Source organism: Mesorhizobium sp. B1-1-6 (assembly GCF_006443035.1).
Lineage (GTDB): Bacteria > Pseudomonadota > Alphaproteobacteria > Rhizobiales > Rhizobiaceae > Mesorhizobium.
Window position 1 is genome coordinate 1 of sequence record NZ_VFWR01000003.1, and the last position, 56,731, is coordinate 56,731.

The 56,731-nt window shown below is 63.6% G+C and carries 52 protein-coding genes, 2 tRNA genes and 1 pseudogene (1 of these 55 cut by a window edge); 27 read left to right on the forward strand and 28 right to left on the reverse strand.

Annotated elements, in window-relative coordinates; genetic code table 11:
* Positions 1–51 precede the first annotated feature (51 nt).
* Both FJ979_RS06700 and FJ979_RS06705 read left to right on the forward strand, forming a co-directional pair.
* A complete protein-coding gene (locus FJ979_RS06700; RefSeq protein ID WP_140580325.1) occupies positions 52–1,338 on the forward strand; it encodes an FAD-binding oxidoreductase in 1,287 nt (428 codons plus the stop codon).
* Positions 1,339–1,561: 223 nt separating this feature from the next.
* On the forward strand, positions 1,562–2,410 hold the full coding sequence (locus FJ979_RS06705) for an SH3 domain-containing protein (protein ID WP_224656002.1): 849 nt from the start codon (positions 1,562–1,564) through the stop codon (positions 2,408–2,410).
* A 67-nt stretch (positions 2,411–2,477) separates the two neighbouring features.
* On the opposite strand, the gene FJ979_RS06710 is transcribed toward FJ979_RS06705, so the two are convergent.
* Complete coding sequence (locus tag FJ979_RS06710; protein ID WP_140580326.1) at positions 2,478–3,224, reverse strand: SDR family oxidoreductase; 747 nt, start codon at positions 3,222–3,224, stop codon at positions 2,478–2,480.
* Between the two features lie 313 nt (positions 3,225–3,537).
* On the opposite strand from FJ979_RS06710, the gene zwf reads away from it, so the two are divergent.
* From zwf to edd, 3 genes are all read left to right on the forward strand, one after another.
* Positions 3,538–5,010: a glucose-6-phosphate dehydrogenase gene (gene zwf, locus FJ979_RS06715; protein WP_140501096.1), complete on the forward strand. Its 1,473-nt coding sequence runs from the start codon at positions 3,538–3,540 to the stop codon at positions 5,008–5,010.
* Complete coding sequence (pgl, locus tag FJ979_RS06720) at positions 4,992–5,708, forward strand: 6-phosphogluconolactonase (protein WP_140501094.1); 717 nt, start codon at positions 4,992–4,994, stop codon at positions 5,706–5,708. Before zwf ends, pgl begins: the two co-directional genes overlap by 19 nt.
* 71 nt (positions 5,709–5,779) lie before the next feature.
* On the forward strand, positions 5,780–7,624 hold the full coding sequence (gene edd, locus FJ979_RS06725; protein WP_140525577.1) for a phosphogluconate dehydratase: 1,845 nt from the start codon (positions 5,780–5,782) through the stop codon (positions 7,622–7,624).
* 354 nt (positions 7,625–7,978) lie between these two features.
* On the opposite strand, the gene FJ979_RS06730 is transcribed toward edd, so the two are convergent.
* From FJ979_RS06730 to FJ979_RS06760, 7 genes and pseudogenes are all read right to left on the reverse strand, one after another.
* Positions 7,979–8,257, reverse strand: coding sequence for a helix-turn-helix domain-containing protein (locus FJ979_RS06730; RefSeq protein WP_140558570.1), 279 nt, complete (start codon positions 8,255–8,257; stop codon positions 7,979–7,981).
* The gene (locus FJ979_RS06735) at positions 8,226–8,501 is read right to left on the reverse strand and encodes a BrnT family toxin (RefSeq protein ID WP_140501088.1); all 276 of its coding nucleotides are present in this window, start codon (positions 8,499–8,501) and stop codon (positions 8,226–8,228) included. The genes FJ979_RS06730 and FJ979_RS06735 overlap by 32 nt, the downstream gene beginning before the upstream one ends.
* Positions 8,413–8,788: pseudogene (locus FJ979_RS32890) on the reverse strand (hypothetical protein); the annotation flags it as partial. The gene FJ979_RS06735 and the pseudogene FJ979_RS32890, both read right to left, overlap by 89 nt.
* 40 nt (positions 8,789–8,828) lie before the next feature.
* On the reverse strand, positions 8,829–10,508 hold the full coding sequence (locus FJ979_RS06745) for a VWA domain-containing protein (RefSeq protein ID WP_140513380.1): 1,680 nt from the start codon (positions 10,506–10,508) through the stop codon (positions 8,829–8,831).
* An 89-nt stretch (positions 10,509–10,597) separates the two neighbouring features.
* Positions 10,598–11,560: a GlxA family transcriptional regulator gene (locus FJ979_RS06750; RefSeq protein ID WP_140501084.1), complete on the reverse strand. Its 963-nt coding sequence runs from the start codon at positions 11,558–11,560 to the stop codon at positions 10,598–10,600.
* 55 nt (positions 11,561–11,615) lie between these two features.
* Positions 11,616–12,515: a bifunctional methylenetetrahydrofolate dehydrogenase/methenyltetrahydrofolate cyclohydrolase FolD gene (folD, locus tag FJ979_RS06755; RefSeq protein WP_140501082.1), complete on the reverse strand. Its 900-nt coding sequence runs from the start codon at positions 12,513–12,515 to the stop codon at positions 11,616–11,618.
* A 240-nt stretch (positions 12,516–12,755) separates the two neighbouring features.
* Positions 12,756–15,350, reverse strand: coding sequence for a GumC family protein (locus tag FJ979_RS06760; protein ID WP_140580328.1), 2,595 nt, complete (start codon positions 15,348–15,350; stop codon positions 12,756–12,758).
* A gap of 199 nt (positions 15,351–15,549) precedes the next feature.
* On the opposite strand from FJ979_RS06760, the gene FJ979_RS06765 reads away from it, so the two are divergent.
* Positions 15,550–16,845: a lipopolysaccharide biosynthesis protein gene (locus tag FJ979_RS06765; RefSeq protein ID WP_140580330.1), complete on the forward strand. Its 1,296-nt coding sequence runs from the start codon at positions 15,550–15,552 to the stop codon at positions 16,843–16,845.
* A gap of 46 nt (positions 16,846–16,891) precedes the next feature.
* On the opposite strand, the gene FJ979_RS06770 is transcribed toward FJ979_RS06765, so the two are convergent.
* Genes FJ979_RS06770 through FJ979_RS06780 form a run of 3 tightly spaced genes read right to left on the reverse strand, consistent with a single transcriptional unit; the run spans position 16,892 to position 19,775 of the window.
* Positions 16,892–17,821 carry a DUF6492 family protein gene (locus tag FJ979_RS06770; protein ID WP_140558574.1) on the reverse strand — a complete coding sequence of 310 codons (930 nt, stop codon included), beginning with the start codon at positions 17,819–17,821 and terminating at the stop codon, positions 16,892–16,894.
* Entirely contained in the window at positions 17,818–18,606 is a 789-nt protein-coding gene (locus tag FJ979_RS06775; protein WP_140580332.1) for a WecB/TagA/CpsF family glycosyltransferase, read from the reverse strand. The genes FJ979_RS06770 and FJ979_RS06775 overlap by 4 nt, the downstream gene beginning before the upstream one ends.
* Positions 18,603–19,775: a glycosyltransferase family 4 protein gene (locus FJ979_RS06780; RefSeq protein ID WP_140580333.1), complete on the reverse strand. Its 1,173-nt coding sequence runs from the start codon at positions 19,773–19,775 to the stop codon at positions 18,603–18,605. The genes FJ979_RS06775 and FJ979_RS06780 overlap by 4 nt, the downstream gene beginning before the upstream one ends.
* Positions 19,776–19,945: 170 nt before the next feature.
* Here FJ979_RS06780 and FJ979_RS06785 point away from each other — a divergent pair, with 170 nt between their 5' ends.
* Genes FJ979_RS06785 through proC form a run of 3 tightly spaced genes read left to right on the forward strand, consistent with a single transcriptional unit; the run spans position 19,946 to position 23,134 of the window.
* Entirely contained in the window at positions 19,946–20,944 is a 999-nt protein-coding gene (locus FJ979_RS06785; RefSeq protein WP_140525571.1) for a glycosyltransferase, read from the forward strand.
* On the forward strand, positions 20,913–22,259 hold the full coding sequence (locus tag FJ979_RS06790; protein WP_140525570.1) for an O-antigen ligase: 1,347 nt from the start codon (positions 20,913–20,915) through the stop codon (positions 22,257–22,259). The genes FJ979_RS06785 and FJ979_RS06790 overlap by 32 nt, the downstream gene beginning before the upstream one ends.
* Before the next feature lie 59 nt (positions 22,260–22,318).
* Entirely contained in the window at positions 22,319–23,134 is an 816-nt protein-coding gene (proC, locus tag FJ979_RS06795; protein WP_140501067.1) for a pyrroline-5-carboxylate reductase, read from the forward strand.
* Between the two features lie 10 nt (positions 23,135–23,144).
* Here proC and FJ979_RS06800 read toward each other — a convergent pair whose 3' ends face one another.
* The 3 genes from FJ979_RS06800 to FJ979_RS06810 form a co-directional block, all read right to left on the reverse strand.
* Positions 23,145–23,537 (reverse strand): type II toxin-antitoxin system VapC family toxin, encoded by a 393-nt coding sequence (locus tag FJ979_RS06800; RefSeq protein ID WP_140501065.1) that lies wholly within the window; start codon positions 23,535–23,537, stop codon positions 23,145–23,147.
* Positions 23,537–23,779, reverse strand: coding sequence for a type II toxin-antitoxin system VapB family antitoxin (locus FJ979_RS06805; RefSeq protein ID WP_140525569.1), 243 nt, complete (start codon positions 23,777–23,779; stop codon positions 23,537–23,539). The genes FJ979_RS06800 and FJ979_RS06805 overlap by 1 nt, the downstream gene beginning before the upstream one ends.
* Positions 23,780–23,846: 67 nt before the next feature.
* On the reverse strand, positions 23,847–25,160 hold the full coding sequence (locus FJ979_RS06810) for an NAD(P)H-dependent oxidoreductase (RefSeq protein WP_140525568.1): 1,314 nt from the start codon (positions 25,158–25,160) through the stop codon (positions 23,847–23,849).
* Positions 25,161–25,745: 585 nt separating this feature from the next.
* On the opposite strand from FJ979_RS06810, the gene FJ979_RS06815 reads away from it, so the two are divergent.
* The 3 genes from FJ979_RS06815 to FJ979_RS06825 all read left to right on the forward strand — a co-directional run bounded on the left by FJ979_RS06815 (position 25,746) and on the right by FJ979_RS06825 (position 27,993).
* The gene (locus FJ979_RS06815; RefSeq protein WP_140525566.1) at positions 25,746–27,152 is read left to right on the forward strand and encodes a PTS transporter subunit IIC; all 1,407 of its coding nucleotides are present in this window, start codon (positions 25,746–25,748) and stop codon (positions 27,150–27,152) included.
* A 74-nt stretch (positions 27,153–27,226) separates the two neighbouring features.
* Positions 27,227–27,688, forward strand: coding sequence for a PTS sugar transporter subunit IIA (locus tag FJ979_RS06820; protein ID WP_140525565.1), 462 nt, complete (start codon positions 27,227–27,229; stop codon positions 27,686–27,688).
* 17 nt (positions 27,689–27,705) lie between these two features.
* The gene (locus tag FJ979_RS06825) at positions 27,706–27,993 is read left to right on the forward strand and encodes a PTS sugar transporter subunit IIB (RefSeq protein WP_140513359.1); all 288 of its coding nucleotides are present in this window, start codon (positions 27,706–27,708) and stop codon (positions 27,991–27,993) included.
* Between the two features lie 20 nt (positions 27,994–28,013).
* Here the strand turns inward: FJ979_RS06825 and FJ979_RS06830 are convergent, their stop codons facing one another.
* Together FJ979_RS06830 and FJ979_RS06835 are read right to left on the reverse strand one after the other, a co-directional pair.
* Positions 28,014–29,402 (reverse strand): multicopper oxidase family protein, encoded by a 1,389-nt coding sequence (locus FJ979_RS06830; RefSeq protein WP_140580335.1) that lies wholly within the window; start codon positions 29,400–29,402, stop codon positions 28,014–28,016.
* A gap of 461 nt (positions 29,403–29,863) precedes the next feature.
* Positions 29,864–29,938 (reverse strand) — tRNA-Thr (locus FJ979_RS06835).
* A gap of 162 nt (positions 29,939–30,100) precedes the next feature.
* Here FJ979_RS06835 and FJ979_RS06840 point away from each other — a divergent pair.
* The 9 genes from FJ979_RS06840 (at position 30,101) to yacG (ending at position 35,833) form a co-directional block, all read left to right on the forward strand.
* On the forward strand, positions 30,101–30,325 hold the full coding sequence (locus FJ979_RS06840; RefSeq protein WP_140580337.1) for a hypothetical protein: 225 nt from the start codon (positions 30,101–30,103) through the stop codon (positions 30,323–30,325).
* Positions 30,326–30,452: 127 nt separating this feature from the next.
* Positions 30,453–31,745 carry a UDP-N-acetylglucosamine 1-carboxyvinyltransferase gene (murA, locus tag FJ979_RS06845; protein ID WP_140580338.1) on the forward strand — a complete coding sequence of 431 codons (1,293 nt, stop codon included), beginning with the start codon at positions 30,453–30,455 and terminating at the stop codon, positions 31,743–31,745.
* 149 nt (positions 31,746–31,894) lie between these two features.
* Positions 31,895–32,329 (forward strand): DUF2948 family protein, encoded by a 435-nt coding sequence (locus tag FJ979_RS06850; RefSeq protein ID WP_140501047.1) that lies wholly within the window; start codon positions 31,895–31,897, stop codon positions 32,327–32,329.
* A gap of 3 nt (positions 32,330–32,332) precedes the next feature.
* A complete protein-coding gene (gene hisD, locus FJ979_RS06855; RefSeq protein WP_140501045.1) occupies positions 32,333–33,625 on the forward strand; it encodes a histidinol dehydrogenase in 1,293 nt (430 codons plus the stop codon).
* 5 nt (positions 33,626–33,630) lie between these two features.
* Positions 33,631–34,116, forward strand: coding sequence for a UPF0262 family protein (locus FJ979_RS06860; protein ID WP_140501043.1), 486 nt, complete (start codon positions 33,631–33,633; stop codon positions 34,114–34,116).
* 48 nt (positions 34,117–34,164) lie between these two features.
* Positions 34,165–34,575, forward strand: a complete 411-nt coding sequence (locus FJ979_RS06865) for a low molecular weight phosphatase family protein (protein WP_140501041.1) — start codon at positions 34,165–34,167, stop codon at positions 34,573–34,575.
* Positions 34,576–34,771: 196 nt separating this feature from the next.
* A complete protein-coding gene (gene infA, locus FJ979_RS06870; protein WP_006200926.1) occupies positions 34,772–34,990 on the forward strand; it encodes a translation initiation factor IF-1 in 219 nt (72 codons plus the stop codon).
* 22 nt (positions 34,991–35,012) lie between these two features.
* A complete protein-coding gene (locus FJ979_RS06875; protein WP_140513345.1) occupies positions 35,013–35,639 on the forward strand; it encodes a Maf-like protein in 627 nt (208 codons plus the stop codon).
* Entirely contained in the window at positions 35,636–35,833 is a 198-nt protein-coding gene (gene yacG / locus FJ979_RS06880) for a DNA gyrase inhibitor YacG (protein ID WP_140501037.1), read from the forward strand. Before FJ979_RS06875 ends, yacG begins: the two co-directional genes overlap by 4 nt.
* 18 nt (positions 35,834–35,851) lie before the next feature.
* On the opposite strand, the gene FJ979_RS06885 is transcribed toward yacG, so the two are convergent.
* The 6 genes from FJ979_RS06885 to FJ979_RS06910 all read right to left on the reverse strand — a co-directional run bounded on the left by FJ979_RS06885 (position 35,852) and on the right by FJ979_RS06910 (position 44,835).
* On the reverse strand, positions 35,852–37,222 hold the full coding sequence (locus FJ979_RS06885; RefSeq protein WP_140580340.1) for an alpha-glucosidase/alpha-galactosidase: 1,371 nt from the start codon (positions 37,220–37,222) through the stop codon (positions 35,852–35,854).
* A gap of 19 nt (positions 37,223–37,241) precedes the next feature.
* Positions 37,242–38,909, reverse strand: coding sequence for an ABC transporter ATP-binding protein (locus tag FJ979_RS06890; RefSeq protein WP_140562207.1), 1,668 nt, complete (start codon positions 38,907–38,909; stop codon positions 37,242–37,244).
* 10 nt (positions 38,910–38,919) lie between these two features.
* Positions 38,920–40,056, reverse strand: coding sequence for an ABC transporter permease (locus tag FJ979_RS06895; RefSeq protein WP_140580342.1), 1,137 nt, complete (start codon positions 40,054–40,056; stop codon positions 38,920–38,922).
* Positions 40,057–41,064, reverse strand: coding sequence for an ABC transporter permease (locus FJ979_RS06900; RefSeq protein ID WP_140501029.1), 1,008 nt, complete (start codon positions 41,062–41,064; stop codon positions 40,057–40,059).
* Positions 41,065–41,176: 112 nt separating this feature from the next.
* Entirely contained in the window at positions 41,177–43,258 is a 2,082-nt protein-coding gene (locus FJ979_RS06905; protein ID WP_140580344.1) for an ABC transporter substrate-binding protein, read from the reverse strand.
* 110 nt (positions 43,259–43,368) lie between these two features.
* Positions 43,369–44,835 (reverse strand): alpha-glucosidase/alpha-galactosidase, encoded by a 1,467-nt coding sequence (locus FJ979_RS06910; RefSeq protein ID WP_140580346.1) that lies wholly within the window; start codon positions 44,833–44,835, stop codon positions 43,369–43,371.
* Positions 44,836–45,079: 244 nt separating this feature from the next.
* Here FJ979_RS06910 and FJ979_RS06915 point away from each other — a divergent pair, with 244 nt between their 5' ends.
* Positions 45,080–45,955, forward strand: a complete 876-nt coding sequence (locus FJ979_RS06915; RefSeq protein WP_140580638.1) for an AraC family transcriptional regulator — start codon at positions 45,080–45,082, stop codon at positions 45,953–45,955.
* A 37-nt stretch (positions 45,956–45,992) separates the two neighbouring features.
* On the opposite strand, the gene FJ979_RS06920 is transcribed toward FJ979_RS06915, so the two are convergent.
* From FJ979_RS06920 to FJ979_RS06940, 5 genes are all read right to left on the reverse strand, one after another.
* Positions 45,993–48,020 carry an aldo/keto reductase gene (locus tag FJ979_RS06920; protein WP_140580348.1) on the reverse strand — a complete coding sequence of 676 codons (2,028 nt, stop codon included), beginning with the start codon at positions 48,018–48,020 and terminating at the stop codon, positions 45,993–45,995.
* Between the two features lie 36 nt (positions 48,021–48,056).
* A complete protein-coding gene (gene ugpC / locus FJ979_RS06925; protein WP_140580350.1) occupies positions 48,057–49,136 on the reverse strand; it encodes a sn-glycerol-3-phosphate ABC transporter ATP-binding protein UgpC in 1,080 nt (359 codons plus the stop codon).
* 8 nt (positions 49,137–49,144) lie between these two features.
* Positions 49,145–49,981, reverse strand: a complete 837-nt coding sequence (locus tag FJ979_RS06930) for a carbohydrate ABC transporter permease (RefSeq protein ID WP_140580352.1) — start codon at positions 49,979–49,981, stop codon at positions 49,145–49,147.
* On the reverse strand, positions 49,978–50,838 hold the full coding sequence (locus FJ979_RS06935; RefSeq protein WP_140501017.1) for a sugar ABC transporter permease: 861 nt from the start codon (positions 50,836–50,838) through the stop codon (positions 49,978–49,980). The genes FJ979_RS06930 and FJ979_RS06935 overlap by 4 nt, the downstream gene beginning before the upstream one ends.
* Before the next feature lie 160 nt (positions 50,839–50,998).
* Positions 50,999–52,270 (reverse strand): extracellular solute-binding protein, encoded by a 1,272-nt coding sequence (locus tag FJ979_RS06940; RefSeq protein WP_140501015.1) that lies wholly within the window; start codon positions 52,268–52,270, stop codon positions 50,999–51,001.
* A gap of 104 nt (positions 52,271–52,374) precedes the next feature.
* On the opposite strand from FJ979_RS06940, the gene FJ979_RS06945 reads away from it, so the two are divergent.
* The 3 genes from FJ979_RS06945 to FJ979_RS06955 all read left to right on the forward strand — a co-directional run bounded on the left by FJ979_RS06945 (position 52,375) and on the right by FJ979_RS06955 (position 55,114).
* The gene (locus FJ979_RS06945; RefSeq protein ID WP_140567748.1) at positions 52,375–53,247 is read left to right on the forward strand and encodes a helix-turn-helix domain-containing protein; all 873 of its coding nucleotides are present in this window, start codon (positions 52,375–52,377) and stop codon (positions 53,245–53,247) included.
* Positions 53,248–53,418: 171 nt separating this feature from the next.
* Positions 53,419–53,494 (forward strand) — tRNA-Phe (locus FJ979_RS06950).
* Between the two features lie 720 nt (positions 53,495–54,214).
* Positions 54,215–55,114, forward strand: coding sequence for a DeoR/GlpR family DNA-binding transcription regulator (locus tag FJ979_RS06955; RefSeq protein ID WP_318013160.1), 900 nt, complete (start codon positions 54,215–54,217; stop codon positions 55,112–55,114).
* On the opposite strand, the gene FJ979_RS32895 is transcribed toward FJ979_RS06955, so the two are convergent.
* Complete coding sequence (locus tag FJ979_RS32895) at positions 55,080–55,472, reverse strand: hypothetical protein (protein WP_246679280.1); 393 nt, start codon at positions 55,470–55,472, stop codon at positions 55,080–55,082. The genes FJ979_RS06955 and FJ979_RS32895 overlap by 35 nt on opposite strands.
* Before the next feature lie 204 nt (positions 55,473–55,676).
* Between FJ979_RS32895 and FJ979_RS32900 the strand changes: the two genes are divergently transcribed.
* Together FJ979_RS32900 and pdxA are read left to right on the forward strand one after the other, a co-directional pair.
* On the forward strand, positions 55,677–56,201 hold the full coding sequence (locus FJ979_RS32900; protein WP_224518989.1) for a nucleotide-binding domain containing protein: 525 nt from the start codon (positions 55,677–55,679) through the stop codon (positions 56,199–56,201).
* Positions 56,202–56,424: 223 nt separating this feature from the next.
* On the forward strand, positions 56,425–56,731 hold the beginning of the coding sequence (gene pdxA, locus FJ979_RS06965) for a 4-hydroxythreonine-4-phosphate dehydrogenase PdxA (protein ID WP_210241464.1). The gene runs 725 nt beyond the window's last position; 307 of the gene's 1,032 nt are visible here — the first part of the coding sequence; it begins with the start codon at positions 56,425–56,427; its stop codon lies beyond the right edge, outside the window.

Sequence of the window (56,731 nt, forward strand, 5' to 3'; positions counted from 1 at the left end):
CCCCTACTCCCCTACTCCCCTACTCCCCTACTGCCCTACTGCGTGAGCATCATGCCCTACCAATCCCCGATCTCCCCCGGCCGTTCCTGGTACGAGGACACGGCCGGCCTGCGACCCGAATATCCGGTGCTGGACGGTGACCGGAGCTGCGACGTCGTTATCGTCGGGGGCGGTTTCACCGGCTTGTCGGCGGCGGTGCATCTGGCCAAGGCGGGCACCAATGTGGTTTTGATCGAGGCGTATCGCTTCGGAGACGGCGCTTCCGGGCGCAATGGCGGCCAGCTCGGCACCGGGCAGCGCGCCTGGGCCGAGGAATTGGAGGCCGAGTACGGGTTTTCCCGCGCCAAGGCACTGTTCGACCTCGCCGAGGAGGCGAAGGCGCATCTGCTCGAATTCGCCGCCGCCAACCAGATCGATATCGACTACATGCCGGGCCAGCTCTCGGTTGCGCACAAGCCGCGCTATGTCGACGACTACAAGGCGCATGCCGAGATCATGGCCAGCCGCTTCTCCTATCCGCACATTTCGTTCATGGACGCGACGGAAACTGCGCAGCGGCTGGGCTCGACAGCCTATTTCGGCGGGACGCGCGACACCGGCACCGGCCATATCCATCCGATGAAACTGGTGATCGGCACGGCGCGGGCGGCGGCACAGGCCGGCGCACGATTGTTCGAAGCGACGCCGTCGACCGGCATTGTTTCGAGCGGCGGCACGGTGAAGGTTTCGACAGCCAGGGGGACGATCACAGCGCAGAAATGCCTGATCGCGGTCAATGCCTATGGCGGCACGCTCGAACCGGTGAGTGCCGCGCACATCATGCCGATCGGCTCGTTCATCGGCGCGACCGTGCCGCTTGGAGCGGATTCGAACGTGCTGCCGGGCGGCGAGGCCGTCGATGATTCCCGCTTCGTCGTGCGCTACTTCCGCAAGTCGAGGGATGGCCGGCTGCTGTTCGGCGGACGCGAGGTCTACGGCGTCAACGACCCCAAGGACATCCATATCCATATCCGCCGCCAGATCGCGGAACTCTATCCCGCACTGAGGGACGTCGAAATCACGCATGGCTGGGGCGGCTATGTCGGCATCACGGTGCCGAGAAAGCCGTTCGTGCGGGAAGTGATGCCGAATGTGATCTCGGCCGGCGGCTATTCCGGCCACGGCGTCATGCTGTCGAACTTCTTCGGCAAGCTCTATGCCGAAACGGTAGCCGGCAACCGCGACCGGCTAAAGCTGATCGAGGATTTGAAGATTCCGCCGTTCCCCGGTGGCCGGCGCTTGCGCGCGCCGCTGCTTTTCCTGGCGCTCAACTGGTTCGCGTTGCGCGACAGGATTTAACAATTGTTGAGTAATATCATGGGGGCCGCGACATCCAAGCGTTGCAGAATCTTCAGCAATGGCGCACTGATGCCACAATCGCGGGCAAAAAGTGCAATCTCTAGCGAATATAGACGGGGATTTTCTGCGGGCCCGCCCGCTGTTTGATTTGGGACCGGTGCGACCGACGCACGCATTGCGGTGTTTGATCGAAGAACATCGGCCCCTTATGGAGGTGGCAAGAGTGAGAGAGCCCTTCAGTTTCGGTGCTCCGGAACGTCGGCGCTTTGCCATGCAGTTCGGCTACGACATGCGCCCGTCATTCTGGCAGGAAGTCCGTTCGAACTCGCATCTGGTGATTGCCGCGGTCGGCACGGCCGCGCTGCTCGGCGTGGCCGCGGTGGCACTGTGGTTGGCGTTGCCGGCGAACGAGCGGCAAGCGGTTGCCAATCCAGGGCAAGCCATTCCGGCCGTTCCGGTGAAGACGACGAAGATCGCGCCAGCGGGGATCACGGCGGCCGCGGCGGCGGTGCCGCAAGCGGCGCGAAAGTCCGACCAGGTCTCGCCGACCGTGGCTGTCTCGGAAGCCGCCATTCCGGCGCTCGCGGCGAACGACCCGCGCTGGACCGCCTCCCAATCGAAGACCGCACCGGCTGCTTCCGGCCAGTCGGCGAGCAAGGCCGGGCAGAGGCCTGACAAGCCGGCGGCGGCGGCATTCGCGCAACCCGCTGCCGACACCGACGCCGCCACCGAGCTCGCCAAGGTCGCCGCACCGGCCCCGGCGGCGGGCAGCAGTCCCGATGGCGCGCAGACCGCCGCCATTCCGGCCGCGCAACCACAAGTAGCGTCGCAGCAATCTGCCGCGCAGGATGACGACAGCAAGGCCGAACCGCGCAAAGCGGCCGCGGCTGGCACCGGGCGCATCCTCAGGGCCGTGACTATGCGTAGCGGCCCGAAGAAGAATGCGGCCGCCATCGTCACGGTGCCCGCCAAGACCTCGGTGCAAGTGATGAGCTGCAAGCGTTGGTGCCAGATCGTCTACAACGGCAAGACAGGCTGGGTCTACAAAACCTACATCAAGACCGGCGCCTGACGCACCAGCGCCACGATCAAGGCAGGCACGGCCGAGCCGATCTTTGGCGCAGCGATGACGGTGTGCGTCAGATGCAGCGCCCGCCGTCGACCTCCAGTGCAACCCCAGTAATGAAGGCGGCCTCGTCGGATGCCAGCCACAGTGCCGCATTGGCGATGTCGAGCGGGGTCGAAAGCCGGCCGAGCGGGATCGAGGCGCGGAATTTCTCGCGGATTTCGGGTGTATCGGCGCCCATGAATTTTTCCAGCATGCCGGTCTCACCGGCCACCGGACACAGGCAGTTGACGCGGATGTTCTTCGGCGCGAGTTCCACCGCCATCGACTTGGTGGCGGTGATCGCCCAGCCCTTGGAGGCGTTGTACCAGGTGAGGCCGGGCCGAGGGCGCAGGCCAGCGGTGGAGGCCGTGGTCAGGATGACGCCGCCGCCTTGCCGCTCCATGATCGGCACGACGGCAAGGGCAGCATGATAGATGGCCTTCATGTTGACCGATGTGATCAGGTCGAACGTCGACTCGTCGACTTCGAGCATGTCGCCATTGCGATGGGTGAACCCGGCATTGTTGACCATGATGTCGATACGTCCGAAGGCGCTTTTGGCGGCATTGACCATCTCGTCGAATTCGGAGCGCTGCGAAACGTCGGTCTGGGTCCAGATCGCCGCCTCGCCGATCTCGCCGGCTACGCGTTCGGCGCCCTTGGCATTGAGGTCGGCCACGACGATCCTGGCGCCCTCCTCGGCGAAGCGACGGGCAATGCCCTCGCCGAAACCCGAAGCGGCCCCGGTGACGATGGCGACCTTGTCCTTCAGACGCATGTTTTTCCGCTCCCTGGGTTCATCGCGTGGCTTTTACCGTGGGCTGCCGGCATCATGGCCTGTGCCACGACAGGCAAAGCGCTGATTCTCCCTTAGCTTTCGTCACATTCACGTCCTATGCTGCAACTGCGAAGGCTTGGCGGAGTTGTCGTTTGCCGACAAGCCTTCGCTTGGTGCCAGTGTCAAGCGCACATCTGGACCGACACAAATATGTAGCGATCGGTCGTCGATGTGACACCATGGCACTGGAAAATTTAAATCGATTAGAATATATCAGCCGCGTACTCGCGACCGGCGTCAAAGCGGATAGACCATGACCAGCCAGATCATCCCCGTCGACCCTTTCGACTTCATCATTTTCGGTGGCACCGGCGACCTGTCGGAACGCAAACTTCTGCCGTCGCTCTACTATCGCCAGCGCGACCATCAATTTTCCGAGCCAACCCGCATCATCGGCACGTCGCGTTCGAAGATGAGTGATGACGAATTTCGGGCTTTCGCCAAGCAGGCTATTTCCGACCACGTCAAGGCGGCCGATATCGATCCCAAGGAGCTCAAAACCTTCCTGGCGCGGCTTTCCTATGTCCCGGCCGATGCCACGAGCGGCGCGGGGTTCGACAGACTGAAAAAGGCGATCGGTGACAGCGACTGCATCCGCGCCTTCTATCTGGCGGTGGCGCCGGCGCTGTTCGGCGACATCTCGCACAAGCTGAAAGAACACGACCTGATCACGCCGAATTCGCGCATCGTGCTGGAGAAGCCGATCGGCCGCGACCTCGCCTCTGCGCAAACGCTCAACGATCTGGTCGGCGACGATTTCCACGAAAGCCAGATCTTCCGCATCGACCATTATCTCGGCAAGGAAACGGTGCAGAACCTGATGGCGCTGCGTTTTGCCAATGCGCTCTACGAGCCGCTGTGGAATTCCGCCCATATCGACCACGTGCAGATCACCGTCGCCGAGACGGTCGGCCTGGAAGACCGTGTCACCTATTACGACAAGGCCGGCGCGCTGCGCGACATGGTGCAGAACCATATGCTGCAACTGCTCTGCCTGGTGGCCATGGAAGCGCCATCGTCGATGGACGCCGACGCCGTGCGTGACGAGAAGCTGAAGGTGCTGCGCGCGCTCAAGCGCATCAACGGCAACGAGGCGCCGAAGCACACGGTGCGTGGACAATACCGCGCCGGCGCTTCCGCAGGCGGGCCGGTGAAAGGCTATGTCGAGGAGCTCGGCAAGGACAGCAACACCGAAACCTTCGTCGCGATCAAGGCCGAGATCGGCAACTGGCGCTGGGCAGGCGTTCCGTTCTACCTCAGGACCGGCAAGCGGCTGGCAACCCGGGTCTCGGAGATCGTCATCGAGTTCAAGCCGATCCCGCATTCGATCTTCGGCGGCGACAGCGCCGGGCCGATCTTCGCCAACCAGCTGGTCATCCGGCTGCAGCCCGACGAAGGCGTCAAGCAATTCATCATGATCAAGGACCCGGGTCCGGGCGGCATGCGGCTGCGGCAGATTTCGCTCGACATGAGCTTCGCGCAGTCCTTCGACGGCCGCGCGCCCGACGCTTATGAACGGCTGATCATGGATGTCGTGCGCGGCAACCAGACGCTGTTCATGCGCCGCGACGAGGTCGAGGCCGCGTGGAGGTGGATCGACCCGATCCAGAACGCCTGGGAAAGCGCCAGGCAGGAGGCGCAGGGCTATACGGCGGGCACCTGGGGACCTTCGGCCTCGATAGCGCTGATCGAACGTGACGGGCGGACATGGCACGAGAGCAATTGAACAGCGCCAGCTACAACTGGAATGGCTTTTCCGACCGCGCGGAACTGGCGGCTGCGCTGGCCGGCCGCGTCGCCGACCGGCTGGCAAAGGCAATCGCGGCGCGCGGCACGGCGTTACTGGCCGTTTCCGGCGGCACGACGCCGGCAAAATTCTTTGCTGCCCTGTCGGGAATACCGATCGCCTGGGACAAGGTAACGGTGACGCTGATCGACGAGCGCTTCGTGCCGGCCTCCTCGCCGCGTTCCAATGCCGGACTGGTGGCCGCCAATCTGTTGCAGAACGCGGCTGCGGCGGCACGGTTCGTGCCGCTCTATCACGAAGCCGTCAGCATCGAGGATGCCGCGGCATCGGACAATGCGGCGCTCCAGTCCCTGCCCTGGCCGCTCGACGTCGCCGTGCTCGGCATGGGACCTGACGGCCATACCGCCTCATTCTTTCCCGACGCCGACGATCTGGCGAAATTGCTCGACCCGTCCTCGCACAGGATCGTGCTGCCGGTTCATGCGGCAAGCGCCGGCGAGCCGCGGCTGACCCTGTCGCTGGCGCGCATTGTCGATGCCGGCTTCCTGGCGCTGCACATAGAGGGCGAGGACAAACGCACCGCCTTCGACGGCGCGGTGGCACCCGGTCCGCGAAAGCCGATCCGCGCCGTGCTCGACGCCGCCCCCAGGCCTGTAGAGGTTTTCTGGGCACCCTAACTCTAGACTTATCTGGTCCCGGCAAACGGCGGGAGGAGTTTCCGGGACCTCGCTTGAAAGGACCGAACGCCATGACCGCAAGACGCGATATCGAAGCCATCACGGAGCGCATCCGCCAACGCTCCAAGCCGGGCCGCGAGCGCTATCTCGGCCGCATCGCCAGCGCATCGAACCAGACCGCCAACCGGGCGGTGCTGTCCTGCGGCAATCTTGCCCATGGCTTTGCCGTGTGCAGCCCCTCGGAGAAAGTGGCGCTGGGTGCCGACAAGGTGCCGAACCTCGGTATCATCACCTCCTACAACGACATGCTGTCGGCGCATCAGCCCTTCGAGACATTCCCGGCGCTGATCAAGGAAGCGGCGCGGGAGGCCGGCGGCATCGCCCAGGTTGCCGGCGGCGTGCCGGCGATGTGCGACGGTGTCACCCAGGGGCAGCCGGGCATGGAGCTTTCGCTGTTCTCGCGCGATGTCATCGCCATGGCGGCCGCGATCGGCCTGTCGCACAATATGTTCGACGCCGCCGTTTATCTGGGCGTCTGCGACAAGATCGTGCCCGGGCTGGTGATCGCGGCACTGACCTTCGGCCATCTGCCGGCGGTGTTCATTCCGGCCGGGCCGATGACGACAGGCCTGCCCAACGATGAAAAGGCCAGGGTTCGCCAGCTCTATGCCGAGGGCAAGGCAGGCCGCGCCGAACTGCTGGAGGCCGAGTCCAAATCCTACCATGGACCGGGGACATGCACCTTCTATGGCACGGCCAACTCCAACCAGATGTTGATGGAGATCATGGGCCTGCACACGCCAGGCGCTTCCTTCGTCAATCCGGGCACGCCGCTGCGAGATGCCTTGACCCGCGAGGCGACCAAGCGGGCGCTGGCGATCACCGCGCTTGGCAACGCCTATACGCCGGTCGGGCGGATGATCGACGAGCGTTCCATCGTCAACGGCGTGGTTGGCCTGCACGCGACCGGCGGCTCGACCAACCATACCATTCATCTGATCGCCATGGCCGCAGCCGCTGGGATCGCGCTGACCTGGCAGGATATTTCCGACCTCTCGGAAGCGGTGCCGCTCCTGGCGCGCGTCTATCCCAACGGGCTTGCGGATGTGAACCATTTCCATGCCGCCGGCGGGCTCGGCTTCCTCATTCGCGAGCTGCTCGACGAAGGCGTGCTGCATGAAGATGTGCAGACGGTATGGGGCGAAGGCCTGCGGCCCTACGCAGTCGAGGCAAAGCTCGGTGCCGACGGCAGCGTCGTGCGCGAAGCCGCCCCGCGCGCGAGTGGCGACGCGAAGGTCCTGGCGCCGTTCAAGAAAGCCTTTCAGCCGACGGGCGGCCTCAAAGTGCTGGCCGGCAATCTCGGCCATGCCGTCATCAAGACGTCCGCGGTGAAGCCGGAACGGCGCCTCATCGAAGCGCCGGCCAAAGTGTTCGACAGCCAGCAAGGGCTGAACGAAGCCTTCAAGGCCGGCACGCTTACCGGCGACTTCATCGCCGTCATCCGCTTCCAGGGACCGAAGGCCAACGGCATGCCGGAACTGCACAAGCTGACCACCGTGCTCGGCATCCTGCAGGATCGCGGCCAGCGCGTCGCACTGGTCACGGACGGGCGCATGTCCGGCGCCTCCGGCAAGGTGCCGGCGGCGATCCATGTCACGCCGGAAGCGGTCGAGGACGGCCCGATCGCCAGGATCCACGACGGCGACATCATCCGGCTGGATGCCGATGCCGGCACGCTTGAAGTGCTGGTACCGGCAGCGGAATTCGCGCTGCGTCGGACGGCGGAAGCCGATCTCATCGGCAATGAGTTCGGCTTTGGCCGTGAGCTCTTCGCCGGATTCCGGCAGCTGGTGGGTCGAGCCGACCATGGGGCCAGCGCGTTTGGAACCGACGCAGCGGAATTCGCGCTGCAATGAAAAGGGACGGCTCCTGGCCGCCGTAGCTGAAATGTGGATTACTTGGCCGTAGCTGAAATGTGGATTACTTGCTTGTCGCGGGGATCGTCGTCAAAGTCGGTTATTTTGTTGCGAAGATTAGGATTTCTGACAATCGGACGTGGCCGAAAGGGCAAAGCGCAAGGCTTTCCGTAGATAACTCGTCCCACTGTGCTTCTGGAATGCAACTGCTCTCCGCTGGCGGCGTACGCTCGCTGTTCATGATTCCTCCGAATCACCACAAAATCGCGATTTTTTGCCAGCTCGCCATATGGGCAAATTCGCGAAGCTGCCGAAACCTACGACATGCAAGCCGAAGCTCCTCGGCAACGCCAGCTATGCGACGACCTTCGCCACCATGTCCGGATGCTGACCGATCACGCGCACATAGGCGATAGCGAAATCCGGCGCGGTTGCCCGCGCCTGCTCCCAATCGCGTAGCGTGCCGACCGGAACCCGGAAGCGGCTGGCGAACTCGGACTGCGACAGGCCAAGCCCGGTCCTCGTCTTGCGGATCAGGCGGGCGCGCTGGCCCCGGTCCATCGCCCCAGCCGTCACGTCGAAGTCATCGGCGTCAGCCGGGTCAGCAGGTAGCGAGATATGCTCGTTCTTCACCCTTGTTGCTCCTTCTCACTGAGATGAAGCGGGGCTGTTCACCCCGCCAGACGAAGACGCCGGTGAACAGCTTCTCCCCGACGATGCCGACCACCTTGAACCGTTCCTCGCCGTCGATCTCTCGGATGGAGGGGATAATGAGATGGTTGTCGTCCTCAAAAATCCGATCGCCAAAGGCCAGCGGTAATTTGTGCTTTTCGCGATTCGCCGCATCCTTGGCAGAGTCGAACCTGTCCTGCGTCATGGGCTACAATCATACGGGATTTCCGTATAGATCGCAAATCCCTTTTCACTCGTGAAATGTCGAGGGTTTTAGGAGCGCGACAAACCCACAGAGGAAAGGCGCTTAAACCGCTCGGTATGGTAACTGGAGCCGCTGGGTAAACCTTCGCTCGGCCGGCTAAAGCGCCGGCGATTTCGGGCAGCACATTCATCGCATCTCGGCCATGGTCGAGCTTTCAGCACGGCCGGAATGTCGTAGGTGTCGTTGATTGACTTGACGGTTCGCCAATCGAGACCGGCCTGGTAGGCCGGCTCGTGGGCCGCCCCTTCTGTTGCTGACAACCAAACCCTACTGAACCGTGATCTCGGCCCGTTCGCCAGCCTTGACTGTCACCGGCATCTCCTTGTCATGACCCTCATCCGACATATGCCGGACGACGACATAATCGCCGGCGGGGATCGTCTGCTGCCAGTTGTCGCCGTAGTTGAAGCCGAGCGATTTGCGCTTGCCATCGATGTCCTTTTTCGACGAAAACACCTCAATCGAATAAGCGCCGGGCGCCGATATTGCGAGCACGCCCGCATCGAGCACGACCTTCACGTCCTGGCTGTCGCCGGGCTTGATGCTGAAAGGCTGCTCGACGACGGCGAGATCGAGCGTTGTCACCGCCACATAGTCGTCGGGCGGCAGCCAGAACTTGCTGTCGGCCCCATAGGAGTGCTCGACGCTGTCGCGGCTGCCGTCGATCTTCTTCTTCGCCTTGACGATCTCAAAGCCGATGGCCGAATTGTCGGCCTTCTCGCCGCCAGACGTATAGTAGGCATTGAGCATGGCCTGGCCGACGCCGACCACGACGTCCTTTTCTACGGTCTGCCCGGCGGCGAGCTGGATTGTTTCCGTCACCGTGCCGGCACCGATCTGCACCGTCACCTTCTGTTCGCCCGCCGGCACGATGGCCTGGGTGTCGCCGTAATGGGTGGTGCTGCCACCGGGATAGGCGAAATCGACGCGGGCTTCGCTGCTGATCTCGGCACCCTGGCTGGCATGCGGGTGAATGATCAATGTGCCGGCGTTCAGGATAAAGAGCGGTTTTTGGACCTGGCCGGCCTCGATCTTGACCTTCTGCTCGACCTTGGCTTCGTCGTCGCGCGCGACGACGATATAGTCGCCGGGATCGAGTTTGCCGCTATAGCTGCCATATTCGGTGGTGACGGACTCGCCGCGCGAGCCGTCGGGGTTGGCTTTGTAAATCTCCCAGGCATTGCCGTCGGTGATCGGCTCGCCGCCTTCGGCCATCACCACGGTCGGCTGGAAATTGAAAGCAGGCCTTGCAGGCTCCGGCGCAGGCGCTGGCGCTGGCGCCGGTTCGGTTGCCGGCGCCGGCGCGGGGGGCGGCGACGGCGCCGGTGCGGCGACGGTTTCGACCAAAGCTTGCCGCAGCGCCTTCTCGTCGGACGCCTGGATGTACTTGCCGCCGGTGTTGTCGGCGAGGCAAGCGATCTGCTTGCCTTCGTCGGCCGTAAGGCCAAAGCCGACAACGTCGGCTGTGAAATCGACGCCGGACGATTCGAGTTCCTTGCCAAGCGCGCAAGGATCGCCGCCACAGGTCTCGAGCCCGTCGGTGATGAGAATGACGGTCGCCTTGTCCTCGGTGTATTTCAGCGCTTCGGCCGCCTGCTTGACGGCTGATGTCAGCGGCGTCTTGCCGAGGAATTTCATGCTGTCGGCCGCGGCCGAAATCGCGCTCGCCGAGCCGGCCTGCGGCGGTACGATCAGCTGGATGTCCTCGCAACTGCCTTTCTTGCGATGGCCATAGGCCATGAAACCGAGTTCATCGTCGGCGGGAACCGATTGCAGCACGCTTCTCAGCGACTCACGGGCGATTTCCAGCTTGGGCCTGCCGTCGATCTGCGCCCACATCGACCCTGAAGCGTCGAGGATGATGATGAGCTTGTTTGCGGCAAAGCCGAATGTCGTCATCGACAAAAGGAGAAACGCCGCAGCGACGCTCCGTGCAAGTCCCGCCATCAAAATCTCCTGAGTAGCCGCCCCGTCCGCCGGCTGAAGCTATTTGAGCCCACCCTGGGACACAAGCCCGGACGCGGCTTGTCCGCGGCTTAGTAGGTGGTGCGGCGCTCTTCGGAAGGCGGGCGGCCAAACTGCAGCCGGTAGCTCTGGGCAAAATAGGAATGCGAGGTGAAGCCGGTGGCGATCGCCACATCGAGGATCGGCATGTTGGTCTGGCGCAACAATTCGCGCGCCCGCTCCAACCGCAGCCGCATGTAGTAGCGGCCGGGCGTGACGTTGAGGTGGCGCAGGAACAAACGCTCCACCTGACGCACCGAAAGGCCGGCCGATTTGGCGAGCTGCACCGCCGAGAGCGGCTCGTCGAGATGGTCGGCCATCAGCTCGACGATGCGCCTGAGCTTCTCCGACTTGCCGGTGAGATCGCGCTCCGGCCCGACGCGCTGGCGGTCGCCGGCCGAGCGGATGCGCTCGTGCTGGAACTGGTTGGCGACGCCATTGGCGAGGTTCGAGCCGAAGTCGCCGCGCACGATCTCCAGCATCAGGTCGATCGAGGTGGTGCCGCCGGCGCAGGTGTAGCGCTTGCGGTCGATCTCGAAGACGTTGCCAGTGCAGTTGATGTCGGGAAAGCGCTCGACGAAGCCGGCGCGGTTCTCCCAATGGATGGTGCAGCGATAGCCGTCGAGCTGGCCGGCCTCGGCCAGCAAATAGGATCCGACCGACAGCGCGCCGAGCGCATTGCCGCGCCGGCCCCAGCTGCGCAGCGCCGCCAGAACCTTGCTCTTGCCGGGAAACTCCGTGGTCAGCCCGACCGAGACGAAGAGGATGTCGACCGGCGGAAGGTCGGCAACCGCATAGTCGATCTTGAGCGGCAAGCCGTTGGACGCCATCACCGGATCGCCATCGGCCGATACCGTCGTCCAGCCGTAGAAATCGCGGCCGAGCAGCCGGTTCGCCGAACGGAACGTGTCGATCGCGGCGGCCAGCGAGAACATGGAGAACTTGTCGACCAGCAGGAATGCGAATTGCCGGCCGCCTTGAACGGGATCATTCATGACCGGCCGTTCCAAGGGAATAGTTGGGTTCGGCAAAGCTGCTGCTTTCTGGTGGTCAGAAGGAGGGCCGTTTCAACCCGGCCGCAAGGTAGGCGGAGGCTAACGTATTGGCCATCAGCATGGCAATGGTCATCGGCCCGACGCCGCCGGGCACGGGCGTGATGGCGCCGGCGGCCTTCGCCGCTTCGGCATAGGCGACGTCGCCGACGAGGCGGGATTTGCCCTCCCCCTTCTCCGGGGCCGGGATGCGATTGATGCCGACGTCGATGACGGTTGCGCCGGGCTTCACCCAATCGCCCCTGATCATCTCCGGCCGGCCAACGGCGGCGACGAGAATGTCGGCGGTGCGGGCCAGCCCCGGCAGATCCTTCGTGCGGCTGTGCGCGATGGTGACGGTGCAATTGGCGGCGAGCAGGAGATTGGCCATCGGCTTGCCGACGATGTTGGAACGGCCGACGACGACGGCATTGAGGCCCGACAGATCCTTGCCGCGCACGCGCTCGATCAGGAGCATCGAGCCGGCGGGCGTGCAGGGAACGAAAGCGGTGTCGAGTTCGCCGGTGCCGAGCTTGCCGACATTGATGAAATGGAAGCCGTCGACATCCTTCTGCGGCGCGATCGCCTGGATGACCTTGCCGGCGTCGATGTGGGCGGGAAGCGGAAGCTGCACCAGGATGCCGTTGATGGCGGGATCGGCGTTGAGGTCGGCGATGATCTTGAGCAGCGCCTCCTGGGAGGTGTCCGCCGGCAGCGTGTGCTGGACCGAATGAAAGCCGCATTCCTTGGCGGTGCGGGATTTGGAGGCGACGTAGACCTGGCTCGCCGGATCCTCGCCGACGATAACCACGGCGAGGCCGGGCTGGATCTTGCCCTTGGCGACAAGCTCCGCGGTCAAGGTCTTCACCGTCCGCACCACGTCTTCGGCAACGCTTTTGCCGTCAATCACTTCGGCCATATGAATCACCCCTCGATACGTTCCGCCAAACCGGCCGCGTCTGAAAATGCGGCGCTTTGGATCCTTTTCTCAATCGTGTGCCGAAGCCTGCATGACCCGGCCAGCCGGGCTGCGTCTCCGGCAAGACACCGCGCGGCATTTTGACGAAAATTCGAACACGCAATCCCGTCAAAGCGCCGTCCGATGCCGTTTACGCGAAACCGGCCCGCTTTTGTTCGACACAGGAGACTATCTTGTGGCTCAGAAATAGCGGCGGCCGGCGCGGCTCTCGGTAAGCTCGCGAACAGCCTCGCGAAATTCGCGCAGGCTGGCGCGAATTTCCTCGATCGACGCCTGCTCGGCGCCCTTCTCGGCGGCGGCGGGCTGCTCCAGCGGCGCGGCGGGATAGGCCGACGGCTGAGCCGGAGCGGGTGCGGCCGGGTAGGGCATGGGCGCGCCATAGGGCGCCGCGGCCTGGGGATGGCCTGCCGCCGACCGCGTCTGCCAAGGCTGCATGTGCGGATAGACCAAGGGCTGCGCATAGGGATGGGACGAGGCCGGATACATCGCCTGCTGCGGCACCAGGGGCGACCGCAATGGCGGTCCCATGGGCCGCGTATAGCCGGCGTCCGCGTCTGGCTGAAAAGATGGCCGCGGATAGTCTGGAGCTGGCGGGCGATGTCCAAAGGCGGAATCCGGAGCCGGATAGTCGGGAAATGCCGGAGTGCTCGCCGGCCGGCCCTCTTCGGCGACAGCGGCCGATGCAGATGCACCGGGAAACGCATCGTCCTGCGCCTCGGTGCCGGGCTTGCGGGACACGGCTTTGCGCAGCCTCGACATCAGCAAGCCGATCCGGCTTGGATCCTCGGTGGCAGCGGCTCCGGGCTGCGCGGCAAGCGGCGGCACTGATGCTGGTGGCGGCGGCGGTGATTGCGGCGGCGATGCTTGCGGTATCGGCGGCGCCGGCGGAGGCGGCGCCCGGAATGCCTGGTCATCGAGCGGCGCCCGGCGTTCGTCCATCTTGCGGTCACGGCGGGATCGTGACCCGGCGGTCTCACGCAGGCTTTCATAGGCGCCGCGCATGGCGCCGAGACCGACGCCGGAGGCAAAGCCCAGCAGCAGGCCGGCAAGCGCCACCACGGCGCGCGACGGCCCGTTCGGCTCCAGCGGAATGGAGGCGGGCGAGATGACGCTCATATTGGCGGTGTTGATATTCTTCTGCTCGCCGGTCTCCTTGGCGCGCAGGAGATATTGCTCATAGACCGAGCGCTTGGCCGAGGCCTCGCGTTCCAGTTCGCGCATCGAGACAAGGTCGCTGTTGACGTCGCCGCTGCGCACCTTCATCTGCGCCAGGCGGGAAGCAAGGTCCTGTTCGAGCTGGACCGAGCGTTTCAGGTCAACCTGCAGCGACGACGCGATGCGGCTGAGTTCGGCGACGATGCGTTCGCGCGCGCCGGTGAGCTGGGCCTCGAGCGCCTGGCGCTCGGGATGGCGCGGTCCGAGCCGGACCGCTGCCCGATCAGCCTCCTGTTTGAGCGTTGCGTATTGCGAGCGCAGATCGCTCATGGAGTTGGAGTTGATCTCTTCAGGCAAGGTGCCGCTGAGCACCGAATTCACGTTGACCTGACGTGCCGAGGCCGCGCGGGCGTTCAGCTCCAGCGTGCGGGCGCGGGCGACGGAAAGCTGCTCGTTGAGCTTGAGCATCTGGTCGTCGCTGATCAGATGGCCCTGCGCGTCGACAAGATCATGGGTGGCCCTGAAATCCTCGACCTTGCGCTCGGCGGCTTCGACGCCCTTGCGCATCTCGTCGAGTTTCGCCGTCAGTTCGTTGTTGGCCCGGCCGGCAGTGTCGGACTGGATTTCACCCGAAGTCTGCAGGAAAACCTTCGTCATCGTTTCCGCGATGAGCGCCGATTTCTGGGCGTCCTGCGTGGTGACGCCGATGGTGATCACGGAGGTCTTGCCGCCGCGCTCGACCGAAACGCTCTCGGCCAGGTTGACGATGGCAAGGGAAAGGCGGCGGGATTGGTCGACACCGCCCGGTCCGTCCTGGCGCAACAGGATCGAGCGGATCAGCGACATGACGCCCAGGCCGCCATTGCCTTGGCCGTTGAACTCGGGGTCGTCGACCAGGTCGAGCTCCTGGACAACCTTGTTCAACACGGTGCCGGAGGTCAGCAACTTGATCTGGTTCTCGACGTTGACGAGCGCCGCGTCGGGCATGACCACCGCCTGGGTGAGATCGCGATCCGTAAGCTTCAGGTCGCGCGGGTCGACGATCAGTTCGGTGGTGGACTCGTATTTCTTCGGCGTCGACAGGGCAATCGCAACGCCGAGCGCCGCGCCCAGTACCGTCGTGGTGATGATCAGCGCTTTGGACCTGGCGACGCCGCGAACCACCTGCATCGGATCGATCAGGGGCTTCCATTGCTGGCTGTCGGCATCCTCGCCAGGAGATGTTCCCGCTTCGCTCGCGCTCAGCGGTTCGGATGTGCTGCGCGGGGAATCAACGCTCGAGGCGATCTCAGGAACCGTCTCTTCATACGGCATCGCCGAGTCCGAACCGCCGATACCGGCCCCATCGTGCGAACGCGAAATGCCGGCGGACGCCGGAGCCGGCTCGCCGCCCGGCTGCAAGCGTTGCGTTGCGGTGGATGCGGAAGGCGCCGGATTCATCTTCGCCTCGCGCTGCGAACGCGCCAGGCGATGACGTGTGGCGGCATCCTCGCGCCATGACGGATTTGCCCGATCCCCTAGCGAGACCAGCGATGCCTCGTCCTCACCGCGCACGGCTTGGCCAAGCGCCAGCAAGGATCGCTCGCGCCTCCAGTCCTCACGATTTTCCCTGTCGCCCATTCTCGCGGAGCTTACTTTCAGCCGCCAGACAGCGGCAGTCGGCCATTTGTTAAGCCACGCTAAACAAGCATAGGAAACAAAAGGTTAATTTTAGGCGGCCGAAAGCATTGCTTGATGCCGGCTGCTTGGAATTTCAGCAGATGCAGGAAGATTTCAGAAGGGCACGTTAAACTTTGCCGCCTATGCCTTTCCCTGACCCATGACTGAGGCCAGCGACATACCGCAGAGGCGGCCCCTCGCCCGGATCGGCGCCTTCGTGGCCGAAAGACGGGGGCTGGTTCGCGACTATTTTTCGGCGATCAGCGGCGCCGGCGGGCGGCTGGTGTTTTCACTCGCCTACTTCATCGCCTTGGCCAACACGCTTTCCATCGCCGAGTTCGGCATGTTCGCCACCGCCTCGGCCGCCGGAGTGATGCTGTCGCGGCTTCTGGCCTTCGGCTTCATCTCGGCACTCTACCGCACCGCCACCATCCGCCCCAACCTGATCGGCACCTTCACCGCAGGTTTCCTGCTGCTGGGCATCGTCTCGTTGCCGCTGCTCGCCGCGGCCTCCTACATCGTCTACCTGATCTTCTTTGCCAGCACCGTGCCGCTGCCGGTGTTCGCGGCAACCGTGTTTGCCGAGGCGCTTCTGTGGCGGCCGGTGGAGGTGGCGCTGATCGTCAACAACGGGCTCGGCAAATTCGGCCGTGCCGCCGTGCTGGCGATCCTGGCGACGGCGTTGCGGGCAGCCGGCGCGGTGCTGTTCATGTTCTGCGCGCAACACAGCGTCTGGGTGTGGTCCTGGTTCTATATCGGCGCGAACGCGGCCTCGCTGCTGATCGCGTTCGGTCTCTTCTATCCGCGCCAGCGGCTGCGGCTGCGCGGCGAGCTCTATCTCAGGCGGCTCGCCGATTCGATCTACGTCGCCGGCGCCGAGGTGTTGTTCTACCTGCAGATGGAGTTCGACAAGCTTCTGGTGCTGGCGATCGGCGGGCCGCACCTGGCCGGCATCTATGCCATCATCATGCGGCTGGTCGACCTGACGGCGATCCCGATCCGCACCTTCTCCATGATGCTGGTGCAGCGCATGATGCGTGCCCCGGAGCTCTTGTCACGGCTGGCGGTCAAGAGCGGCATCGAAGGCGGCGTGTTCGCGGTCTCGACGCTGGCGCTGCTGGTGCTTGCCGTGGTGCTGCATTTCTTCCCCGGGGCGCTCGGCAAGAACGTCTCGGAGGCCGCTCCCCTTGTGGCGCTTGCGATCGGCGTTCCGGGACTGCGCAATCTGGTCGAATACCAGGCGGAGCTTCTGTTCGCGCGCGGCCAGACGCTGGTGCGGGCGCTCAATCTCGGCCTGCTCGCCGCTCTCAAGGCGCTGCTGCTGACCTATGTGCTGACCACCATTGCCGACACATCGAAGCTGGTGCTGTCGCTCAACGTCGTCTTCCTGCTGCTCTATCTCGCGTCGATGCTGCTGACCTATTCGGCGCTGCGCAAGCCGGCGAAGGCGATCTGATCCTTCATCCGGGCAGTCTTTCCGAGAACCGGTTCGCTTTTCAGGATCAGGATCGGTCGAGCCCGATCAGCCGGCGGATGCGGCCGGTATCGGTGCCGATGAAGGACTGCATGCCGATCGCCACCTGTTCGGGCGCCATGGCGGCAACGAAGCGACGGAATTCATCATCCGACAGCGCCTCACCGGTCCAGTGGACGCGGCAGAATTCTTCCGAGCCATGGAAGTGGCCGGCGCCGTCCAGCAGATCGTCGACATAGCGGCCATAGATCATGCATTCGGAGAATTTGCGCGCCGAGCCGACGACCTCGACCCAGTTTCGGCCATGCACCTCCTCGATCCGACTGCACATGGCCAGCACGGTGTCGCGGCGCCAGGCGATCAGCGTCGAAATGTAATCGTGAACCGAATTCCTCGACGGATCGATGCCGAGCGCGGAGCCGGCATTGCGCGACCATATGCGATGCTCGTCATGACCGTCCTGCGCAAGCACGCCGTCACGGCGGAACAGCCGCGCCTTGCCGTCGCGCCAGAACGCGCCGCAATCGAAAGGCTTCAGAAAGGCGACGTCGGAATCGCAGAAGACCAGAACGTCCTGGCATGCGTGCGCCGCAACGGCGATGCGGCGCAGCTGCTGCACGTGCCAGCCGCGCAGCGGCTGCGTCTTCAGGCTGAGCCAGACGCGCCGCCGGAACAGGCTAAGCGGATCGTCGAAGACATGCAGCCAGCGCGGCAGCAACTCACGTTCGTCGACGACGGAACGGTTGGCGCTCTCCAACCGTCGAAACAATTTGACGTCGCGGCCTTCGACCAGAATGTAGTGATGCGCGACGCCCGTGACGTGGCGGTCGAGGGTTTCGCAGAGCAGGCGGCAACGCTCGAAATCCGGCGCATAGCTTGCCGTCACCATGGCTGCCGTCGGCGTTGCCCGAAGCAGTCCGGGTTCGGCGATCGCGCCCGGAACGAACCTCTCGTTCAACGGACGTCTCCGGCTTGGGGCCGGAACAATTTCTGTTTGAGGACCCGCCACAGGAACAAGGGGTTGCCGACCACATAGCGGCGCCAGAGCCGTCCCGGCTCGACCGCCAGCCGAAACAGCCACTCCAGCCTGAGGCGCCGTATCCACAAGGGCGCGCGCGGCACGGCGCCGCTGAGAAAATCCAGCAGCGCGCCGACCGCGACCGGCAGCGTGCAGTGGCGCTCGTCGATGTGCCGTTCGATCCACAATTCCTGGCGCGGCACGCCCATGGCGACCAGCAGCATATCAGGCCGCAGCGCGGCGATGCATTCGATGATTTCCGGCTCCTGCGCAGCGGAGAAGTAGCCGTCATGGATGACCACGAATCTGTGCTGGACGGCAATCGCCGCGAGCTTCTTCGACGCCGCCTCGGCATTGACGCGCGTCGCGCCGAGCAGCCCCACGGTCAGCGGCCGGGTCACCGACCGCAGAAAGGCCGGCACGAAGTCGGTGCCGTTGAGATTGTCCGGGAACGGCGCGCCATAGAGAAGCTGCGCTGCGAGATCGACGCCGATGCCGTCCGGCAGGATGAGAAAATCGTCGAGCGCCTGGGCGAACACCGGATCGGTGTAGGCGAGATTGGCGTTATGGGCGTTGAGGAAGCTGACCTTGGTGAAGCGTCGTTCCACGATCAGCCGCGTCAGCAGGGCGATCGCGTCGTCCCAGCGAATGGCGAGCACGGAGATGCCGAAGATCGTCTTCAATGTGTCGGGCCCGAATGCGGCGCGGGCGGCGTGCATGTTCATGCAAACGCCTCCTGCATGACCGGACCGAGCTTCTCCAGGCCAAGCCGGATGGCGGCGTCGAGCGCCTTGAGCTGCCGGCGGTGGAACGCGCTGCCGTCAACGTCGCTTATGTCGGCCGCCGCGGTCTCCAGCGCCTTGGCAAAGGCGACCGGATCGTCGGTGACCGCGCAATTGACCGGGCGATGGTCGATGCCGCGCAGCGCGTGGCTGGTGGCGACGGCGGGCAGGCCTAGCTCGAACGTTTCGATCGTCTTCAGCTGCACGCCGCTGCCGGCGGTGCTGATGAGCGGGATGACGGCGCCGCCGCGTATGAAAGCCTGGGCGTCCGGCACGCGTCCGACGAAAGCGACGCCGGGATGCGTCGAGGCGATGTCAGACGGCATGCTGCCGGCGATCCTGATGCGGAAGTCCGGGCGCAGATGCGGTACCACCTTGTCCAGGAACCAGCCGAGCCCGATGCGGTTCGGCTGCCAAGTCCAGGTGCCGATCAGCGCGGCGTCGCACTCAATCTTGCGCCGGCCGTTGTGCGGCGGTGGCGTGGCGCCCGTCACCAGCGGCAGCACCGCCGAGCGGTCGTCGGAGGCCACGCCAAGTGCCGAACGGTCTTCCTCGGCCAGCGTGAAGACGAAACGCGCGCGGCGGCACAGACGCTCTTCCACGCTCTCGAGCAGCCTTGCCTCGCGGCGGAACAACAGGCGCTGGAAGATGCCCGGGGCGGCAGCGGCATTTTCCCGCGCCGAAAGATGCTCGACATTGTGGGCGACGAAGATCGAAGGCCGCTCGTCGAAGAGCTTTTCGAAGGCGCCGGCGAACTGCACGGAATTAAGCACATAGCCGTCGAAGGGGCCGGCGCGCTCGATGGCGGCGAGGACTTCGGCATCGGAGACCGCACGCAACTTGGCCGACGCGAAGGTGAGGCCCGAAAGCATCGCCTTGCCGACCCAGGCAAGCTTTTGCAGCGCTGAAGCATTTTCGGTGCGCACGTCCACGGCACCCAGCACGATGGTGCTTTCAGGATCGGCGGCGGCTTTCCCCGGCCAGATGAAGCCGATGACGGTGACGCGCGCGCCGGCGCGCCGCAAGGCAGCGATGATTGCAGCATTGGCGATCTCGTAGCCCGATGCGAGAGCGCCATCGGGCACGATCGATGTGGCGAACAGCAGATGCATCTCACCTATCCTGTGGTGCAGCCGGTAGCAAAGCGCGGTGAACCCTTGATTAAACGCGCGCGCATCGACGACCCAAAACCTCGGCTTGAAGAGCCACTCCGTGAAAGGTGATTAACGAAACGTTATCGTCATGGTGCTAACAGAACTCGACCCACCATGCGGTGACACGGATGATCCCTTTGCCATCGGACGGTTCGGTATCGATCGCGGGACGATCCCCCCGGCTTGACACGCAGGCCGTCGAAGCCGTCGTCACCTTGCCGACCTTCAAGCGGCCGGACCAGGTCCTGCAAACGCTGGCGTCGCTGCGCGCGCAGCTGACCGGCAGGCCCTTTGCCATCATCGTCATGGAGAACGAGGCCGAGGCGCGTGCCGGCGCCCAGGCGTCGCTGCCGCTGTTCGAGCGCGGCGACATACCGGGCATGGTGATCATCGCGCATCAGCGCGGCAATTGCAGCGCCTACAATGCCGGCTGGCAGGCGGCGATCCTGCACTTTCCGAATTTCAGGCACCTGCTGGTCATCGACGATGACGAGATAGCCGATCCGCACTGGCTGGAACGGATGTGCGCGGCGGCCGAAAGCCTTGGCGCCGATATTGTCGGCGGCCCGCAAGTGCCCGACTTTGCCGATCCCGCCCATGCGCGCTGGGCCGAGCATCCGGTTTTCGCGCCGCCCTACCGCAAGACGGGCCTCGTGCCGGCGCTCTATTCGTCCGGCAATCTCCTGGTCGGGCGCAACGTGCTTACCGCCATGGGGCCGCCGTTCCTCGACCTGAGATTCAATTTCATGGGCGGCGGCGATTCCGACTTCCTGAGCCGGGCGGCGCAGCGCGGCTTTGTGCTTGGCTGGTGCGCCGAGGCCAGGGTGACCGAGACAGTCCCGGCCCGTCGGGTCGAGGCCGACTGGATCCGCGCCCGCAGCCTGCGCAACGGCGTGATCTCGACGCTGGTCGAAAAGAAGAAACGCGCCGGCACCCCGCTGGCCGGCGTCAAGGTGTTGCTGAAGAGCCTGGCCCTGCTTGCCGCCTCGCCATTTCGCGGCGCCGCCAGGCTGGCACGGACAGGATCGCCCGCGGCCGCAATCTACCCTGTCCATGTGGCGCTGGGCCGCGTGCTGGCCGAATTCGGATATGCCAATGAGCAATACCGCCAGCCTGAAAAGAACTGAGCGCGCGCCGCTCGGCGCCGCGTTCACGCGCGACGGCGTGGCAACCGCGATCGCGGCGCTGCTGTTCACCGTCATCCTGGTGTCCTTCCGCCCGTTCCAGCCCGCGGGCGCGGAACTCACCGGCGAAGGCGGCGACATCGTCAACCAGCTCGGCTTCGGCTCGCTCGGCGCCGTTTCCGTCTTTTCGCTGATGGCTTTCGCCGACCCGCGCATCGTGCGCTCGCTGCTCAGCCCTTCCTGGATGCTGATGCTGGGCTTCTTCTTCCTGTCGGTGGTGCTGGCGACAGACCCGCCCTCGGCGATGCGCGCCGCCTCCTTCACCATGATCGGCATCCTGACCATGGCGACGATCCTTGTGCTGCCGCGCGATGCGGACTCCTTCTCGAAGGTCATCATCTTCACCGCGGTGGCGGTCATGGGCCTTTCCTACCTCGGCCTCATCGCCTTTCCGCACGAGGCAATGCACACGGCCGATTCGCAAGAACCGGAACATGCCGGCCTGTGGCGCGGCGTGTTCACCCACAAGAACATCGCCGGTCCGGTCATGGCCTGCTTCAGTTTCGCCGGCCTCTATCTCTTCCGGCGCGGGCAGCGGTTCTGGGGCGCCGGAATTTTCGTCGCGGCGATGGTGTTCATGCTGCACACCGGATCCAAGACCACGGCCGGCCTGGTGCCGTTCTCGATCCTGATCGTCATGTTTCCGAGCCTCATGGGCATGCGGCTCGGCACGCCGATCCTGTTCGCGCTGGCGATCATCGCTACCGCGGTCGGCACGCTGGGCATCGTTTTCCTGCCGCCGGTGAAACAGCTGGCGGCGATCTATTTCCCCGGCCTGACCTATACCGGGCGCACCACGCTCTGGGAGTTCGCCGGCGAGATGCTGGCGAAGAAACCGTGGACCGGCTACGGCTATGAGAGTTTCTGGGGAACGCCGCTGCTGCTCAACCAGGATCAGCCCTTCGACCGACCGTGGGATATCAGGACCATCGTGCACGGCCATGACGGTTATCTCGACATCGCGGTCCTGATGGGCATTCCGGCCCTTTGCGTGGCGGTCTACACTTTCCTGATCGCCCCTTTGCGCGACTACATGCGCATTCCCTTGCGCAAGGAAAACATCTATCTCGGCGACTTCTTCATGATGGTTGTGCTGTTCGCCGCGCTCAACGCCTTCCTCGAAAGCTTCTTCTTCCATCGCGGCGATCCGGTGTGGCTGTTCTTCGTGCTCGGTGTGCTTGGGCTCAGACAGGTTTCGCTGCGCCCGGTCGCGCTGCGCAACGGCGGTCGTGGCGCGAGATTGGGCCACTCCACCTGACAGGGCTTCCCCGTTGATCCGCGAGCGTTTATGTGAAGCCTTTCCTCGGAGGGCTTTCGATGACGATCAGGCTTGTTCTCGCCGGCTGCGGCAATATGGGTTACGCCATGCTCTCGGGCTGGCTGAAATCCGGCAAGCTTGCACCGTCGTCCGTTTTCGTGGTCGAGCCCAATGCCGACCTGCGCCAGCGCGCGGCCGCACTGGGATGCGGAACGGCTGCCGACGCCACCGATATCCCGGCCGGTGCCGTGCCTGATCTCATCGTCATCGCCGTGAAGCCCCAGGTGATCCGCGACGTCACCGCCGCTTACAAACGTTTCGGCGAAGGGCGCACCACCTTCGTCAGCATTGCCGCGGGCACGCCGGTCGCCACCTTCGAGGAAATCCTGGGCGACCGCGCGCCTGTTGTGCGCTGCATGCCCAACACGCCTGCTTCCATTGGCAAGGGCATGATGGTGGTGTTTTCCAATCCGCTGGTTTCCGACGACACCAAGCGTTTCGTCGCCGACCTCTTGTCGGCCAGCGGCGAAGTGGCCACCATCGACGAGGAGGGACTGATGGATGCGGTGACCGCCGTGTCGGGATCGGGGCCGGCCTATATCTTCCATTTCATCGAAGCGCTGACCGTCGCCGCCGAGAAGGCGGGCCTGCCGGCGGCGACCGCCAGGCTGCTCGCCATGCAGACCGTCTATGGTGCCGCCTCCCTCGCCGCCGAAAGCGGCGAGGAGCCGGGCCTGCTGCGCCAGCAGGTGACCAGCCCGAACGGCACGACGGCGGCGGCGCTTGGTGTGCTGATGGGCGAGGACCGGTTGACCAATCTCCTCACGCAAGCGGTGGAAGCGGCGCGGCTGCGGTCGATCGAACTGGGGAAATAGAGCAGACTCCCTAGGCCAGATCGGTATGCGAGAAGTCGTTGCCTTTGTAGAGCAGAGCAGAGCCACGACTCTTTGCGCATGCATAGGACAGGCAATCGGCCAGGTTGAGTTGGGCGGGATGCCCGCGTCCTTTTCCATAGTCTGAAAAAGCTTGGACCGCGAGCTTGGCGTCGCCGGCGTCGATCGGAACGATTTCGATTTCGGACTCGCGCAGAAAAGCCTCTATCGCCACTTCAGCGACAAGCGGCTCAACGGCCAGCATAGTTGAAAGCCGCATAGCCGCTTCGAGCACCACCAACGCGGAAGTAATTTTGCGAGGTGCTACCGCGATGCGGTTGCTCCACTCGCCAGCATCTCCCTCTCCCGAAAGAATTGCGACGACCACCGAGGTGTCGACAAACATCAAGAGTGGCCCCACATCTCATCGATCTCATCCTTGTCTACGGGCCGGCCGCCATGACCAGCTCTGGCTTTGAGTTCATCAGCGATGGTAGCCAGCCGCTGCGCCAACGGAGCGCGTCCACTTTCCCGTTTCAGTTCGGACTCAAGAGCTTCGATCACCGCCTCGGTCATCGAAATCTTGCGTTTGGCGGCGAGCCGCTGTGCCAGCTCACGTGCACGCGGGTCCCTGATCTGGAGGTTCATTGGTCGATCCTCAGCGTCATCTGCCATTACAATATAGTGCATCTGTCATGACAGCGCCACAACGGGCTTATTTTCCGTACAGCATCTCATCCTGCAGCCGGCGCAGAGCGAACAGTCTCGTCGCCCGGTCGGGTGCGGCGTTGTCGGCCGTCAACAGCTCGCCTTTCCTCACCGGTTTCAGCACCTTGCCGCCCTCGAGCAGGCCGACCGGCACGGCACGCCGGGCGCGAGCGTCTTCGACGGTCATCGTCCAGGAGCGATAGCAGGTCTCGCCGATCGCATCGAAGGTTTCGCCGGCGAGCAGATCCCGCTTGGCGACGGCGCATACCTCGGCGACCGGCCTTGGCAGCGGCACCATGTCGGGCTTGCCGAAGAGCACGATGCGGGCTGCCGTCAGCGGGACTTCCAGCGAGGTCAAATGGTAGGGCCGGAACAGGCTGTAATAGGGACCGTGGCCGATATGCAGGTCGTCCATGCGCTCGACGATGCGCGGGTGGGTCGCCTCGACGATGACGAAGACACCGGGTGCGACACCCTTGCCGACCGTGTAGTCGACAACGCCCTTTTTCGTGAGCAGCCCGCCATGCTCGCGCGGAATGAGCACCTTGACGAGGTCGTCGCGGTCGGCCTTCGGGCCGTGCATGCCGGGCACATCGGGCACCAGCCCGGTGGCGTTGGCGATGGCGCACATCTCGACCATGGTTTTCGAACCGTCGACGAACTCGACCAGCATGCGCGGGTTCATGTTGCGGCGGATCGCTTCCTCGCGATAGTCGTCGGGCACGGCATCGTGGTTAAGCGGGTTGTTCTTGCCCTTGCCGGCCGAGACGATGGTCAGGCCCAGTGCGGAGGCGAACTCGATCAGCTCCATGCAGCTCGAGGGCTCGTCTCCGGCGCCGACCGAATAGACGACGCCGAGGCGATCTGCCTGCTGCTTGAGATAGCAGCCGATAGTGACGTCGGCCTCGACATTCATCATCACCAGATGCTTGCCATGCTGCATCGCCATCAGGTCGAAGTCGGCGGCGACGCCGGGCTTGCCGGTGGCGTCGATGACGACGTCGATCAGCGGATTGGTGACCAGCATCTCGTTGGAGGTGATGGCGATCTTTCCCGACTCGATCGCCGCGGTGACTTTCGAAGTGGTATCGGCTTCGACGGCCATCGCTTCGTCACCATAGGCGATGCGGATCGCTTCGCGTGCCGTGTGCGGACGTCTTGTCGAGACCGCGCAGACCGAAATGCCGGGCATCAGCATGCCTTGCGTGACCAGATCGGTGCCCATTTCGCCCGAACCGATGACGCCGATGCGTACCGGGCGGCCCTCGGCGGCACGGCTGGCGAGATCGCGGGCGAGCCCGGTCAAGGCGACATTGGTCATGCGGGGATGTCCACAGCTTCCTGGTTCGCGTCGGATTAGCAGGGAATAGCTCCTCCTTGCCAACGAAACTGGCCTCGACAGTCAATTTCCCATGAAATCGCGCGGTATAGAGGCGCTCGGCCCAGTCCCGACTGGACCGAAGCGGGGCTCCGAACTCGGCGACAAAGACCTGACGACTGCCAGTCCGCTGTGCCGGCGGCTTCTCATGATAGGAATTTTTTCTTGACCGGGTGAGGGCAACTATGCTACATATTTGCCTATGGTGCTGAGTTGCGCCAAGGGCCCGCCGCACAGGCGGGTTTTTCCGTTCAATGCTCCGTCAAGAGCGCACAGGCGAAGGCTCCGTCAGCCCGGATGCCTTGGGTTCAAAGACTTGCCAATTGACATTGCCTTGAACTGCCTCAATAAAACATTCGTTCGCCAGCGAAGGCAAATGTTCATCCCGCATCACCGAGCGGGACGCATTCCGCCTCGCGGGCAGAACGGGGAGTGCCTTTGCGCCGAGGTTGGCGGCAAAGGCGTTGGAGGTCAACGGAGCATCATTTCGAACCCGGGGGTCGGGCTCGGTGCTCCAGGGGAGGACAAATGGACACTATTCTTGCGGGCCTCAAAGGGGCCATCGACACGCTCGGCGCAACAGTGCTGCTGCCGATCGTCATTTTCATCATAGCCGTCGTTCTGGGCGCAAAGGTCAGCAAGGCTTTTCGCGCCGCTGTCACCATCGGCGTCGCCTTCATCGGCATCAACCTCGTGCTTGGCCTGATGTTCACGTCGATCGGCGACGTCGCCAAGGCCATCGTCACCAACACCGGCATTCATCGCGACATCATCGATGTCGGCTGGCCGTCGGCGGCCGCCATCGCCTTCGGCTCGTCGGTCGGCCTGTGGGTCATCCCCGTCGGCATCCTGGTCAACATCGTGCTGTTGCTGACGCGCATGACGCGCACGCTCAATGTCGACGTCTGGAACTTCTGGCACTTCGCCTTTGTCGGCTCGCTGGTCGTGGCGGCGACCGACAATCTGGCCTACGGCATCGCCATCGCGGCATTGGTCGCGGCACTGTCGCTGCTGTTCGCCGACTGGTCGGCGCGCGCAGTGCAGCAGTTCTACGGCGTGCCCGGCATTTCGGTGCCGCACCTGGCTTCCGCGCAGATCCTGCCGATCGCCATCATCCTGAACTGGATCATGGACCGCATTCCCGGCATCAACCGCATCAACATCAACACCGAGACCATCGAGCGCCGGTTCGGCGTGTTCGGCGAACCTGTCGTGCTCGGCTTGATCATCGGTCTCGTGCTTGGCGCCATCGCTTTCTACAATGCGGGTGACCTCGGCACGGTGTTCGCCAAGGTGCTGGGCACCGGCATGACCCTGGCAGCCGTCATGCTGCTCCTGCCGCGCATGGTGAAGATCCTGATGGAAGGGCTGATCCCGGTTTCCGACGCGGCGCAGGAATTCGTGCGCAAGCGCACGGGCGACCGCGAGCTTCTCGTCGGCCTCGATTCGGCGATCCTGATCGGTCATCCCGCCGCGATCTCGTCATCGCTGATCCTGGTGCCGATCGCGATCATCCTGTCGGTGATCCTGCCGGGCAACCGCGTCATCCTGTTCGCCGACTTGGCGGTCATTCCCTTCATCGTCGCCATGACCGCGCCATTGGTCAAAGGCAATGTGTTCCGCATGGTGGTGATCGGCACGGTGACGCTGGCGATCGGCTTCTACGTCGCCAACGCGCTGGCGCCGCTGTTCACAAGTGCTGCCGTCGCCTCGGGCTTCAAGCTGCCGGCAGACGCGCTGCAGATCACCTCCGTCGTCGACGGCTTCCTGTGGGTGCCCTATGTGATCATCGAGGCGATCCAGGGACTTGGCCTTACCGGCATCGTCGTGATCGCCGTGGTCATCGCGGCACTGTTCGTCCTCTATCGCCGCAACACGCTCGGCTGGGAACGGGCAGCGGGCGCCGAGGACGAGCCGGCCGAAGGCACGGCCTGAGCCTCATCACGCCTGACGTTTGAAATGATCGTGCGCCCTCCCCGGGCGCACGATTTTATCGACGGAGCAAAAACATGTCTGACGGACTCATGCAGCTTCTGGACCCCGAAGCGATCGTGCTCGGATCCGATGCCTCGACCAATGAGCAGATCATCCGCATCCTGGCCGGCCGGCTCGAGACGCTCGGCTATGTCAAGAACTCCTATGCCGACGCGGTCGTGCGTCGCGAGTTGACCATCCCGACAGGACTGCCGCTGGAGCGCCCCGACAATGTCGCGGTGCCGCACACCGATCCCGAACATGTCCTGAAGCCCGGGATCGCTTTGGGCACATTGAAGCACCCCGTCGTCTTCGCCAACATGGAAGACCCTGACGAGAAGCTGCCGGTCGGCTTCGTCTTCCTGCTTGCCATCAATGACAAGGACAAGCAGATTGAAGCGCTGCAGGCCGTCATGGCCACCATCCAGAATCCAGATGCATTGGACGGCCTGAGGTCGGCCACGACGCTAGACGACGTTCGGGCCGTGCTCGGCTGAACAAGGAGAAGAAAGAGATGTCCAGACAGAAAACAATTCTCTTTGCCTGCGGCACGGGCATAGCCACCTCGACCGCGGTCAACGTCGCCGTCACCGAGGCGATGAAGCAACGCGGCCTGACCTTCAACGCCCAGCAGGCCAAGGCGACCGAAGTGCCGGGGCTGGCCGACAGCGTCGACTTCATCGTCGCCACGACGCCGATCTCGGCTTCGGTGACCAAGCCGGTCATCAAGGGCCTCGCCTTCCTCACCGGCATCGGCAAAGACAAGGTGCTCGACGAGATCGAGGCGCAACTGCGCAAATAGGCCGCGGCACGCGCTCGGTTTCAGGTCACCCTGACGTAGCTCGTCATGCCCGATTTCTGATGCTCGATGATGTGGCAGTGCAGCAGCCAGTCGCCGGGGTTGTCGGCGACGAAGCCGAGGCTCACCTTCTCGTTGGGCTGGATGAGATAGGTGTCTGAAATCAGCGGCTGCACGGGCCGAGTCGAGGATGACAGCACTTTGAAGCTCATGCCGTGCAAATGCATCGGATGCGATTGCGGCGTCAGGTTCTCCATGTCGATGACATAGCTCCTGCCAAGCTTCAATTCGGCCAGCGGCGCGGTCGGATCCGGCGTGTCACCCGGCCACGGCACCTTGTTGATGGCCCAGAAACTGTAGCCGAGCGAACCGCATATGCCGTCGCTCGGAATGTTCTCGGCCGTGGCGCTGAGCGCCAGCGAAATATGCTGGGCAGCGGAGAGATCGACCTCCGCCACCGGATTGGCCTCCAGCGGCGCGACATCACGAATGTCGCGCTTCAGCGACTGGCCGACCGCACGCAAGGTCGCCAGCACCTTGGGTTTGGTGCCCCTGACGTCCCGCAGGCTCACGACCGCGCCCTCCGCGTCCGGCATGCGGATGGCGAGTTCCATGCGCTGTCCCGGGCCAAGCAGCAAGGCATCGGGCGAAAAACGCTGCGGCACCGGATTGCCATCCTGCGCGATCACCGTCGCCTCCGCGCCGTCGACGCGAAAGGCATGGATGCGCGTCACGTCGGTGATGGCGACGCGCAGCCGCACCAGCCCGCCGGCCGGCGCGTCATAGTGCGGCTGGTCGAGCCAATTGGCCGTGCGCACCGTGCCATAGGTGCCGGTTCTCGCGGCATCGCGCGGCCGGAACTGGTCGATGAACTGGCCATCGTCGCCGAGGCGCCAGTCGCGCAGATTGAGGACGATTTCGGCATCGAATTTCGGATCACCGGGATTTTCGACCACGATGACGCCGGTCAGGCCGTGCCCCATCTGCTCCAGCGTGTTGCAATGCGGGTGGTACCAGAAGGTGCCGGCATCGGGCGGCGTGAAGGCGTAGTCGAAATGATCGCCGGTATAGACATAGGGCTGGACTAGGAACGGAACGCCGTCCATCCTGTTGGGGACCCGAACGCCGTGCCAATGGATCGTCGTCGGGTCGTCGATGGCGTTGACGAGCCGGGCGGCGAAGGGCTCGCCCTTTTTCATCCTCAGCACAGGCGGCATCCCGGCGCTGCCATAGGTCAGCACGTCCCGGGTCGGACCGATCTCCACCAGCCTGGCCTGGATCTTGGCCGTCCGCAGTACCACCGGCTCGGGCGTGGCGGCGGCCCAGCCGCCAAGCCTCCCCATCGCGGCGAGCCCGCCCGCACCGGCAAACGCTGCCGATTTCAGAAGTCGACGGCGTGTGATCAAGGTCATGCTGCGCTCCAGCGGGAAAGCCCTCGGAATCGCCGACTTGAATCACGATCGGGCGACCAGCGCAAATCCCGATATCGGCATTTGCGTTCCGATGAAGCCGCAACCAGCGCCGTCTGCGCGGACGGCGCTTCGCCCTGCGACTCTGATCGGGACGACGGCCGCGCCAGATCATGCTTCAAGGCACTGACCGGAGCGGGACTCGCCCGGGTCGCCAATGCCGATGTTTTCAACCGTCCGATCGGGCGGGTGGGGGGCGGAAGGGCGCCAAGCGGTCGCCCGCTATGGGCCGGCGCTCGTCGCGGAGGAAAGCAAGCAGGCCGATTTGCTCCCGCCATGAAAGCGCGACGAGAACCAACCTTGCGCGAAATCTCGGATTCAGGTGCCGGATGCGCCTTTTTTTGCCCGTTCGTGCCGCAAGGGCTTAAGAATGGGACGGATGGCGCTGAAAATGTCGGGCAGTCTGGTGCTGCGAGAGAGGATTGAACTCTCGACCTCTCCCTTACCAAGGGAGTGCTCTACCACTGAGCTACCGCAGCCGCTGATGGCGGGGCTTCTGCCATATCGAACCGGCAAGCGCAAGGCCAAGTGCAAAGCATCTGTGAAAGCCTTTGCCGGATACGTTTTGATGACATGGCCGCGCCACAATGTTGGTTATGCCTGAAATAGCGGCCTGGCCGGCCGCCGGCTAGGACGGGACGATGAACGACAAGACAATTCCACCGAAAAAGGGCGGCACCGGCCGCAAGGACCGGCTCGCCGAGCAGCTGCGCGCGAATCTGCTGAAACGCAAGGCACAGTCGCGCTCGCGGCGCGCCGGCGACGCTGACAAACAGCGCACCGGCGACGCCGACAAGCGGCGCGCCGGGGACGCCGACAAGCGGCCGGACGGGGTCGGCGCGGCGAAGGAAATACAAAAAGATTAACTCAAATCCGCCACTCTTGGGTCGGGTGCCAGGAAATCCTATTTCTTGAACCAGGTTGGCCGATGGTCTAGACGGGCCGATACTCAAACGATTGAAACCGGCTTTCGGGGCCGAGGGGATAGTCTTCATGGATCGCATCAGAATTGTCGGCGGCAACAAGCTCGCCGGAAGCATTCCGATCTCGGGCGCGAAAAACGCCGCCCTGCCGCTGATGATCGCGTCGCTTCTGACAGACGACACGCTGACGCTCGAAAACGTGCCGCATCTGGCCGATGTCGAGCAGCTGATCCGCATCCTGGGCAATCACGGCGTCGATTATTCGGTCAACGGACGCCGCGAAAAGCAGAATGAAGGCTATTCGCGCACCATCAATTTTTCCGCCCGCAACATCGTCGACACGACGGCCCCTTACGAGCTGGTGTCAAAGATGCGCGCTTCGTTCTGGGTCATCGGCCCGCTGCTGGCCCGCATGGGCGAGGCCAAGGTGTCGCTGCCGGGCGGTTGCGCCATCGGCACGCGGCCGGTCGACCTGTTCCTGGAAGGCCTGCAGGCGCTGGGCGCCGACATCGACGTCGACACCGGCTACGTTATCGCCAAGACCAGGAATGGCCGCCTCGTCGGCAACCGTTACGTCTTTCCGAAAGTGTCGGTCGGCGCCACCCATGTGCTGATGATGGCGGCGGCGCTCGCCAAGGGCGAGACGGTGCTCGAAAACGCCGCCTGCGAGCCCGAGATCGTCAACCTCGCCGAATGCCTCAATGCCATGGGCGCCAAGATTTCCGGCGCCGGCACGCCAACCATCACCATCGACGGCGTCGAGGCGCTGTCGGGCGCGCGCGTGCGCGTCATCCCGGACCGGATCGAGACCGGCACCTATGCCATGGCCGTCGCCATGACCGGCGGCGACGTCGTGCTCGAGGGCGCGCGTCCCGATTTGCTGCAGACCGCGCTGGACGTGATCGCGCAGACGGGCGCCGAGATCACGCCGACCAATTCCGGCATCCGCGTCAAGCGCAACGGCGCCGGCATTTCACCGGTCGACGTGACGACGGCGCCCTTCCCGGCCTTCCCCACCGATCTGCAGGCGCAGTTCATGGGGCTGATGACCATGGCCAAGGGCAAGTCGCGCATCACCGAGACGATCTTCGAAAACCGCTTCATGCATGTGCAGGAACTGGCGCGTCTGGGCGCCCACATCACGCTTTCCGGCCAGACGGCGATCGTCGACGGCGTGCCGAAATTGAAGGGCGCGCCTGTCATGGCGACCGACCTTCGCGCTTCCGTTTCGCTGGTCATTGCCGGCCTGGCGGCCGAAGGCGAAACCACTGTCAACCGCGTCTATCATCTCGACCGCGGCTTCGAGCGGCTGGAGGAAAAGCTGTCCAATTGCGGCGCGGTGATCGAACGGATCTCGGCTTAGGCCGATCGCCGCCCGCCTCACGGCTGCGCGGACCGGAACGACCTCCGGATTCCTGCTTGAGCATGATCTTTTCCGAAAAGCGGTTTCCACTTTTCGGGATCATGCTCTAACAGAAGGCTGAACAGTCAATTTTCAGGTGCGAAATCCGCATGAACGGCCTTAAGCTTATCGCCCTCGACGACCAGGACCTGAGCATCGTCTCCGCCCATGTCCAGGACGCCGTGATGAAAGTCTCGGACCTTGAATACCTTCCCGCGGCCAAGCGTTTCGTGCTGACCATGAACCGTTTCGTCTGGGAGGCCAAATCGGGCTTCTTTCGCCAGCACAACGAACGGCGCCAGGCCGTGCTGCATTTCGATCGGGTTCTGGGCGCCAAGACCAGCGGCATAGCCCGCGACAAGCCGGCCGAAGTGCTGTCGCTGCTGGCGATCAGCTTCATCGAGATCAGCAAGCCGGCCGGCATAGTCGAGCTGATCTTTTCGGGAGGCGGCGCAATCATGCTCGATGTCGAATGCATCGAGGCCCGCCTTGCGGATGTCGGCGGCGCGTGGGAAGCCACGTCGCGTCCCGTGCACAGGGCCTGAGCGATGGCCATCACGCTTCGCCAGTCCGACGCCGATTTCGAACAGCGTTTCGCCGCTTTCCTCACCACCAAGAGAGAAGTGTCGGCCGATGTCGACGCGGCCGTGCGCCAGATCATCGCGCGCGTGCGCGCCGACGGCGACGCCGCCCTCGTCGACTTTACCAGACGCTTCGACAGGGCCGACCTCAGGGAACTCGGCATTGCCGTGTCGAAGGACGAGATCGCCCGCGCCTATGCCGCTTGCGACCACCAGACGATCGAGGCACTCGAATTCGCGCGCGACCGCATCCGCGCCTACCACGAGCGGCAGCGGCCGAAGGACGACCGCTTTACCGACGCCGCGGGCGTCGAGCTCGGCTGGCGCTGGACCGCGGTCGAGGCGGTCGGGCTTTACGTGCCGGGCGGTACTGCGAGCTATCCGAGTTCGGTGCTGATGAACGCCATACCGGCCAAGGTCGCCGGCGTGGAGCGCATCGTCATGGTGGTGCCGGCACCCGGCGGCGTCATCAATCCGCTTGTGCTGGTGGCGGCCGACCTTGCCGGCGTGCCGGAAATCTATCGCGTCGGCGGCGCCCAGGCGATCGCTGCCCTGGCCTATGGCACCGAGACGATCAAGCCGGTCGCCAAGATCGTCGGCCCTGGCAATGCCTATGTCGCGGCGGCCAAGCGCCAGGTGTTCGGCACCGTCGGCATCGACATGATCGCCGGCCCCTCGGAAGTGCTGGTCGTGGCCGACGGCGACAATGATCCCGACTGGATCGCCGCCGATCTCCTGGCCCAGGCCGAACATGACGCGTCCGCGCAGTCGATCCTGATCACCGACGATCCGGCCTTTGGCAAGGCGGTGGAGGAGGCGGTCGAACGGCAGCTGCCAAACCTGCCACGGGCGGAGACGGCAGCGGCGAGTTGGCGCGATTTCGGCGCGGTGATCGAGGTCGAGGCGATCGAGGCGGCGCTGCCGCTGGTCGACCGCATCGCGGCCGAGCATGTCGAACTGGCAATCGACGACGCCGAGGGCTTCCTGTCGCGGATGCACAATGCCGGTGCCGTGTTTCTCGGCCGCCATACGCCGGAAGCCATCGGCGACTATGTCGGCGGTTCCAACCACGTGCTGCCGACGGCACGCTCGGCGCGTTTCTCGTCAGGCCTTTCGGTACTCGATTTCGTCAAGCGCACCTCGATCCTGAAGCTCGGGCCCGAGCAATTGCGCGCGCTGGCGCCCGCCGCGATCGCGCTGGCCAAGGCCGAAGGGCTCGACGCGCATGGACGCTCCGTCGCTATCCGGCTGAACATGTAGGCGCCATGTCGGGCTCCGATCAAACCCGTGCGAGGCTGATCGATGTCGAACTCGATGAATCGATCGGCCGTTCGACGCCCGACGTCGAGCACGAACGCGCGGTGGCGATCTTCGACCTGATCGAGGAGAACAGTTTTCAACCGGTCAACGACAGCGGCGCCGGCCCCTACCGGCTGAAGCTGTCGCTGGCCGAGTCCCGCCTGGTTTTCGCCGTGACGCGCGACGACGGTTCCGCCGTGGTCACCCATATCCTGTCGCTGACGCCGCTCAGGCGCATCGTCAAGGACTACTACATGATCTGCGAAAGCTATTACGACGCCATTCGCTCCTCGACGCCGAGCCATATCGAGGCGATCGACATGGGTCGCCGCGGCCTGCACAATGAGGGTTCGCAGACGTTGATGGACCGGCTCGCCGGCAAGATCGACATCGATTTCGACACGGCGCGCCGGCTGTTCACGCTGGTCTGCGTGCTCCATTGGCGGGGTTAACCCCTGACCGCCGGCGCGCAGCCCCGTTCGATCCTGTTCCTGTGCGGCATGAATGCCGTGCGCTCGCCGATGGCCGAGCTGTTGGCGCGGCGCATGCTGCCGGCCAGCACCTTCGTCGCCTCAGCGGGCGTGCGCAGCGGCGAGCGTGACCCGTTCGTCGATGCCGTGCTTGCCGAGGAAGGCCTGTCGCTGGGCGAGCGCCACCCAAGGACGATGGACGAGCTGGAAGACGACTATTTCGATCTCATCGTCACGCTCGCGCCGGAGGCGCACCATGCCGCGCTGGAGCTCACCCGCTCGCTCGCCGTCGAGGTCGAATACTGGCCGACGCCGGATCCAACCGGCGCCAGCGGCACGCGCGAGCAGATCATCGCGGCCTATCGCGATGTGCGTGAACGGCTGAAGTTGCGCATAGGCCGACGTTTTTTGCTTCCAGAAGCAAAAAACGCGACGGATTAAGCGTGTTCACAAGCCGACGATTATCATATAGGTTCCGCCGAATTTCCGGCTAGAGTCGGATGCGGTTGGGTCTCTTCGACCTGACAGCTTCCGACTCTAGATCAAAGAAGTAGAGCATGATGTCGTCCGAAAACCGCTTCATACTTTTCGGCATCATGCTCTAAACGCCGGGAAACCATCCAAGCAAAGGTATCGAATGCCGAAGGAAGAAGTCCTCGAGTTTCCGGGTGTCGTCACGGAACTGCTGCCCAACGCCATGTTCCGGGTGAAACTCGAAAACGAACACGAAATCATAGCCCATACGGCCGGCCGCATGCGCAAGAACCGCATCCGCGTGCTGACCGGCGACAAGGTCCTGGTCGAGATGACGCCCTACGACCTGACCAAGGGCCGCATCACCTATCGTTTCAAGTAAGATCAAGGCCGACTGGTCCGCGATGAGCATTTTGCTGAAGCTGGTGCTTGCCTCGGGTTCGCCGCGCCGCATCGAACTCCTGCAGCAGGCCGGCATCGAACCGGACCGCATATTGCCCGCCGACATCGACGAGACGCCGCTGCGTGCCGAGCATCCGCGCTCGCTGGCCAAAAGGCTGTCGAAGGAAAAGGCCGAAAAGGCATTTGCCTCACTGAAGTCGGAAACCGACTACGCGCCGGCCTTGGTGCTGGCCGCCGACACGGTGGTCGCTGTCGGGCGGCGCATCCTGCCCAAGGCCGAGACGCTCGATGATGCCGCCAACTGCCTCGGACTGCTGTCGGGGCGTTCGCACCGGGTCTATTCCGGCATCTGCCTGATCACGCCCGGCGGCAAACTGCGCCAGCGGCTGGTCGAGACGCGGGTGCGGTTCAAGCGGCTGCCGCGCGAGGAGATCGACGCCTATGTCGCATCGGGAGAATGGCGCGGCAAGGCCGGCGGCTATGCCGTACAGGGGCTTGCGGGCGCTTTCGTCGTCAAGCTGGTCGGCTCCTACACCAATGTCGTCGGCTTGCCGCTTTACGAGACCGTAGCGTTGCTTTCGGGCGAAGGCTTCAAGGTCCATCACAACTGGTCCTCGGCGCGGCCATGAGCGCGGACGACAAGGTGACGCCGCTGCGGCCAAGGCGCCCCTGCCCCGAATGCGGCAAGCCTTCGGCGCGCGAGACCTACCCGTTCTGCTCCAAGCGCTGCAAGGACATCGACCTCAACCGCTGGCTGAAGGGCGCCTATGTCATCAAAGCCCGCGACGACGAGGAAGAACCCGACGCCGACGAGCCGAAATAAGCTAAGAGCGACGCTTGATCAGGCGGCTTGGATCTTGCGGCTCACGCGCGCCCAGGCCGGCAGCCAGTCGCCGTGAGCGGCAAGAAGCTCGTCCACCAGTGACCATATCTGGTCGAGGTCGAGCTCGGCTGCCGTGTGCGGATCCATCATCGCCGCATGATAGATGTGTTCCCGGTTCTCGCTCGTCAGCGCCCGCACCGTCAGTTCCTGCACGTTGATGTTGGTGCGGATCAGCGCCGTCAATTGCGGCGGCAGGTCGCCGATGTAAGTCGGCTGGATGCCGGAGGCGTCGACCAGGCACGGCACCTCGGCGGCGCACTCGCGGGGCAGCGAGGTGATGCAGCCATTGTTGCGAACGTTGCCGTAGATCACAGACGGCTCGCCGGTCCAGACCGAATTCATGATCGAGGAGGCATATTCCTTCGACTGCTCGACCTCGATGCGCTCGGCCGAGCGGTAGGCTTCCGCCTGCCCCTGCCAACGCTCGATCTGCTCGATGCAGCGCTTGGGATATTCATCCAGCGGGATACCGTATTTCTCGATCAGGTCGGGACGGCCGCTCTTGATGAAATAGGGCGTGTATTCGGCGAAATGCTCCGAGCTTTCGGTGACGAAATAGCCGAGCCGGGTCAGCATCTCGTAGCGCACCTTGTTGGGGCAGCGCGGATTCCAGCCGGGCTTGGGCGCGCGGCCTTCGCGATAGGCGCGCAGGAGATCCGGGTAGAGGTCGCGGTAGGAGCCGTCGGCCTGGCGGTGCTCGAACTTCAGGTAGAAGGCCATGTGGTTGATGCCGGCGGAGCGATAGCGGATGTCCTCGTAGGGAAGATCGAGATCGTGCGCCAGTTCCATCGCGGTGCCCTGCACCGAGTGGCAGAGGCCGACCTGCCTGATCTCTGGATATCTCTCCGAGATCGCCCAGGTGTTGATCGCCATCGGATTGACGTATTGCAGCATGATCGCATCGGGGCAGACGGCGAGCATGTCCTCGCAGATCTTCCACAGATGCGGCACGGTCCTCAAGCCTCGCATGATGCCGCCGACGCCGAGCGTGTCGGCGATGGTCTGGCGCAGGCCATATTTCTTCGGCACTTCAAAGTCGGTGACGGTGCAGGGCTCGTAGCCGCCGATCTGGAAGGCGACGACGACGAAATCGGCACCGGCCAGCGCCTTGCGCTGGTCGGAATAGGTCTCCGCTTTCGCCTTCACGCCGAGCGTCGCGATCAGCTTGTTGACGACGACGGCACTCTCTTCCAGCCGCTGCGGATCGATGTCCATCAGCGCGATCGTCGCGCCCGAAAGCGCCGGCCGCTGCAGCACGTCACCGACGATGTTCTTCATGAACACGGTCGAGCCGGCGCCGATGAAAGTGATCCTGGGATTTCTTGCCACGCTAACCTCCGGCATGTGTTCAGGCCACGTCGAAAGCGGCCCGGACGAGCCGTTCGGTGTAGGCGGTCTTGGGATTGGTGAGGACCTCGTCGACAGGTCCCTGTTCGACGATCTTGCCGTGCTGCATGACGATGACGCGGTGACACAGAGCGCGCACCACCTTGAGATCGTGCGAGATGAAAAGATAACTCAGGCCACGCTCGTCCTGCAGCCTGCGCAAGAGATCGATGATCTGCGCCTGGACGGAGAGGTCCAGCGCCGATGTCGGCTCGTCGAGCAGGATGAATTCCGGTTCCAACGCGATGGCTCGGGCGATGGCGACGCGCTGCCGCTGTCCGCCGGAGAACTCGTGCGGAAATCGCGAAAGGATGTCGCCCGGCATGCCGGCGCTGACCAGCGCCTCGCGCACCCGCTCGACCCGCTCGCGCCGCGTCGCTCCGATGCCGTTGACGATCAGCCCTTCCTCGATGATCTGCCCGATCGTCATGCGCGGGTTGAGCGAGGAGAACGGATCCTGGAAGACGACCTGCATGCGCGATCGCAGCGGCCGCATCTCGGCCCGTGACAGCCCATGGATCGGCTGGCCGTCGAAACGGATCTCGCCGCGCTTGGCATCGATCAACCTGAGCAGGCACTGGCCGAATGTGGTCTTGCCGGAGCCGGATTCGCCGACCAGTCCCAGTGTTTCGTGGCGGCAAAGCTTGAGATCGAGATCGTCGACGGCGACCAGCTCGCGCCAGTCGGGTTTGAGGAAGGTGCCGTGACGCAGCATGAAGCAGACGCGCACCCCGTTCGCTTCGAGGATGGTGCCGGAGCCCTCCGGCAGCGGTTGTGGCCGCCCGCGCGGTTCGGAGGCGAGCAGTCGTTGCGTATAGGGATGCTGGGGATCGGAGAACAGACGTTCGGTGACGTTATGCTCCCGCATCTCGCCATGCTGCATGACATAGACGTAGTCGGAGAATTTGCGCACGACCGTGAGGTCATGGGTGATCAGGATCACCGCCATGCGCAGCTCTTTCTGCAGATTGCGGATCAGGTTCAGGATCTGTGCCTGGACGGTGACGTCGAGCGCCGTCGTCGGCTCGTCGGCGATCAGCACGTCGGGGTCGTTGGCCAGCGCCATGGCGATCATCACGCGCTGGCGCTGGCCGCCCGAGAGCTGATGCGGATATTGCTTGAGCCGCGCGACGGGATCCGGGATCTGGACATGCTGCAGGAGTTCGAGCGCCCGTGCCCAGGCTTGCCGCCGGCCGACCTTGCGATGAACCCTGATCGCCTCGACGATCTGGCTGCCGATCGTATAGATCGGATTGAGCGAGCTCATCGGCTCCTGGAAGATCATCGAGATGCGGTTGCCGCGCAGCTTGCGCCGGGCGCTTTCGGGGAACTTCAGGATGTTCTGCCCATCATAACAGACGGTCGATCTCGGCGACACGGTGGCGCGCCGGGACAGCAATCCCATGACGGTGCGCGCCGTCACCGATTTGCCGGAACCGGATTCGCCGACGATGGCGATCGTCTCGCCGCGATAGAGCTGGAACGAGACGTCCTTGACCGCCTCGACCGTGCCGTGCTCGACCTTGAAGACGACCTCGATGTTGCGGGCATCGATGACGGGTTCTCCCTGGCGTCCGTCATGGTCGTGCCGGACGGAAGGTGCGAAAGGTTCGGCGAGCGCGAGCGTCATCCCAGCCACCTCAATAAGGATCGACGGCGTCGCGCAGCCCGTCGCCCAGCGCGTTGAAGGCAAAGACGGTGACCAGCACGAAACCGACCGGCGACAGTATCCACGGATAGGTGCCTATGACGGAGTAGGTCGCGGTGTCCTGCAGCATCAGCCCCCAGGAGATCAGCGGCGGTTTCACCGCAAAGCCGAGGAAACCGAGGAAGGATTCGAGCAGCACAACGGTCGGGATCGCCAACGTCACCGCAACGATCACATGGCTCATCACATTGGGGAAAATGTGCTGCATGATGATGCGCCGGTCGGTGGCGCCCACCGCCATGGCGGCACGTACGTATTCAATGCGCGCAAGCGCCAGCGTCTTGCCGCGCACCTCGCGCGACATCTGCGCCCAGCCCAGCGCCGACATCACGATGATGACGAAGGCGAGGAAGACGTTTGTGGGCGCGGTGACCGGGATCAGCGTCGTCAGCGCCAGATAGAGCGGCAGTTGCGGGAAGGCCAGCACGAGGTCGACGAAGCGCTGCATCCAGACATCGAACCGACCGCCGAAATAGCCGGAAGCCATGCCGACCGTAGTGCCGATGACGGTGATGATGAAGACCACCGTCAGCGCGATCATCAGCGAGACGCGCGAGCCATGGATGGCGCGCGAGAGCACGTCGCGTCCGAACTTGTCGGTGCCGAGGAAATGCACCGGCTGGCCGTCCATCGAACCGAAGAAATGCCGGTTCGCCGCAATGAGCCCGAAGAGCCTGTAGGGCGCGCCCTCGACGAAAAGGCCGAGCAATCTTGGATGATCATAGTCGGGACCGACGATGGGCTGAAAGGTGACCGGATCGAGATCCGCCGAATCCGCCAGCGCATAGACCCTGGGCCGGGCGACGAAATCGCCGTCCCTGTCGTGGAAAGCAGGCAGTTGCGGCGGCGCGAAGGCGACATCGGTCACCTTCGGGTCCATCGGCGCCAGGAACTCGGCGAATACCGCCATGAGGATCAGCAGCACGACGAGCCAGAACCCCGCCATGCCGGTCCAGGAGCGCTTCAGCCGGCGCCAGACGAGCGCGGTGTAGCTCTCGTTGCCGTGCGCGGGTCTCTCGACGGGTCCTTCGGCCGGCAGCGGCGGTGGCGATGTATCGCGGGCCAACATCTAGCTCTCCCCGAACTGGCGCACGCGCGGATCGAGCAGGACCAGCAACATGTCGGCGATGATGTTGCCGACGATCAGCGTCGCCGACAGCACCATCATGAAAGTGGCGGTGAGATAGACGTCGCCGACCGCCATCGAGCCGACGATCGCCGGGCCGACGGTCGGCAGCGCGAAGATGATCGCCGTCTCGATTTCGCCGGTCAGCATGTAAGGCAGCACCACGCCCTGATACATGACCAGCGGATGCAGCGCATTGGGCACGGCGTGTCGCATGACGACGGCGCTGCCGGTCAACCCCTTGGCCTTGGCCGTCTCGACATATTGGGCGTTCAGCGTGTCGAGCAGATTACCGCGCATGACGCGCATGTTGTAGGCGAGCCCGCCGAAGGTGGCGATCGCAACCACCGGCCAGACATGCTTGACCAGATCGAGGAACTTGGCCCACGACCATGGCGCGCCGCCATATTGCGGCGAGAAGAAGCTGCCTATCTCCGAGACGTTGAACTGGAAGACCAGGAGATAGACGATGATCAGCGCCATCAGGAAGCGCGGCACCGTCATGCCGAGGAAGGAGATGGCCGAAAGTGTCGAGTCGATCCAGGTGTATTGCCGGGTCGCCGCCCATATGCCGAAGGTGATGCCGAGCACCGAGGCGAGCAGATGGCACACAAGCGCCAGGATGAGGGTGCGCGGCAGGCGCTCGCCCACAACGTCGGCCACCGGCTTGTTGTAGTAGAGGCTGTAGCCGAAATCGCCGCGGGTGACGATGCCGCCGATCCAGTTGAGATACTGGACGGGCAGCGGCTTATCGAGGCCATGTTCGATCCGGTAGGCGTTGGCCTGCGCGTCGGCTTCGGCGAAGGAGGCGCCTCCCTGGTTGATCAGCTGCGAGCGGATGTAGTCGGCATAGTCGCCGGGCGGCGCCTGGATGATGGCGAAGGTGACGAGGCTCAGTATGGCAAGGACCGGGATTGCCGACGCTATGCGCATGAGCAGAAATCGCAGCATGGACGGTCCGCTTCCTCGTCTTGCCGATCGCGTCCTTTTGGTGCGTTCGGAGGTTGCCTTTGTCCGGCCGCGCCAGCGGCGCGGCCGGAGGTCTCAGTCAGGGGAGGGAAACTTACATCGGGCCCTTGTCTCCAGGCTTGCCGGGCAGCTCTTCCGGGAACAATTCGTATTTCGCCTGCTTGTCGGCCGCCACGAAGACCCGTTCTCGAATGATCGAATCCTCTGCCCAGTTGAACATGTAGATCGGCGTGCCCCTTGGAACGTTGGAGAAGCGTTTGTTGACGATCAGCGCACCGGGATATTCCGTCAGGCCGACATTGTAGACGTGCTCCGTCGAAATCTTCTGGAAGTCTCTCATCAGGGCGGCGCGCTGGTCATTGTCCTCAGAGGTGACAAATTTGTTGACGATGTCGACGAGGTCCTTCTCGAAAGGCATCAGGTCGACCTCGCCGCTTTCAGGTGCGCGGTGATCCCAGCTGGTCTTGGGACCGACGGGAGCGAGTTGCACGGTGTTCTGCACGACGGAGGTCAGCTCCTGGTCGTTGCGCCGGATCAGCCAGTCGAAACGCCCGGAATATTGCGAGGCATCGCGCTGCGTGCCGTTGAGACCGTTGAGCACGATCCGCAGCCCGAGCTTCTCCATCTGGGCGACAACGCCTTCGGCGAGGCTCTTGTCGGTGCCGTAGTCATTGTTGACCAGCATGACGATCTCGACATTCTTGCCGCCGGCCGTGCCGGCCGGGAAGTTCACGAAACCGTCGCCATCGGTATCCTTGAGTCCGGCCTTGGCGAGTTCGGCCTTGGCGCCCTCGAGGTCGAAGGGATAGTAGACCGTCGACTTGCGGTCATAGAAGCTGGTGCCGGAGGACAAGCCGCCGGGGTAGATGGCGGTGAACGGCCCCTTGACCAGGGAGTTGCCCAGCGCCTTGCGGTCGAGCGCCATGGTAACCGCCTTGCGGAAATCCTCATTGCGGTTCAGCTCGCGAATCGCCTGACCGCGCTCGTCCGGGTTGCCCCAGCCATTGGCGGAAAAGTTGAGGCGCAGATTGTAGCCGATCAGCCGTGGGCCGAACGCCAGGCGTGCAGGCGCATTCGCCTCCGCGGCCCGCTTCAGCGAGGCGACGAAGTTCTCCGGCTGCTCCAGATTGGAGAAATCGCCCGAGCCGGCCACCGCCTGGACATCGCGGTCGGCCCAGGTGGACAGCTTGTAATGTAATTCGTTGAGGTAGGGCAGCTGATTGCCCTTCTCATCGACCTTCCAATAATAGGGATTGCGGCGCATGATGATGATGTCGTCTGGCCGGTATTCAACCGGCACCCAGGCGCCCATGACCGGCATGTTCATATATTCCGGCGGGAAGGCGTTCTTGAACTGGTCGTAGGTGTTCTTCGAATATTTCGGATGCTGCGGCTTCAATATGTGCGCGGGGCCAGGACAGAAAGTGCCGTAGGCCATCGCGTAGAGATACTGTTTCGGGAAGGCTTCCTTGAAGGTCCACTCGACGGTGTAGTCGTCGACCTTCTTGAGCATGGTGCCGACGCCGAACGTTTCCTGGGTGGCACCATTGAGCGGCGAGACATTGGGATCGACGACCTCGTCGTCCCAGTAGAACATGACGTCGTCTGAGTTGAAGGGCGCGCCGTCGGACCATTTGGCACCCTCGACGAGGTGCATGGTGAGCTTGTGGCCATCCGCCGACCAGTCCCAGCTTTTGGCGAGGTTGGGCAGCGGTTCGGTGTCCTTGGCCTCGACCTGGAACAGCGGCGCGGTGCGCGTCAGGCATTCGGACAGGCCGATATCGATGCCGCCCCATCCCTGCGTCTGACCGGCGCCGTAGTTCCAGCCTTCCGGCCGCCCGCCGATAACGTGGCGCATTGTATCGCCGTAGACGCCGATGCCATCAGGCATGTTGCCCGTCTTGAAAACCAAGGGCTCCTTCGGCAGCCTGTCTTTCACCGGCGGCAGCTTGCCGGCCTTGACGTATTTCTCGGTCACCCAGTCCGGCTCGTGATAGTCGGGCAGCGCCTTGAACTCCAGGATGGAGTCGCGCGGCACATAAGTGATCTTGCCTTCGGCCGGAAACGCCGCCGGTACCGGCGGGACCGTCGGCTCGGAGGCGAAAGCGTTAAGCGCCGGGACGGAAACGCCCAGCGCCAGTCCCGCGACCATGCCAACGCTGCGTAGGTTCCTCATTGTCTCCTCCCTCGTGTTCGGACGTTTTGTTTTGCTGCTGCTCGTCTTCTGCCCGGACGGCGACCGCGGCGGACCTGTCTCCCGCAGGCCCGTCGCCGCCACCTGGGTTTTCAGCCGGCCTGCTTCAGCGCGGCCTTTTCGGCGCGCAACTCCTCGATCGAGCGGACGCTGCGCCAAGCGGCGCCCGCCCATTCGCGGGTCTTGACCCTGGATTTCGACAACCTCTCTTTTGCCGCCGGAACCGCATGCGCAAATTGCGGCAGCCAGGCCGCTTGGGCGACGACCATTTCGTCGACCATCTGCCAGACCTCCTCCGGTGTCGATACCGCACCAACCAGCGGGTCATGCAGCACGGCAAGCTTGAGCAGGTCGATGTCGCCGGATATGGCGGCATGCACCGACATGCGCTGGACATTGATCGAGGATATGCAGGTCGCGGCACATGCCTCCGGCAAGGTGATGCCGGCCGCCATGTTGATGCCGAAGCGGTCGACGAAGCCGGGCGATTCGACGATGGCGTCCTGCGGCAAATTGGTGATGACACCGTCATTCTTGACGTTGAAGTGGCCGCGATAGACGCGGTTGGTCTCCAGCGCCTCCAAGATGTGGCTGGCATGCTCGTTGGAGCGTTTTGACGGATCGATCGGCTTCGACGCCGCTTCGAGGAATTGCGGATATTCCGTCTCGAACCAATTGCGGGTCTCGGTGGAATAACGGAGATAGCCGCCCGTCTCGCCATGGATCCAGTCGGACATGTCGATCCAGCGGGTGATCTCGTCCGGACGCTTGCGGTACCAGGGAAGATACTCGGACAGGTGGCCGTTGCTTTCGGTCGAATAAACGCCGAAGCGCTTCAACACGTCTATGCGCAGTTTCTCCTGCCTGGAATAGACCGGATGCGCCTCGAAGGCGGCGACCAGCTCGTCCTTGCCGATTTCGCGACCGTTCAGGCGCAACTCGATGAACCAGGTCTGGTGGTTTATGCCGGAACAGACATAGTCGAGCTCCCGAGGCGACTTCGCGCCCAGCACCTCGGCGATCTGCTCGGCGCCGTGCTGGACCCCGTGGCACAGCCCGACCGTGTCGACCTTGCCGTACTCGATCGCCGCCCAGGTGTTCATCGCCATCGGGTTGGCATAGTTGAGGAATTTCGCATCGGTCTCGGCGACATCGCGTATATCTTTGCAGAAATCGAGGATCACCGGGATGTTGCGCTGGCCATAGAGGATGCCGCCGGCGCAGATCGTGTCGCCGACGCATTGATCGATGCCGTATTTCAGGGGGATCCTGATGTCGTCGGCATAGGCTTCGAGCCCACCGACCCGCACACAGCTGATGACATAACGTGCGCCCTCGAGCGCCTTGCGGCGATCTGTCGTCGCCGTCACTTTGGTCGGCAATTTGTTGGCTTCGACGATCCGGTCGAGGATCGCCTTGATCATCTGGAGATTGTGCTCGCTGACATCGGTCAGCGCGAATTCGATGCCCTTGAACTCCGGTACGCACAATATGTCGGTGAACAGTTTTTTGGTGAAGCCGACGCTGCCGGCGCCGATAATAGCGATTTTGAAACTCATCACCTTCACCTCGATCCGATCGAATGCTAGGCAAGGAGCAATAAGGGAGGATATGGCCACACGCCAAGGCGCGCGTGCCAATCGAGCCGGATTCCGGCTTTTCTCCTCCCGCCCGCTCCTCGACCGCGGGTTCTTCACGTTCTTCGAGGATGGATTATGCGCTTATTCGCGAGTGCGACCAGAGAAGGATTATGCTTTCAAGGGTAATTTTGTGCTGCGGGATCTGATCGCCAACGGACAGTCGATGCGCACGATCTCGCTGCCGCGCGGCCGCCAGCGCCTACACGCCATGCCGACGAGCACCGGCTACGAAGTGCGCGAGGATGAGATCTACGATTGGGACGGGCGCAAGCGCGGCCAGACGCCATTCACCGTGCTCCAGCACACGATCAACGGAAGCGGCCGGCTTCGCTATGAGAACCGCAACTATCGCCTTCAGCAGAACGACACGCTGCTGGTGCTGGTGCCGCACAACCATCGCTACTGGCTGGCCAAAGACGAGCGCTGGGAATATTTCTGGATCTCGATGAATGGCGAGGAGGCGCTGCGCATCCACAAATCCATCCTCGACGTCTCGGGTCCCGTGTTCCGGCTGCAGCCGGAGACGATCGATCATCTCGCCGATTGCAGCCTGCGTCTCATCAACGGGGCCGCTGCGCCGGGGGCGGCTTCAGCGATCGCCTATGAGGCGGCGATGGCGCTCTACGACGATGTCTTCGGCTCGCACGCCTTTGCGGAGAAGCAGAGCGCCATGCAGCCGGTCATCGACCACATCAACGCCAATCTCGACAGGCCGCTGCCGGTAGCGGACCTCGTCCAGATCAGCGGCCTCAGCCGGGCGCACTTCTCGCGCTGCTTCGCCGAGAGCGAAGGCATCCCGCCCGCGGAGTTCGTACTGCAGCAGCGGCTGCAACGCGCCGCCAAGCTTTTGACCAAGGCTGACTTCCTGCCCGTGAAGGAAGTCGCCATCCTGTGCGGCTTCGAGGACGCGAACTATTTCTCGAAGGTCTTCCGCCGCTGTTACGGCATTAGCCCGGGCCAGTTCCGCACCACCGGCATGTATGCCAGCATGAGGGTTCCGGCCAGGCGCGACATCAGGGTGTCCGACGACGAGACCTGACCCCGTCGCCGTCCAGCGCAGCCTTGCATGACATGCACTACGCCGCTTGCCGGCTGCCGCCGTCCAGCCATTGGAGATCGGCAGGTGAAAGCGCGATGTCGAGGGCGCGCAAGCTGTCGTCCAGTTCGCCTAGCGTGCGCGGGCCGATCAACGGCACCGATGGGAAAGGCTGGTTGAGCACATAGGCGAGCGCAATATGGATCGGGCTCTTGCCCAGCCGCGCGGCAAATTCGATCGCCCGGTCGCGGCGGCCGAAATTGCGCTCCGAGTACCAGACCCGCACCAGTTCTTCATTGTCGCGCCGGTCGCGCCCGGCGCGTTCGGTGAAGAAGCCGCGCCCTTGGCTCGACCAGGCGAAATTCGGCATCTGCCGGGCGGTCAGCCAGGCTTTCCAGTCATCGGTGGAGGAGGTCACGCAACCGGCCCAGATCGGCTCCAGCATTTCAGCCAGCGAGAAGTTGTTGGAGAGCGCGCCGGGCTTTTGCTTGCCGGTGCGCTCGGCATAGGCGATCGCCTCGTCCATGCGCTGCATCGTCCAGTTCGAGCCGCCGAACGGGCCACGGATGCGGCCTGCCTTGACCTCGCGGTCCATCGCATCGACGAACTCGCCGACGGGCACGTCCGGATTGTCGCGATGCATGAAATAGATATCGACATGGTCGGTCTGCAGACGGTCGAGCGACTGGACGAGCTGCTTGCCGATCATGTCGGGATAGCAAAGCGGCGAATGTGCCCCCTTGGCGATGACCACCGACTGCTCACGCACGCCACGGTTCTTCAGCCATTGCCCAAGCAGCGTCTCGGTGTAGCCGCCGCCATAGACATAGCCGGTGTCGAACAGATTGCCGCCAGCCTCGAAGAAGGCATCGAGCAGGATCGAACCCGAGGAGAAAGTGCGGAAATCCTCGAAACCGAGCGCCACGATCGAGGCCGGCTTCGACAGGCCCGGAATGGCGCGTTTGGCGATCGCCGTGCCGCCGGATCGCAAGGGCCGGTCGGCGATGGTGTTGGTGCGTCGCGAGGCCTTTTCGATCTCGTACTCCAACCCCACAGCCGCGCGCCATCTGTCGAGCACGCGCAAGGTGCCGAGGCTGTCGGCCCAGGCCATGCCTGGCCAGGCGAACTCCTGCCGGCCGGCAAGGATGGCCTCCCCGGCGGCGTCGACTTCGAAGGAATAGACGTGACGCTTTTCGTTCACGCTGATGGTTTCGCGCACGCCGTCCGCGCCGATCACATTGATCCGGCCGAGGCCGACATCGCGGTCGCCGCCGGCGAACCAGAAATCCGGCACTTCGATGCGGCCCCTGGTGCCGAAGATGCGCAGCACATTGTCCTGGTTGAGCGAGATGCTGCAGGAGACCTCGGCGACGATGCCGCCCGGGAAATGCAGCAGCGCGGAGGCCCATTCGTCGACGCCGGACTGGCCAAGATGGGCAACGCCGGTCACCTTGTCCGGCTCGAGGAACGGCTTGCCGGCCGCGGCGCCGGCAATCAGCCGCGCCATCGAGACGGGATAGCCGCCGACGTCCAGGATGCCGCCGCCGGCCGAATCATTGGCATAAAGCCGGTGCTGCGGCATGAAATCAGGCATGGCAAAACCGAAGCTCGACTTGATCATCCTGATCTCGCCGATGACGCTGGATTTGATCAGTTCCACCAGCTTCAGCGTCTGCGGGTGCAGCCGGTACATGAAGGCCTCGCCGAGAAAGGTGCCGGCCTTGCGCGCCGCATGCATCATGGCGTCGGCCTCGAAGGCGGTCAGCGCCAGCGGCTTTTCGCACAGCACATGCTTTCCCGCGTCCGCCGCCCGGATCGCCCATTGCGCGTGGCCCGGGTGCGGGACCGAAATGTAGATCGCGTCGATTTCCGCGTCAGTGAGCAATGCTTCGTAGCCCTCGAGAATGCGCGCGCCGGGAAAGCTCTGCGCCAGGCCCGGCTTGCCCGGATCGCGCGCACCGATGGCGACCAGCTTTCCGTTGCGGGAGGCGGCGACGCCGCCGGCGAAGGCCTTGGCGATGCTGCCCGGGCCGAGAATGCCCCAGCGGATGGGCGTGGTTGCAGTCATTGTCATTCTCCTTGCGGGATGGGAAAGGGCAGCCGATCAGCGCAGCCGCAGCCCTTTTTCGTCGAACAGGTAGGATTTGCGGATGGATACGATGATCTCTGATGTCTCGGGGACCTTGGCCGCGTCGCGCTGGATCACCACGTCCTCGTCATTGGCCGTTCTGGCGTAGAGAAAGCTCGTGCCGCCCAGGTGCTCGACCACATCGATGGTGACGGCAAGATCGGCGTCGCCTTCTCCGGCGCTGCCAAAATGTTCGGGCCGCACGCCAACGATGACCTTGCTGCCGATTGCGGGCGCGGCGCCCGTCAGCGGCTGCGTGATGCGGGTCTTCTCCTGGCCAGCGAGTTCCACCACGACGCCGCGCGCATCGCAGCCGACCACGCGGCCCTTGATGAAATTCATCTTCGGCGAGCCGACGAAACCGGCCACGAACTGATTGTCGGGATTGTCATAAAGATCGAGCGGGCGGCCGATCTGCTCGACATGGCCGCCGCGCAGCACGACGATCCGGTCGGCGAGCGTCATCGCCTCGGTCTGGTCGTGCGTGACATAGATCATGGTGGTGCCGAGCTCCTTGTGCAGGCGCGAGATCTCGACCCGCATCTGGACGCGCAGTTCGGCGTCGAGGTTGGACAGCGGCTCGTCGAACAGGAACACCTGCGGCTCGCGCACGATGGCGCGGCCGATGGCAACGCGCTGACGCTGGCCGCCGGAGAGTTTCTTCGGACGGCGCTCCATCAATTCGCTGATGCGCAGGATCTCGGCCGCCCGTTTCACCCTGCGGTCGGTGTCGGCCTTCGGATTGCCGGTCATACGCAGGCCGAAGGAGAGATTCTGCTCCACGTTCATATGCGGATAGAGCGCGTAGGACTGGAACACCATGGCGATGCCGCGGTCGGCCGGCTCGACATCGTTGACCACCTTGCCGCCGATGGCGATCTCGCCATCGCTGATATCCTCCAGCCCGGCGATCATCCTGAGCAGCGTGGACTTGCCGCAGCCAGACGGGCCGACGAAGACGACGAACTCGCCATCCCTGATGTCGATGTTGGCGCCATGGACGACCTCGAAAACGCCGAAGCGCTTGACGACATTCGTGAGCGTGACGGTTGCCATGCCTACCCTTACTTGACCGCGCCGGCGGCGATGCCGGCAATGAAATGGCGTTGCAGCAGCACGAACACGATCAGCATCGGCACCGTCAGCATTACCGCGCCCGCCATGATGCCGCCCCACGACACTTTGGTGAGGCCGATCAGCGTGCCGAGCGCCACCGGTGCGGTCATCGCGCCGGGCTGGCTGTTGATCAAAAGCGGCCAGAGATAATTGTTCCAGGACGCCAGGAACAGGATGATGCAAAGGGCGGCCAGCATCGGCCGCGCCAGCGGCAGCGCGATGAAGACGAAGATGCGCCACTCCTTCACGCCTTCGACGCGGGCGGCATCGAACAGGTCATCGGGCATCATGGAAAAGCTCTGGCGCATGAACAGCACGCCCAGCGAATTGAACAGCGGCGGCACGATCAACGCCACCCAGGTATTGGCGAGCTTGAAATCGCGCGCCACCATGATGAATTGCGGGATCAGCACCACCGCATAGGGAAGCGTGATGGTGCCCAGGATGATGGCGACGACCAAGCCCTTGCCGACGAACCGGTAACGCGCCAGCGCCCAGCCGGCCATCGACGTCAGCAGCACCGACAGAACAGTGTAGGTGACCGCCACCGAGACGGAGATGAAAATCGCGCCGACAAAGTCGGTGTCGCGCTGCAGGTTGTTGAAATTGTCCACGAAATTGCCGTGCGGCAGCAACTCGATGCCGGGGCTGAAGATGCCGTTGTCCGGCATGGTCGAGAACACGACCATCATCCATAGCGGAAACAGCCAGATCAGCGCCAGTGGCGTGAGGAAAAGATGCAGCAAGAGGCTGCGCTTCAGCCTGGCCGAGGCGAGCGAGCTCATTTCGGTTCCCTCGTCAGCCACAGTTGCACCAGCGTGATGGCGATCGCCAGCCCCGCCATGGTGTAGGCGACGGCCGAGGCATAGCCGAAATTGAGCGACCGGAAGCCCTGGCGATAGAGCAGCAGGCCGAGCGTCTCGGTGCCGCCGCCCGGTCCGCCGCGTTCGGTGATCAGGAACGGCTCGGTGAACAGCTGCATGGTGCCGATGATCGACAGCACGGTGCAGAACACGATGACCGGCTTCAACAGCGGCAAGGTGATGAAGAAGAACTGCTTGAGCTTGCTGACCCGGTCGAGCGTCGCCGCCTCGTAGACGTCCTCGGGGATGGACTGCATGCCGGCCAGAAGGATGATGGCGTTGTAGCCGGCCCAGCGCCAGGTGACCGCGATCATGATCAGCGCCATGGCCGGCGTGACATTGGAGAACCAGTCGATCTTGGGCAGCCCGACGCTGTTCAGGAGCTTGTTGATGATGCCGAAATCGAGGTTGAACATCAGCCGGAACACCGCGGAGTAGGCGACCTCGCCGACCACCACGGGAGCGAAGAAGGCGAAGCGGTAAAGTCCCCTCGCCTTCAGGAGCGGCGAATTCAAAAGCACGGCCATCACCATGGCCAGCGCGATCATCACCGGCACCTGGATGACGAGGATGAGCAGCGTGTTCTTCAAGGCATTGAAGAAGGCCGGATCGCCGATCAGCCGGCCCCAGTTAAAGCCGGGCGCAAAGCGCCAGGGCACGGTGCGCGTCGCCTGGAACGAGATCAGGAACGAAGAGATGATCGGCCATACCCAGAAGACGGAGAAGATCAGCAAATAGGGCGCGAGGAAACGATAGGCCGTGGCGTTGCGGTTGCGCATCGTGCTCCTCCTCCTCTCGTCGGCGTTTCAAGCTGTGGTCCCGCGCGCAGCGGCAACCGGTTAGTCGGGACATGCGACATTTCACACGTCCCGCGAGGAAGCCCCGCGGGCCGAGGTCGGGTCCGGGCGGCGCATGCCCGCCCGGACCCCGTCTGGGAGGTTATGACTTGACCGGCAGTCCGGTCGCCGCCGCGATCTGGCCGGCGGCATCGTCGAGTGCCGCCTTGGCATCGGGATAGCCGCCGGCGAGATATTTGGTCTGCACCGCGCGCATGATGATTTCGGCATCGCTCTGGAACTGCGTGCCGCGGCTGGGGACGATCTTGGGCAGAGTGGCGAGGATGTCCTTCCACACCGCCTGGCCGCCCCAATAGGGCAGGCCTTCAGAGACGTAGGGGTCGTTCAGCGCCGACACCAGCGAGGGAACGAGGCCGAACTCCTTCAGCATGGTGATCTGGCCCTCATTGGTTTCGAGCGTGTATTTCAGGTACTCGTAAGCCGCTTCCTTGTTCTTCGACCCGGAAGTGATGGCCAGCGACGACCCGCCGAGATTGGCGGCGCGTGGCCCGTCGGCGGTAAGGCTCGGCATCAGGTAGACGCCCCATTTGCCGTTTTCGCCGGCCGATTCGGTGCGGATGGTGCCTTCATACCAACCGCCATAGACCTGGGTGGCGACGGTGCCGGCGGTGTTGTTGGTGATCTTTGTGCCCCAATCGGCCGACGAGATGACGCCGGCGTCCTTCATCTCCTTGATCTTGGCCAGCGTATCGATGCATTTCGGCTGGTTCACCGTGATCGACTGGCCATCCTCGGAGAAATAGCCGCAGCCCTGTTCATTGGAGATCATGCGGAAGAATTCGGTGTCGCCGTTGAAGTCGGCGTTGGTCATGGTGACGCCGGGATTGGCGGCCTGGATCTTCTTGCCGGCGGCAATGAAATCGTCCCAGGTCTTGATCGACGCCGGATCGACGCCGGCCTTTTCGTAGAAGTCGCGGCGGTAGAAGGCGGCGACCGGGCCGGAATCCCACGGCATCGCATAGGCCTTGTCGCCGACCTCGAGCTCGGTGCGCTTGAAATCGGGGAATTTCGCCTGGTCCTCGGCGCTGTAGCCCAGCGTGTGCAGGTCGACAAAGCAATCGGGAAATTGGCTCCAGTAATTCTCGGCCTCGCCGTTCTCGATGGTAACGACATCAGGCAGGCCGACGCCACCGGCGGCGCATCCGGCGATCGATTTGTCATAGGTCGGCTGGTTGCCGAGATCCTGGACGGTGACCTTGATGTCAGGATGCAGCTTGTTGAACCCGGCAATCGTCGCCTTCAGCGACGAGGCGGCGATGTTCCAGCTCCAGATGGTGATTTCGCCCGATTGCGCGAAGGCCGGGGCTGAGCCCAAGGCAAGCGCGAGCGCGGCGCAGGACAGTGTGATGCGCATTGAAATCCTCCCATTTCATTTGCTCTCTCTGCGAGCCGGGCTAGACTATGCGGCGCGGAAGGCTTGTCCCCGACAAAGGGAATACGAAATTGGCGGAAAGTAAGATGCCGGACCGGCCGTTTTACCAGCCTGGCGCCAGCAGCGTGGAAGGAATGCCGCTGCTGTTGCAGATGTTCCACACCGCTCCCCTGGTGATGCTCAAGCCGCATTGGCATGCGCAGGTCGAGGTGAACTTCATCGTGCGCGGCAGCGTGCACTACCGCATGAACGACCACGAAATCTCGCTTTCGGCCGGTGAGATGTGCCTGTTCTGGGGCGGACTGCCGCACCAGATGGACGATTTGAGCGACGACGCCATCTATGCCGGCGCGCATCTGCCGCTGGTGCATTTCTTCCGGCTGCATCTGCCGGCTGACATACGTCACCGGCTGATGACGGGTGCCACGCTGGTGACCAGCGCCACCGATCAGTCCGACAACGATAATTTCGACCGATGGAACCGCTACGCCCGCTCCGGCGACCCGGCCAAGGCCGAGCACGCCGTCAACGAACTGTTGCTGCGGCTCGAGCGGGTGCGGTTCGAGCCCTACAGGCTGGTGCCGGAAAACGCGGCTGGACAGGAAGCGGGCAGCCCGTTCGACCAGCAGTCGTCGCGCAATGTCGGGCGCATGTGCGATTTCATCGCCGAGAATTTCCTCTACGACATCGATTGCATGAACATAGCGGCGGCCGCCGACCTCCATCCCAAATACGCCATGAGCATCTTCAAGAAATCGACCGGCATGACACTCAACGAGTATGTCAACCTGTTGCGGCTGAGCTATGCGCAGGCGCTGCTCATGCACCAGGACGCCAATGTGCTCAGGGTCGCGATGGATTCGGGCTTCGGTTCGCTCAGCGCCTTCAACAAGTCGTTCCGGAAGCTCGCCGGCATGACACCTACGGATTTTCGCAAGGGATTGGCGGGCGCCAGATAGCGGCGGCGTGGCGCGGAAACCAGCGCATCGGGCGGCACTTCTTTTCCTGCCGGAAATCCACATCTGGGCGCTGGACAGGCCGGATTCCCATGCTATAACCCACGCGCTTTCAAGGGACGCCCACGGCGCTTCCATGAAATCCGGAGCGCGAGTTTTCGTTAGCCGGAACAGGCCCAGATAGCTCAGTTGGTAGAGCAGCGGACTGAAAATCCGCGTGTCGGTGGTTCGAATCCGCCTCTGGGCACCATCCTTATACCTTTGATATTCAAGTCTTTTTAGGATCGCGTCATAGCGGCGAATTCCAGAGTTTGACGCTTTTCTCAGACCGGTTTGACAATTTCCGTTCGCCGCCCTTCGCCTCGGCGTCGAAATTCTTAACCGCCGCCAAGCCGCCGGGCGGAACTTGGCCATGTCTATCACCGAGCCGATCTGGCGATGCCTGCAGCGCCATTTGAATGGCGGCTTCCGATCCTGCCAAATGGCAAGGCCTTCGGCGATCGCCCCACCTTTTCGATGAGTTCGTTAAATTTGGCTTCGAGCCGGAGGAGCTTGGCGTCGGGATTCCTCGCCTTAGCGCCTATCATCTTGCCTTCCCTGCGGGGCGCTTGACATCCGAGGCCGCGGCAGCGACGCCCACGATGGCCGATTTCAGGCTTGACTAGCAAGACAGTGTTCCTCCAACCCCGTCCGCGACGGAAGCCTACAGGGGACCTTGCGTCACTGACTCCATTTTCATCTTTTTGACGAAAACTGCTCGTTTTCAACTTTTATTGACGAAGACTGACGTCATTCGATTAACGCCGGCGGTCAAAAATCAGTCAAAATAATTCTAACGAAGCCAAAACGGTGGGAATTCGCCCACCAAAAATGACAAACGATTGGGCTCGCTGGATGGATTCGTGATATTTGCGGGACATCGCTCGCGTGATTCAGGCGAGCGTTTGCGGCACGGTGCGGAGATACAAACGTGGCTAGGAATGTCCGAAAATCAGCGGTGGAGGACATGGCGCCCTCGGCGTCCGCCGGGTCACGGGAAGACGATAGCGGGCGCGGACGGGTCGATTTGATTCCGGCCAAGCGTCATGCCTTCATTCTCGAATGCCTTAAACGGCAAGGAGCTGTAGGCGTTCAGGAGCTTATCGATCTCATCGGCGCATCGCCTTCGACGATCCGGCGCGACCTCGAGATGCTTGAACGGCAGGGAGCACTGGAGCGAACGCATGGCGGTGCGATGCTTCAGCGCACGGAACTCGCCACCTTCGAGCCGGATCTCGCCACCGCGGCGCATTTCGCCAGGGCTGAGAAAGAGGCCATAGGTGCCGCCATGATGTCGGAACTCCGCGCCGGCCAAAGCGTCATTTTCGACGCAAGCACGACCGTGCTGGAAGTCGCCCGCGCCATCGCCGCGGCGCCTATCCCGCTTACCGCCGTTACCAACAGTCTTGCGATCGCGCAGATACTTGCAGCCGTGCCGGAAGTACGCCTCGTCATGCTTGGAGGCACCTGCAAGCCGGGCTCACTGACCCTGGTCGGCCAGCCCGGCGAGAATTTCCTGCGAACCATCCACGCCGATGTGGCCATTCTTGGGACCCATGCCATCACCGGAGACATGCTCACGGAGACCTCGCTAGAGGTTGCGGCGATGAAGCAGGCGATGATCGCGGCGGCGCGCCGTGTCGTCGTGCTTGCGGACAATTCGAAGTTCACTGCCCCCAATTTCTGCACCATCTGCCGTCTGGCCGATATCCACCAGATCATTACCGACGAGGGCATCGATCAAGCTCACCTCACCAATCTTCGGACGCTCGATGTGAACGTCCGCGTCGTGCGCGTCAGCCGTCCAGGTTCTTCAGTTGAGCGCTCTTGAGGGCGTGGATATCCGGGTCGTAGCCGATGACCTGACCGGCGCCCTGGACAGCGCGGTTTCCTTCGCATCGCCCGGCCACGGCATTGGGGTGAGCTGGCGACTGGACGGTCCGTTTTCGGAGCGCATGGCTGTCGATGTCGCCACACGAGAGGGCGCCGAGGCCACGGCCGTCGCCAGGCACCAGGCGCTCGCGCCATGGCTCGCCGCCGGACAGCTGAGTTTCAAGAAGATCGACAGCCTTTTGCGCGGTCACGTCATCGCCGAAATAGAAGCCTGCATCGTCAAGGGGACGTACCAGCGCGTTGTGCTGGCGCCTGCTTTCCCGTTTCAGGGGCGCGTTACGCGCGTCGGACGCCAATGGCGGCTCGATCGCCCCGAAATGGTAGGTCCTGACCTCCTCGCCGACCTCGGCCAGCGCTTTTCGGCCGGGCGTTCAACACCGGGGGCACGGTCGGCTCATTTCATCACCCTCTACGACGCCGAAACGGACACGGACCTGGACAAGATCGTCGCAACGGCCGGAATGCCGGAGGCACGGATCTTGTGGGTCGGTACAGGCGGCTTGGCGGCGGCACTCGCCCGGCACATGAAAGCACAGCAGAAGCCTGCTCTTGCGTTATCCGGGCCGTTCCTTGGCCTTGTCGGCACAAATCACGAGGTCACAGCGGGACAGGTGGCCCTCTTTGCCGCCCGGCATGCGGATGCGCATATCGTTATCGAACGCGACATCGACAAAGCGAGAAAGCGCTTGGCGGAGCGGATGATGCAAGGCGCGCCATCAATTGTCAGCGTCGCTGCATCGGGTGATCGCCACGCGGTGGCGGATCATATCGGCAAGGTGTTTGCCTCGCTTCTCGAAGATTTGCCGAAGCCCGGCACGTTGCTCGTCACTGGCGGCGAAACATTGCGGTCGGTGTGCGACAGCCTAGGCGCCGTCGAACTCACAGTCGAAAGCGAGATCGAGCCGGGGCTGCCGGTTTCCGTCATCAAAGGCGGCGTTTTCGAGGGGCTGGCCACGATTTCGAAATCGGGCGCGTTCGGCGACAGCGCCCTGCTCTGCAGGCTTGCCGCTCTCGCGCGTTCCTGATCAGGACGATCGCCGGCGAAGACGCGGCACATCCGCCTTGCCGGTCAAATAGCGTCAAAAAACCCTGCGAAGCCGAGCGCGGTCGAGATTTCAGCCCGCAGAGGGAGAGGCGCAGTCCGATCATCCGTGAAATTTGATTGCGAATGATCGCGAAAGAAAACTATTGCGCATATCTGGCCAGAAGGATTAGAAGATGATCACAATTGACCGATATGGGGTGTTTATGTCTGGTCCAAGGCTCGGCATCACTATGGGTGATCCCGCGGGCATCGGCCCCGAGATCATCGCGAAGGCATGCGCACGGCTGAAACCGCGCCTGGCCGACGGGTCACTGTCGCTTCTCATCATCGGCAGCGCCACCGCGATGCGCGCGCTAGAGTCCATCTCAGGACGTATCGAGCGGGAAGAACCGTCGGCTTCGCCCACCGGACATTTTCCGCCCGTGGCCATTCTTGAGGCCGGACCAGAGCGGACCCCCATAGAGACGGGCGTCATGTCGGCCGAAGGCGGGCGTCTTGCCTACCTGGCCA

Bases quoted from the DNA above. Each gene is read 5' to 3' on its own strand.
- FJ979_RS06700 (WP_140580325.1), top strand. From the start codon at position 52: ATGCCCTACCAATCCCCGATCTCCCCCGGCCGTTCCTGGTACGAGGAC.
- FJ979_RS06710 (WP_140580326.1), bottom strand. From the start codon at position 3,224: ATGCGTCTGAAGGACAAGGTCGCCATCGTCACCGGGGCCGCTTCGGGT.
- zwf (WP_140501096.1), top strand. From the start codon at position 3,538: ATGACCAGCCAGATCATCCCCGTCGACCCTTTCGACTTCATCATTTTC.
- pgl (WP_140501094.1), top strand. From the start codon at position 4,992: ATGGCACGAGAGCAATTGAACAGCGCCAGCTACAACTGGAATGGCTTT.
- edd (WP_140525577.1), top strand. From the start codon at position 5,780: ATGACCGCAAGACGCGATATCGAAGCCATCACGGAGCGCATCCGCCAA.
- FJ979_RS06735 (WP_140501088.1), bottom strand. From the start codon at position 8,501: ATGACGCAGGACAGGTTCGACTCTGCCAAGGATGCGGCGAATCGCGAA.
- FJ979_RS06745 (WP_140513380.1), bottom strand. From the start codon at position 10,508: ATGGCGGGACTTGCACGGAGCGTCGCTGCGGCGTTTCTCCTTTTGTCG.
- FJ979_RS06750 (WP_140501084.1), bottom strand. From the start codon at position 11,560: ATGAATGATCCCGTTCAAGGCGGCCGGCAATTCGCATTCCTGCTGGTC.
- folD (WP_140501082.1), bottom strand. From the start codon at position 12,515: ATGGCCGAAGTGATTGACGGCAAAAGCGTTGCCGAAGACGTGGTGCGG.
- FJ979_RS06760 (WP_140580328.1), bottom strand. From the start codon at position 15,350: ATGGGCGACAGGGAAAATCGTGAGGACTGGAGGCGCGAGCGATCCTTG.
- FJ979_RS06765 (WP_140580330.1), top strand. From the start codon at position 15,550: ATGACTGAGGCCAGCGACATACCGCAGAGGCGGCCCCTCGCCCGGATC.
- FJ979_RS06775 (WP_140580332.1), bottom strand. From the start codon at position 18,606: ATGAACATGCACGCCGCCCGCGCCGCATTCGGGCCCGACACATTGAAG.
- FJ979_RS06780 (WP_140580333.1), bottom strand. From the start codon at position 19,775: ATGCATCTGCTGTTCGCCACATCGATCGTGCCCGATGGCGCTCTCGCA.
- FJ979_RS06785 (WP_140525571.1), top strand. From the start codon at position 19,946: ATGATCCCTTTGCCATCGGACGGTTCGGTATCGATCGCGGGACGATCC.
- FJ979_RS06790 (WP_140525570.1), top strand. From the start codon at position 20,913: ATGAGCAATACCGCCAGCCTGAAAAGAACTGAGCGCGCGCCGCTCGGC.
- proC (WP_140501067.1), top strand. From the start codon at position 22,319: ATGACGATCAGGCTTGTTCTCGCCGGCTGCGGCAATATGGGTTACGCC.
- FJ979_RS06800 (WP_140501065.1), bottom strand. From the start codon at position 23,537: ATGTTTGTCGACACCTCGGTGGTCGTCGCAATTCTTTCGGGAGAGGGA.
- FJ979_RS06805 (WP_140525569.1), bottom strand. From the start codon at position 23,779: ATGAACCTCCAGATCAGGGACCCGCGTGCACGTGAGCTGGCACAGCGG.
- FJ979_RS06810 (WP_140525568.1), bottom strand. From the start codon at position 25,160: ATGACCAATGTCGCCTTGACCGGGCTCGCCCGCGATCTCGCCAGCCGT.
- FJ979_RS06815 (WP_140525566.1), top strand. From the start codon at position 25,746: ATGGACACTATTCTTGCGGGCCTCAAAGGGGCCATCGACACGCTCGGC.
- FJ979_RS06820 (WP_140525565.1), top strand. From the start codon at position 27,227: ATGTCTGACGGACTCATGCAGCTTCTGGACCCCGAAGCGATCGTGCTC.
- FJ979_RS06825 (WP_140513359.1), top strand. From the start codon at position 27,706: ATGTCCAGACAGAAAACAATTCTCTTTGCCTGCGGCACGGGCATAGCC.
- FJ979_RS06830 (WP_140580335.1), bottom strand. From the start codon at position 29,402: ATGACCTTGATCACACGCCGTCGACTTCTGAAATCGGCAGCGTTTGCC.
- FJ979_RS06840 (WP_140580337.1), top strand. From the start codon at position 30,101: ATGAACGACAAGACAATTCCACCGAAAAAGGGCGGCACCGGCCGCAAG.
- murA (WP_140580338.1), top strand. From the start codon at position 30,453: ATGGATCGCATCAGAATTGTCGGCGGCAACAAGCTCGCCGGAAGCATT.
- FJ979_RS06850 (WP_140501047.1), top strand. From the start codon at position 31,895: ATGAACGGCCTTAAGCTTATCGCCCTCGACGACCAGGACCTGAGCATC.
- hisD (WP_140501045.1), top strand. From the start codon at position 32,333: ATGGCCATCACGCTTCGCCAGTCCGACGCCGATTTCGAACAGCGTTTC.
- FJ979_RS06860 (WP_140501043.1), top strand. From the start codon at position 33,631: ATGTCGGGCTCCGATCAAACCCGTGCGAGGCTGATCGATGTCGAACTC.
- FJ979_RS06865 (WP_140501041.1), top strand. From the start codon at position 34,165: ATGAATGCCGTGCGCTCGCCGATGGCCGAGCTGTTGGCGCGGCGCATG.
- infA (WP_006200926.1), top strand. From the start codon at position 34,772: ATGCCGAAGGAAGAAGTCCTCGAGTTTCCGGGTGTCGTCACGGAACTG.
- FJ979_RS06875 (WP_140513345.1), top strand. From the start codon at position 35,013: ATGAGCATTTTGCTGAAGCTGGTGCTTGCCTCGGGTTCGCCGCGCCGC.
- yacG (WP_140501037.1), top strand. From the start codon at position 35,636: ATGAGCGCGGACGACAAGGTGACGCCGCTGCGGCCAAGGCGCCCCTGC.
- FJ979_RS06890 (WP_140562207.1), bottom strand. From the start codon at position 38,909: ATGACGCTCGCGCTCGCCGAACCTTTCGCACCTTCCGTCCGGCACGAC.
- FJ979_RS06895 (WP_140580342.1), bottom strand. From the start codon at position 40,056: ATGTTGGCCCGCGATACATCGCCACCGCCGCTGCCGGCCGAAGGACCC.
- FJ979_RS06900 (WP_140501029.1), bottom strand. From the start codon at position 41,064: ATGCTGCGATTTCTGCTCATGCGCATAGCGTCGGCAATCCCGGTCCTT.
- FJ979_RS06905 (WP_140580344.1), bottom strand. From the start codon at position 43,258: ATGAGGAACCTACGCAGCGTTGGCATGGTCGCGGGACTGGCGCTGGGC.
- FJ979_RS06910 (WP_140580346.1), bottom strand. From the start codon at position 44,835: ATGAGTTTCAAAATCGCTATTATCGGCGCCGGCAGCGTCGGCTTCACC.
- FJ979_RS06915 (WP_140580638.1), top strand. From the start codon at position 45,080: ATGCGCACGATCTCGCTGCCGCGCGGCCGCCAGCGCCTACACGCCATG.
- FJ979_RS06920 (WP_140580348.1), bottom strand. From the start codon at position 48,020: ATGACTGCAACCACGCCCATCCGCTGGGGCATTCTCGGCCCGGGCAGC.
- ugpC (WP_140580350.1), bottom strand. From the start codon at position 49,136: ATGGCAACCGTCACGCTCACGAATGTCGTCAAGCGCTTCGGCGTTTTC.
- FJ979_RS06930 (WP_140580352.1), bottom strand. From the start codon at position 49,981: ATGAGCTCGCTCGCCTCGGCCAGGCTGAAGCGCAGCCTCTTGCTGCAT.
- FJ979_RS06935 (WP_140501017.1), bottom strand. From the start codon at position 50,838: ATGCGCAACCGCAACGCCACGGCCTATCGTTTCCTCGCGCCCTATTTG.
- FJ979_RS06940 (WP_140501015.1), bottom strand. From the start codon at position 52,270: ATGCGCATCACACTGTCCTGCGCCGCGCTCGCGCTTGCCTTGGGCTCA.
- FJ979_RS06945 (WP_140567748.1), top strand. From the start codon at position 52,375: ATGCCGGACCGGCCGTTTTACCAGCCTGGCGCCAGCAGCGTGGAAGGA.